The 57,288-nt window shown below is 64.5% G+C and carries 52 protein-coding genes and 2 pseudogenes (1 of these 54 running past the window's edge); 40 read left to right on the forward strand and 14 right to left on the reverse strand.

Annotated features, from left to right (window positions below):
- The 3 genes from rpoB to QVN30_RS00750 all read left to right on the forward strand — a co-directional run.
- A protein-coding gene (gene rpoB, locus QVN30_RS00740) for a DNA-directed RNA polymerase subunit beta (RefSeq protein WP_066829384.1) crosses the window boundary here: on the forward strand, nt 1-1,975 show its 3' portion. Its footprint begins 1,520 nt before the window's first position; 1,975 of the gene's 3,495 nt are visible here — the last part of the coding sequence; its start codon lies beyond the left edge, outside the window; the stop codon is at nt 1,973-1,975.
- A 6-nt stretch (nt 1,976-1,981) separates the two neighbouring features.
- Entirely contained in the window at nt 1,982-6,457 is a 4,476-nt protein-coding gene (locus QVN30_RS00745; RefSeq protein WP_289835053.1) for a DNA-directed RNA polymerase subunit beta', read from the forward strand.
- Between the two features lie 247 nt (nt 6,458-6,704).
- Entirely contained in the window at nt 6,705-6,935 is a 231-nt protein-coding gene (locus tag QVN30_RS00750; RefSeq protein ID WP_289835054.1) for a hypothetical protein, read from the forward strand.
- A gap of 280 nt (nt 6,936-7,215) precedes the next feature.
- On the opposite strand, the gene QVN30_RS00755 is transcribed toward QVN30_RS00750, so the two are convergent.
- A complete protein-coding gene (locus QVN30_RS00755; protein ID WP_289835055.1) occupies nt 7,216-7,578 on the reverse strand; it encodes a NifB/NifX family molybdenum-iron cluster-binding protein in 363 nt (120 codons plus the stop codon).
- Nucleotides 7,579-7,811: 233 nt separating this feature from the next.
- On the opposite strand from QVN30_RS00755, the gene rpsL reads away from it, so the two are divergent.
- From rpsL to rplX, 17 genes are all read left to right on the forward strand, one after another.
- Nucleotides 7,812-8,189 (forward strand): 30S ribosomal protein S12, encoded by a 378-nt coding sequence (rpsL, locus tag QVN30_RS00760; protein ID WP_066829371.1) that lies wholly within the window; start codon nt 7,812-7,814, stop codon nt 8,187-8,189.
- Between the two features lie 87 nt (nt 8,190-8,276).
- Complete coding sequence (rpsG, locus tag QVN30_RS00765) at nt 8,277-8,750, forward strand: 30S ribosomal protein S7 (protein ID WP_066829368.1); 474 nt, start codon at nt 8,277-8,279, stop codon at nt 8,748-8,750.
- Between the two features lie 21 nt (nt 8,751-8,771).
- Nucleotides 8,772-10,895, forward strand: a complete 2,124-nt coding sequence (gene fusA / locus QVN30_RS00770) for an elongation factor G (RefSeq protein WP_289835056.1) — start codon at nt 8,772-8,774, stop codon at nt 10,893-10,895.
- A 63-nt stretch (nt 10,896-10,958) separates the two neighbouring features.
- Nucleotides 10,959-11,267, forward strand: a complete 309-nt coding sequence (gene rpsJ / locus QVN30_RS00775) for a 30S ribosomal protein S10 (protein ID WP_022386569.1) — start codon at nt 10,959-10,961, stop codon at nt 11,265-11,267.
- Nucleotides 11,268-11,411: 144 nt separating this feature from the next.
- Nucleotides 11,412-12,023: a histidine phosphatase family protein gene (locus tag QVN30_RS00780; protein WP_289835057.1), complete on the forward strand. Its 612-nt coding sequence runs from the start codon at nt 11,412-11,414 to the stop codon at nt 12,021-12,023.
- Between the two features lie 350 nt (nt 12,024-12,373).
- Nucleotides 12,374-12,994, forward strand: coding sequence for a 50S ribosomal protein L3 (rplC, locus tag QVN30_RS00785; RefSeq protein ID WP_066829350.1), 621 nt, complete (start codon nt 12,374-12,376; stop codon nt 12,992-12,994).
- A 48-nt stretch (nt 12,995-13,042) separates the two neighbouring features.
- On the forward strand, nt 13,043-13,669 hold the full coding sequence (rplD, locus tag QVN30_RS00790; protein WP_066829347.1) for a 50S ribosomal protein L4: 627 nt from the start codon (nt 13,043-13,045) through the stop codon (nt 13,667-13,669).
- Nucleotides 13,670-13,957 carry a 50S ribosomal protein L23 gene (gene rplW, locus QVN30_RS00795; protein ID WP_066829344.1) on the forward strand — a complete coding sequence of 96 codons (288 nt, stop codon included), beginning with the start codon at nt 13,670-13,672 and terminating at the stop codon, nt 13,955-13,957.
- Nucleotides 13,958-14,117: 160 nt separating this feature from the next.
- Nucleotides 14,118-14,948 carry a 50S ribosomal protein L2 gene (gene rplB / locus QVN30_RS00800; RefSeq protein ID WP_066829341.1) on the forward strand — a complete coding sequence of 277 codons (831 nt, stop codon included), beginning with the start codon at nt 14,118-14,120 and terminating at the stop codon, nt 14,946-14,948.
- Between the two features lie 29 nt (nt 14,949-14,977).
- Nucleotides 14,978-15,238 carry a 30S ribosomal protein S19 gene (gene rpsS / locus QVN30_RS00805; protein WP_022349932.1) on the forward strand — a complete coding sequence of 87 codons (261 nt, stop codon included), beginning with the start codon at nt 14,978-14,980 and terminating at the stop codon, nt 15,236-15,238.
- A 15-nt stretch (nt 15,239-15,253) separates the two neighbouring features.
- Nucleotides 15,254-15,625: a 50S ribosomal protein L22 gene (gene rplV / locus QVN30_RS00810; RefSeq protein WP_066829338.1), complete on the forward strand. Its 372-nt coding sequence runs from the start codon at nt 15,254-15,256 to the stop codon at nt 15,623-15,625.
- 4 nt (nt 15,626-15,629) lie between these two features.
- Nucleotides 15,630-16,340, forward strand: coding sequence for a 30S ribosomal protein S3 (gene rpsC / locus QVN30_RS00815; RefSeq protein ID WP_066829334.1), 711 nt, complete (start codon nt 15,630-15,632; stop codon nt 16,338-16,340).
- On the forward strand, nt 16,340-16,774 hold the full coding sequence (gene rplP / locus QVN30_RS00820) for a 50S ribosomal protein L16 (RefSeq protein ID WP_066829330.1): 435 nt from the start codon (nt 16,340-16,342) through the stop codon (nt 16,772-16,774). Before rpsC ends, rplP begins: the two co-directional genes overlap by 1 nt.
- Entirely contained in the window at nt 16,774-16,989 is a 216-nt protein-coding gene (gene rpmC / locus QVN30_RS00825; RefSeq protein ID WP_066829327.1) for a 50S ribosomal protein L29, read from the forward strand. The genes rplP and rpmC overlap by 1 nt, the downstream gene beginning before the upstream one ends.
- A gap of 16 nt (nt 16,990-17,005) precedes the next feature.
- Nucleotides 17,006-17,272 carry a 30S ribosomal protein S17 gene (gene rpsQ, locus QVN30_RS00830; RefSeq protein ID WP_066829324.1) on the forward strand — a complete coding sequence of 89 codons (267 nt, stop codon included), beginning with the start codon at nt 17,006-17,008 and terminating at the stop codon, nt 17,270-17,272.
- 100 nt (nt 17,273-17,372) lie between these two features.
- Nucleotides 17,373-17,741, forward strand: a complete 369-nt coding sequence (rplN, locus tag QVN30_RS00835; protein WP_066829323.1) for a 50S ribosomal protein L14 — start codon at nt 17,373-17,375, stop codon at nt 17,739-17,741.
- Between the two features lie 16 nt (nt 17,742-17,757).
- Entirely contained in the window at nt 17,758-18,069 is a 312-nt protein-coding gene (gene rplX / locus QVN30_RS00840; protein ID WP_066829319.1) for a 50S ribosomal protein L24, read from the forward strand.
- 121 nt (nt 18,070-18,190) lie between these two features.
- Here rplX and QVN30_RS00845 read toward each other — a convergent pair whose 3' ends face one another.
- The 3 genes from QVN30_RS00845 to QVN30_RS00855 all read right to left on the reverse strand — a co-directional run bounded on the left by QVN30_RS00845 (nt 18,191) and on the right by QVN30_RS00855 (nt 23,322).
- Nucleotides 18,191-19,546: a glycoside hydrolase family 30 protein gene (locus QVN30_RS00845; RefSeq protein ID WP_289835058.1), complete on the reverse strand. Its 1,356-nt coding sequence runs from the start codon at nt 19,544-19,546 to the stop codon at nt 18,191-18,193.
- A gap of 597 nt (nt 19,547-20,143) precedes the next feature.
- Nucleotides 20,144-20,809 (reverse strand): RluA family pseudouridine synthase, encoded by a 666-nt coding sequence (locus QVN30_RS00850; protein ID WP_289835059.1) that lies wholly within the window; start codon nt 20,807-20,809, stop codon nt 20,144-20,146.
- Nucleotides 20,809-23,322, reverse strand: a complete 2,514-nt coding sequence (locus QVN30_RS00855; RefSeq protein WP_289835060.1) for a U32 family peptidase — start codon at nt 23,320-23,322, stop codon at nt 20,809-20,811. Before QVN30_RS00855 ends, QVN30_RS00850 begins: the two co-directional genes overlap by 1 nt.
- 381 nt (nt 23,323-23,703) lie before the next feature.
- Between QVN30_RS00855 and QVN30_RS00860 the strand changes: the two genes are divergently transcribed.
- Nucleotides 23,704-24,081: a RidA family protein gene (locus QVN30_RS00860; protein ID WP_066829307.1), complete on the forward strand. Its 378-nt coding sequence runs from the start codon at nt 23,704-23,706 to the stop codon at nt 24,079-24,081.
- Between the two features lie 167 nt (nt 24,082-24,248).
- Nucleotides 24,249-24,956: a helix-turn-helix transcriptional regulator gene (locus tag QVN30_RS00865; RefSeq protein ID WP_273357958.1), complete on the forward strand. Its 708-nt coding sequence runs from the start codon at nt 24,249-24,251 to the stop codon at nt 24,954-24,956.
- 105 nt (nt 24,957-25,061) lie between these two features.
- Here the strand turns inward: QVN30_RS00865 and QVN30_RS00870 are convergent, their stop codons facing one another.
- Complete coding sequence (locus QVN30_RS00870; protein WP_066829301.1) at nt 25,062-25,727, reverse strand: helix-turn-helix transcriptional regulator; 666 nt, start codon at nt 25,725-25,727, stop codon at nt 25,062-25,064.
- 944 nt (nt 25,728-26,671) lie between these two features.
- Here QVN30_RS00870 and xdhA point away from each other — a divergent pair.
- From xdhA to xdh, 10 genes and pseudogenes are all read left to right on the forward strand, one after another.
- A pseudogene (xdhA, locus tag QVN30_RS00875) lies at nt 26,672-28,984 on the forward strand (xanthine dehydrogenase subunit XdhA).
- A gap of 1 nt (nt 28,985) precedes the next feature.
- Nucleotides 28,986-29,444 (forward strand): annotated as a pseudogene (locus QVN30_RS00880) (FAD binding domain-containing protein); the annotation flags it as partial.
- A 157-nt stretch (nt 29,445-29,601) separates the two neighbouring features.
- Nucleotides 29,602-29,862 (forward strand): hypothetical protein, encoded by a 261-nt coding sequence (locus QVN30_RS00885; protein WP_289835061.1) that lies wholly within the window; start codon nt 29,602-29,604, stop codon nt 29,860-29,862.
- On the forward strand, nt 29,859-30,377 hold the full coding sequence (gene xdhC / locus QVN30_RS00890) for a xanthine dehydrogenase subunit XdhC (protein WP_239459285.1): 519 nt from the start codon (nt 29,859-29,861) through the stop codon (nt 30,375-30,377). The genes QVN30_RS00885 and xdhC overlap by 4 nt, the downstream gene beginning before the upstream one ends.
- 231 nt (nt 30,378-30,608) lie before the next feature.
- Nucleotides 30,609-31,595, forward strand: coding sequence for a BMP family ABC transporter substrate-binding protein (locus QVN30_RS00895; protein WP_289835062.1), 987 nt, complete (start codon nt 30,609-30,611; stop codon nt 31,593-31,595).
- A 342-nt stretch (nt 31,596-31,937) separates the two neighbouring features.
- The gene (locus QVN30_RS00900; RefSeq protein WP_066829290.1) at nt 31,938-33,344 is read left to right on the forward strand and encodes a uracil-xanthine permease family protein; all 1,407 of its coding nucleotides are present in this window, start codon (nt 31,938-31,940) and stop codon (nt 33,342-33,344) included.
- A 183-nt stretch (nt 33,345-33,527) separates the two neighbouring features.
- Nucleotides 33,528-34,880 (forward strand): putative aminohydrolase SsnA, encoded by a 1,353-nt coding sequence (gene ssnA / locus QVN30_RS00905; RefSeq protein WP_289835063.1) that lies wholly within the window; start codon nt 33,528-33,530, stop codon nt 34,878-34,880.
- Between the two features lie 203 nt (nt 34,881-35,083).
- Entirely contained in the window at nt 35,084-38,083 is a 3,000-nt protein-coding gene (gene ygfK / locus QVN30_RS00910; protein WP_289835064.1) for a putative selenate reductase subunit YgfK, read from the forward strand.
- Between the two features lie 139 nt (nt 38,084-38,222).
- Nucleotides 38,223-38,435: a 4Fe-4S binding protein gene (locus tag QVN30_RS00915; RefSeq protein ID WP_066829281.1), complete on the forward strand. Its 213-nt coding sequence runs from the start codon at nt 38,223-38,225 to the stop codon at nt 38,433-38,435.
- A 15-nt stretch (nt 38,436-38,450) separates the two neighbouring features.
- Nucleotides 38,451-41,207 (forward strand): selenium-dependent xanthine dehydrogenase, encoded by a 2,757-nt coding sequence (gene xdh / locus QVN30_RS00920; RefSeq protein WP_289835065.1) that lies wholly within the window; start codon nt 38,451-38,453, stop codon nt 41,205-41,207.
- 257 nt (nt 41,208-41,464) lie between these two features.
- Here the strand turns inward: xdh and QVN30_RS00925 are convergent, their stop codons facing one another.
- A complete protein-coding gene (locus tag QVN30_RS00925) occupies nt 41,465-41,986 on the reverse strand; it encodes a type II toxin-antitoxin system VapC family toxin (RefSeq protein WP_087202089.1) in 522 nt (173 codons plus the stop codon).
- Entirely contained in the window at nt 41,983-42,330 is a 348-nt protein-coding gene (locus tag QVN30_RS00930) for a type II toxin-antitoxin system RelB/DinJ family antitoxin (protein WP_087202087.1), read from the reverse strand. Before QVN30_RS00930 ends, QVN30_RS00925 begins: the two co-directional genes overlap by 4 nt.
- A 284-nt stretch (nt 42,331-42,614) precedes the next feature.
- Here QVN30_RS00930 and QVN30_RS00935 point away from each other — a divergent pair, with 284 nt between their 5' ends.
- Nucleotides 42,615-42,941: an acylphosphatase gene (locus QVN30_RS00935; RefSeq protein ID WP_289835066.1), complete on the forward strand. Its 327-nt coding sequence runs from the start codon at nt 42,615-42,617 to the stop codon at nt 42,939-42,941.
- A gap of 82 nt (nt 42,942-43,023) precedes the next feature.
- On the opposite strand, the gene QVN30_RS00940 is transcribed toward QVN30_RS00935, so the two are convergent.
- The 7 genes from QVN30_RS00940 to QVN30_RS00970 all read right to left on the reverse strand — a co-directional run bounded on the left by QVN30_RS00940 (nt 43,024) and on the right by QVN30_RS00970 (nt 50,390).
- Nucleotides 43,024-44,454 (reverse strand): 6-phospho-beta-glucosidase, encoded by a 1,431-nt coding sequence (locus QVN30_RS00940; protein ID WP_289835067.1) that lies wholly within the window; start codon nt 44,452-44,454, stop codon nt 43,024-43,026.
- 133 nt (nt 44,455-44,587) lie between these two features.
- Entirely contained in the window at nt 44,588-45,916 is a 1,329-nt protein-coding gene (gene celB, locus QVN30_RS00945) for a PTS cellobiose transporter subunit IIC (RefSeq protein WP_239283456.1), read from the reverse strand.
- Between the two features lie 31 nt (nt 45,917-45,947).
- Nucleotides 45,948-46,418: a hypothetical protein gene (locus tag QVN30_RS00950; protein WP_087202080.1), complete on the reverse strand. Its 471-nt coding sequence runs from the start codon at nt 46,416-46,418 to the stop codon at nt 45,948-45,950.
- Between the two features lie 129 nt (nt 46,419-46,547).
- Nucleotides 46,548-46,847 (reverse strand): PTS sugar transporter subunit IIB, encoded by a 300-nt coding sequence (locus tag QVN30_RS00955; protein WP_066833939.1) that lies wholly within the window; start codon nt 46,845-46,847, stop codon nt 46,548-46,550.
- A 99-nt stretch (nt 46,848-46,946) separates the two neighbouring features.
- A complete protein-coding gene (locus QVN30_RS00960; RefSeq protein ID WP_087202078.1) occupies nt 46,947-47,267 on the reverse strand; it encodes a PTS lactose/cellobiose transporter subunit IIA in 321 nt (106 codons plus the stop codon).
- An 83-nt stretch (nt 47,268-47,350) separates the two neighbouring features.
- The gene (locus tag QVN30_RS00965; protein WP_289835068.1) at nt 47,351-49,396 is read right to left on the reverse strand and encodes a BglG family transcription antiterminator; all 2,046 of its coding nucleotides are present in this window, start codon (nt 49,394-49,396) and stop codon (nt 47,351-47,353) included.
- Between the two features lie 256 nt (nt 49,397-49,652).
- Entirely contained in the window at nt 49,653-50,390 is a 738-nt protein-coding gene (locus QVN30_RS00970) for an SDR family NAD(P)-dependent oxidoreductase (protein WP_289835069.1), read from the reverse strand.
- Between the two features lie 144 nt (nt 50,391-50,534).
- Here QVN30_RS00970 and QVN30_RS00975 point away from each other — a divergent pair, with 144 nt between their 5' ends.
- The 7 genes from QVN30_RS00975 to QVN30_RS01005 all read left to right on the forward strand — a co-directional run bounded on the left by QVN30_RS00975 (nt 50,535) and on the right by QVN30_RS01005 (nt 57,080).
- A complete protein-coding gene (locus QVN30_RS00975) occupies nt 50,535-51,206 on the forward strand; it encodes a TetR/AcrR family transcriptional regulator (protein ID WP_289835070.1) in 672 nt (223 codons plus the stop codon).
- Nucleotides 51,207-51,472: 266 nt separating this feature from the next.
- Nucleotides 51,473-52,510 carry a macro domain-containing protein gene (locus QVN30_RS00980; RefSeq protein WP_289835071.1) on the forward strand — a complete coding sequence of 346 codons (1,038 nt, stop codon included), beginning with the start codon at nt 51,473-51,475 and terminating at the stop codon, nt 52,508-52,510.
- Between the two features lie 99 nt (nt 52,511-52,609).
- On the forward strand, nt 52,610-53,281 hold the full coding sequence (locus tag QVN30_RS00985) for a vWA domain-containing protein (protein WP_289835072.1): 672 nt from the start codon (nt 52,610-52,612) through the stop codon (nt 53,279-53,281).
- Nucleotides 53,282-53,352: 71 nt separating this feature from the next.
- Entirely contained in the window at nt 53,353-54,063 is a 711-nt protein-coding gene (locus QVN30_RS00990) for a metallophosphoesterase family protein (protein WP_289835073.1), read from the forward strand.
- Between the two features lie 684 nt (nt 54,064-54,747).
- Nucleotides 54,748-55,353 (forward strand): SOS response-associated peptidase family protein, encoded by a 606-nt coding sequence (locus QVN30_RS00995; protein WP_289835257.1) that lies wholly within the window; start codon nt 54,748-54,750, stop codon nt 55,351-55,353.
- A gap of 158 nt (nt 55,354-55,511) precedes the next feature.
- A complete protein-coding gene (locus tag QVN30_RS01000; RefSeq protein WP_289835074.1) occupies nt 55,512-55,937 on the forward strand; it encodes an ATP-binding protein in 426 nt (141 codons plus the stop codon).
- A 75-nt stretch (nt 55,938-56,012) separates the two neighbouring features.
- Nucleotides 56,013-57,080 carry an ISL3 family transposase gene (locus tag QVN30_RS01005; protein WP_289835075.1) on the forward strand — a complete coding sequence of 356 codons (1,068 nt, stop codon included), beginning with the start codon at nt 56,013-56,015 and terminating at the stop codon, nt 57,078-57,080.
- Nucleotides 57,081-57,288: the final 208 nt, after the last annotated feature.

The following is a 57,288-nucleotide window of genomic DNA, read 5'->3' on the forward strand; positions in this document are numbered from 1 at the left end:
CACCCGCGAGTTCGTGTCGACCGACGCCGAGGGCAACGTGGTCCGTCCGCACTCCGTCGTCGCCCGTACGCGCGACTTCGACGGCTCCTTCGGCGCGCCGGCTGACGTGCCGGTGGACGACATCGACTACATGGACGTCTCCCCGCGCCAGATGCTGTCCGTCGCAGCCACCCTCATTCCGTTCCTCGAGCACGACGACGCCAAGCGTACCCTCATGGGCGCCAACATGCAGCGCCAGGCCGTGCCCCTGCTGCACCCGATCGCCCCGTACGTCGGCACCGGCATGGAGCGCCGTGCCGCGATCGACTCCGGCGAGGTCACGCTGGCCAAGCATGCCGGCGAGGTCGTGTTCGCCGACGCCTCCAAGATCACGGTGAAGTCCGCCGAGGGCCTGGAGGAGTACCACCTGCCCAAGTACCAGCGCTCCAACCAGTCGACCTGCATCAACCACCGTCCGCTCGTGCGCGTGGGCGACGAGGTCGTCGAGGGCCAGCCGCTTGCCGACGGTCCTTCCACCGACCATGGCGAGCTCGCGCTCGGCCAGAACCTGGTCGTGGCCTACATGCCGTGGGAGGGCTTCAACTACGAGGACGGCATCGTCGTCTCCGAGCGCCTGGTCTCCGAGGACCTGCTGACCTCCATCAACATCTCCCGCCACGAGATCGACGCCCGCGACACCAAGCTCGGCCCCGAGGAGATCACCCGCGAGATCCCGAACCTGTCCGAGGACATGCTCGCGAACCTCGACGAGGACGGCATCATCCGCATCGGCGCCGAGGTCGGCCCGGGCGACATCCTGGTCGGCAAGGTCACGCCCAAGGGCGAGAGCGCTCTGACCGCCGAGGAGCGCCTGCTGCGCGCCATCTTCGGTGCGAAGGCCCACGACGTCCGTGACACCTCCCTCAAGATGCCGCACGGCTCCTACGGCCGCGTCATCGACGTCGTCCGCTTCAGCCGCGAGGCCGGCGACGACCTGGCCCCCGGCGTCAACGAGCAGGTGCGCGTCTACGTCGCGCAGCGCCGCAAGATCCAGCAGGGCGACAAGATCGCCGGCCGCCACGGCAACAAGGGCGTCATCTGCGAGGTCCTGCCCGTCGAGGACATGCCCTACATGGCCGACGGCACCCCGGTCGACGTCATCTTGAACCCGCTGGGCGTCCCGTCCCGTATGAACGTCGGCCAGCTGCTCGAGTGCCACCTCGGCTGGGCCGCCGCCTGCGGCTGGGATCCCGATTCGGCCGATTCCGACGCCTACGTGCCGGGTCCGTTCTTCACGGCCACCCCGGTCTTCGACGGCGCGTCCGAGGACGAGATCGCTGAGGTCATCCGCCGCGCCAACAAGAACATGGTCAACCTCGCCCGCGAGCGCTACGGCGAGCACATGCGCCCCGAGTTCGTGACGCAGCTCGACGAGCGCGGCAAGACCGTGCTGTACGACGGCCGTTCCGGCGAGGAGTTCCGCGAGCCGATCACCGTGGGCATCTCCTACATCCTGAAGCTCGGCCACATGGTCGACGACAAGATCCACGCGCGCTCGACGGGCCCCTACAGCCTCGTGACCCAGCAGCCGCTGGGCGGCAAGGCGCAGTTCGGCGGCCAGCGCTTCGGCGAGATGGAGGTGTGGGCCCTGTACGCGTACGGCGCGTCCAACGTGCTGCAGGAGATCCTCACCGTCAAGTCCGACGACACCGTGGGCCGCGTCAAGACCTACGAGTCCATCGTCAAGGGCGAGAACGTCCCGTCTGCCGGCATCCCCGAGTCGTTCAAGGTCCTGGTCAAGGAGATCCGCTCGCTGGCGCTCGACATCGAGCCGATGCACACCAACGTGTACGAGGCCGAGCCCAAGGCGACCGAGGCCGCTGCCGACGCCGACGCTTTGACCGACCTTCCCTCCATCGACGAGGTCGACACGTCCGTTGACGCTGTCGACGCCCTGCTCGATGCCTTCGCCGCCTCCACGACCGATAAGGAGTAAGTGACTGTGGCAGATTTCGAATCCACTGATTTTGATGCGGTAAAGATCTCGCTCGCTTCCGCCGACCAGATCCGCTCGTGGTCGCACGGCGAGGTCAAGAAGCCCGAGACCATCAACTACCGTACCCTCAAGCCCGAGAAGGACGGCCTGTTCTGCGAGAAGATCTTCGGTCCCGCCAAGGACTGGGAGTGCTCCTGCGGCAAGTACAAGGGCATCCGCTTCAAGGGCATCGTCTGCGAGCGCTGCGGCGTCGAGGTGACGAGCGCCAAGGTTCGCCGCGAGCGCATGGGCCACATCGAGCTCGCCGCTCCGGTCTCCCACATCTGGTACTTCAAGAGCCCCACGAGCTTCCCCATGAGCCGTCTTCTGGACATCAAGTCCAAGGACCTGGAGAAGGTGCTCTACTTCGCCAGCTATATCATCACGCACGTCGACTATGAGGCCCGCGAGGCCGATGCCGAGGACCTGCGCGAGGAGCTCGCCGCCGACCTCGAGGAGATCGACGCCGAGTGCGCCCGCCAGATCGAGAGCCTGAAGGCCCAGGGCGACCCCGAGAACTTCGACGAGTTCTCCGACGAGGAGCCGCTGACGCCCGAGGAGATCGCCGCCGGCATCGTCGACATCGAGGAGGAGACCAAAGACGAGAAGCAGCTGCGCTCCGACGCCTTCCAGGCGTTCATGCAGCTGACCGAGCGCGACCTGATCTCCGATGAGCCGCTGTTCCGCGAGATGAAGCGCTACTACTCCATGTACTTCGAGGGCGGCATGGGCGCCGAGGCCATCCGCGACCTGCTGTCCGCCATCGATCTGCCGAAGGAGGCCGAGCGCCTCAAGGCCATCATCGCCGATGAGGACGGCCAGAAGCAGAAGCGCGAGAAGGCCGTCAAGCGCCTCGAGGTCGTCGACGCCTTCCTCAAGGGCGGCAACGACCCGGCGAACATGATCCTGGACGTCATCCCGGTCATCCCGCCCGATCTGCGCCCGATGGTCCAGCTCGACGGCGGCCGCTTCGCCGCGTCCGACCTGAACGACCTGTACCGTCGCGTCATCAACCGCAACAACCGCCTGAAGCGCCTGCTCGACCTCGACGCGCCCGCGATCATCGTGAACAACGAGAAGCGCATGCTGCAGGAGGCCGTGGACGCCCTGTTCGACAACGGTCGCCGTGGGCGCCCGGTGTCCGGTCGCGGCGGCCGTCCGCTGAAGTCGCTCGCCGAGGCCCTCAAGGGCAAGCAGGGCCGCTTCCGCCAGAACCTGCTCGGCAAGCGCGTCGACTACTCCGGCCGTTCCGTCATCGTCACCGACCCCAAGCTGAAGCTGCACCAGTGCGGTCTGCCCAAGACCATGGCGCTCGAGCTGTTCAAGCCGTTCGTCATGAAGCGCCTCGTGGAGCTCGGCAAGGTCGAGAACATCAAGGGCGCCAAGCGCGCGATCGACCGCTCCGCCAGCTTCGTGTGGGACATCCTCGAAGAGGTCATCGACGGCCGTCTGGTGCTGCTCAACCGCGCCCCGACGCTGCACCGTCTGTCCATCCAGGCCTTCGAGCCCGTGCTCGTCGAGGGCAAGGCCATCCACCTGCATCCGCTCGTCTGCTCCCCGTTCAACGCGGACTTCGACGGCGACCAGATGTCGGTGCACGTGCCGCTGTCCCAGCAGGCCCAGGCTGAGGCCCGCGTGCTGATGCTGTCCGCCAACAACCTGCGCTCCCCGGCGTCCGGCAAGCCCGTCAACGTCCCGTCCCAGGACATGATCATCGGTGTGTACTACCTCACCCAGGTCCGCGACGGCCTGTCCGGCGAGGGCCACGTGTTCGCGAGCTTCGACGACGCGCTCAACGCCTATGACGCCCGCACCGAGGTTGACCTGCAGGCCAAGATCATGGTGCGCGTGAGCTCCGAGCAGGCCAACGTCTTCACCGAGGACGGCCGCAAGCTCTTCCGCGTCATGAACGGCCGCGGCGACGCCGTGGACTACGACGTGACCGGCTCCAAGACCGCGCGCTTTGAGACCTCCATCGGCCGCATCATCTTCAACCAGCAGTGCCTGCCGGCCGACTACGAGTTCATCAACTACAAGATGGCCAAGGGCGACGTGTCCAAGCTCGTGGCCGACTGCTGCGACCGCTATCCGCAGGCCGAGGTCGGTCCGATCCTGGACGCCATCAAGTACGCCGGCTTCCACTTCGCAACCCGCGCCGGCCTGACCATCTCGCTGTGGGACGCCCTCATCCCCGAGGACAAGCCCCAGATCCTCGACGTCGCCCAGAAGCGCGTCGACCAGATCAACGAGTACTTCGAGGAAGGCTTCATCAACGAGCAGGAGCGCCACATCGAGGTCGTCAACGAGTGGACGGCTGCCACCGACACCGTCGCGGCCAAGATGCTCGACATGTTCGATGAGGAGAACCCCATCTACATGATGGCCGACTCCGGCGCCCGTGGCTCGAAGGCCCAGCTGCGTCAGCTCGGCGGCATGCGCGGCCTCATGGCCGACATGTCCGGCGAGACCATCGACCTTCCCATTAAGGCGAACTTCCGCGAGGGCCTGCTGCCGCTCGAGTACTTCATCTCCACCTACGGCGCCCGTAAGGGCCTGGTCGACACCGCGTCGCACACGTCCGACTCCGGTTACCTCACCCGTCGTCTCGTCGACGTGGCGCAGGACGTCATCGTCCGCGAGGAGGACTGCGGCACGACCGAGGGCGTCACCTACAACCTGATCATCCCGGGCACCGACGACATCAACGCCGACCTCGTGGGCCGCTGCTTCATCGAAGACGTCGTGGCTCCGGACGGCGAGACGCTGTTCCACACCGACGAGTACATCGAGAGCGTGGCCGATCTCCAGAAGATGATCGACCACGGCATGAAGAAGGTTAAGCTCCGCGCGCTTTTGACCTGCCGCTCCAAGTACGGCGTGTGCCAGAAGTGCTACGGTTGGGACCTTTCCACGCGTCGTCCGGTCGCCATCGGCACCGCGGTCGGCATCATCGCCGCCCAGTCCATCGGCGAGCCCGGTACGCAGCTGACGATGCGTACCATTCACTCCGGCGGCGTCGCGGGCGTCGAGGACATTACGCAGGGTCTGCCGACCGTCGGCCGCATGTTCGACGTCGTCGGCAACGTCAACGAGAAGATTCTGGGCCGCGAGGCCGATCTGGCCCCGTACTCCGGCGTGCTCTCGATCAAGCCCGAGAAGGCCGAGTACATCATCCAGATTCTCGACGCGGACGATCCGACCCGCATCCTCGACGAGCGCCGCGTGCCCGCGTCGGTGCGCTTCATGCCCGGTATCGAGGACGGCGCCGAGATCCGCGCCGGCGACCAGATCACCAAGGGCTTCGTGAACTTCCGCAACCTGCGCAAGCTCACCGACATCGAGTCCACCATGCACACGTTCGTCGAGAGCGTGAAGGACGTCTACACGAGCCAGGGCGTCGACCTGAACGACAAGCACATCGAGGTCATCGCGCGCCAGATGCTGCGCCGCGTCCAGATCACCAACCCCGGCGACTCCCGCTACCTTCTGGGTCAGTACGTCGACCGCTACGAGTTCGCCGACGAGGTCGATCGCGTGGCGCGTCGCGGCGGCACCCCGCCGGCGGCCGAGCCCGTCATCCTGGGTACGCTCAAGGTCGCGTCCTCTATCGACTCCTGGCTGTCCTCCGCGTCGTTCATCCGCACCGCGGGCGTTCTGACCGAGGCCGCCATCGAGGGCAAGGTCGACCACCTGCTCGACCTCAAGTCCAACGTCATCGTGGGCAAGAAGATCCCCGCCGGCACCGGCCTCAAGCCGTACGCCAACGCGACGCTGACCTACCGCACCGCCGACGGCTACGTCAACATCGACGGCCCGACGTCGCCTGCGTCCAAGAGCCTGCCCGACTGGGCTCCCTCTGAGCTCAAGGAGCTCGATGAGCAGCTGCCGCAGCAGCTCGACTGGACCGGCTACGACGAGTACGGCGCCGGCGACGGCTCGTTCACCCGCAACGGCCGCACCATCTCCGCCGAGGACGCGCGCCTCTACCTGTTCGACGACCTGGGCGTGTCGCAGCGCTGGACCAACAAGTTCAGCGAGGTCGGCATCGAGACGGTTGGCGACCTGGTCGGCAAGTCCGAGGAGGACCTGCTGCGCATCGACGGCATCGGCGCCAAGGCGATCGAGGAGCTGCGCGACGGCCTGGAGGCCCACAACCTCCTGTACATCCTCGACAACACCGACGACGTGGCGGACGAGGAGGATCTGTCCCAGCTGCTGCAGATGGTGTTCAGCCCGGACGGCCCCGACGACATCCTGCTCGGCACGAGCGCCCCGCGCCATCACTTCGACTCCGATGAGGAGATGATCGGCGCTCCCGCTGAGGACAGCTCCAAGAAGGACGGTTCCTCCGGCATCATCAACGAGGACATGGCCTCGCTCGACGAGCTGCTGAACCAGCTTGTCGACAACGACGACCATCATCCTGAGGAGCAGGAGGACTAAGGTTTCCGCCTGAACCCGTTCGGCCCGCTTTCCCCCACAGGGGAGAGCGGGCCTTTTGCGTAGGTAGGGGCATGCGCGAAGCCGTCTCCATGGGGGAGGGGGTGTCCCATCTGCCTGCCGGATGTCATTCATGCCGGATACCGCCGATTCGTTCCTTTGTCGTCGGCGCCGACCCTTCGTATGGATATGGTGGCTTTGCAGGGCACGGGCCCTGCAAAGGTAATTCCGCCTGAAGGGAGCTTCAAACATGGCAGACGATAAGATGATGGACGCCCAGCTGAATGACGACGAGCTCGCAGACGTCGCGGGCGGCGGCACCGGCATCGACCCCGATGCGTTCAAGCCGTTCGACCCCAATGATCCGATCAATATCCTGATTCAAAAAGAGCAGGAGGCCCCGAGCGTTTCCCCGATCCCGGGCCCCGATGGAACCTTCATCATCCCCGGTACCGCCGGAACCACCGTCAAACTCGACTAGTCACCAAGCATTCACTCAAAAGGGGCGAGCACTCGGTGCCCGCCCCTTTTGAGTGAATGCAAATTCAAGGTACGTCCCCGATTTGCACTTTTGCAAATCGGGGACGTACCTTGAATTTGCATGTTTGCAAACTGGGGACACCCCTTGGCCGTACGCGTTTGCACGAGCGTCCGCGTTCCTACGGCACCGCGTTTACTCATGAAAACCCCCGCCATGCCACCGCATCTACGGTGGCATGGCGGGGGTTGCCAAAAACGGTGCCGCTTCGACGTGCGCTTCCTCAGTGCCTGCAGGCTGCGTTCGGGTCCATGGGCTCCACGTCGCCCGCGAGGAACTTCTTGAGCACGTCGCCCGCGATCGGCGTCTCGCGCTCGGCGTAGACGGCCACGCCGCCCGCGGTGAAGCGGCTGTAGGGCGGCATGCCCATGCCGGTGGCGATGATGGCGTCGATGTTCTGGTCGAGCGCGTGCTGGATCACGCCGCCGCAGCCGCACTCGTCGTGCTCGACGTTCTTGACGGATTCGACGTTCGTGACGGCGCCGTCCTCAACCGTCGCGATGGTGAAGTAGGCGGCATGGCCGAAGTGGCCGGAGCGGGGTGCGTCGAGTCCCTGATCGGTCTCGACGGGGATGGCGATCCTCATGGGGGTTCTCCTTATGACTGAAAGATACATGCGCCGACCATTATAGAGAACTCGATGTGGAGATTTGGCGGAAAGGGGGCCAAAATAGGATACGCCCGGCGGCGTGGTGTGTTGACAGCGCTGCAAGCGGGCGTACAATTGCGAACTGCGTGTTTCGAAGGTGGATGCTGACGCCTCGATTCAAGCCGTTGCACATTATAGAAAGCTGGAATCATTTCGAGAAGGAGTACGCTTTGCCTACTATTAACCAGCTGGTTCGTCAGGGCCGCCAGTCCAAGCCGGCCAAGTCCAAGAACGCCGCTCTGCAGCACAACTCGCAGAAGCGCGGCGTGTGCACCCGCGTGTTCACCACGTCCCCCAAGAAGCCGAACTCGGCTCTGCGCAAGGTTGCCCGTGTTCGCCTGGTCAACGGCATCGAGGTCACCGCTTACATCCCCGGTGAGGGCCACAACCTGCAGGAGCACTCCATCGTGCTCGTCCGCGGTGGCCGCGTGCGCGACCTCCCTGGTGTTCGCTACAAGATCATCCGTGGCGCCTACGACTGCGCTCCGGTGAACAACCGCATGAAGGCTCGCTCCCGCTACGGCGCCAAGCGTCCGAAGCAGAAGTAAGCAGATCTGTAACGAACCGTTTCCGCGACGTCACGAACATTCGCCGAACAGGCATCGCGTCGCTTCAATACCAGAGGAGAAATACCTATGCCTCGTCGCAAGACTAAGAATCTTCATCGCGAGATCCAGCCGGATTCCGTGTACAACAACCGCCTGGTGACCCAGCTCATCAACAAGATCCTGCTGGACGGCAAGAAGGCCACCGCTGAGCGCATCGTCTACAGCGCCTTCGACATGGTCGCCGCCAAGTCCGAGCAGGACGCCCTGGCCGTCTTCAAGAAGGCCATGGACAACGTCCGCCCGACCCTCGAGGTCAAGCCCAAGCGCGTCGGTGGCGCCACCTACCAGGTGCCCATGGAGGTCAACTCCCGTCGTGCCACCCAGCTGGCCATCCGCTGGATCGTCAACTTCGCCCGTGCCCGCAAGGAGAAGACCATGGCCGAGCGTCTGGCCAACGAGATTCTCGACGCCTCCAACGGCGTCGGCGCTTCCGTGAAGCGTCGCGAGGATGTCTTCAAGATGGCCGAGGCCAACCGCGCATTCTCTCACTACCGTTGGTAAACCGAGGAAGGATAGATACACATGGCTAAGCCTAAGTACAAACTGTCCGACACCCGTAACATCGGCATCATGGCCCACATCGATGCCGGTAAGACCACGACGACCGAGCGCATCCTGTACTACACCGGCAAGACCCACAAGATCGGTGAGGTCCATGACGGCGCTGCCACCATGGACTGGATGGTCCAGGAGCAGGAGCGCGGCGTAACCATCACCTCCGCTGCCACCACGTGCTTCTGGCACAAGGGCGGCGACGTGAAGAACGGTCCCGCCTACCGTATTCAGATCATCGACACCCCGGGCCACGTGGACTTCACGTCCGAGGTCGAGCGCTCCCTGCGCGTCCTCGACGGCGCCGTCGCCGTCTTCGACGCCGTTGCCGGCGTTCAGCCCCAGTCCGAGACCGTGTGGCGCCAGGCTCGCACCTACAACGTCCCGCGCATCGCCTTCATCAACAAGTTCGACCGCATCGGCGCCGACTTCTGGCACGCGATCGACACCATGAAGGAGCGCCTGCACGCCAAGGCAGTCGCCATCCAGGTCCCGATGGGCTCCGAGGACAACTTCTGGGGCATCATCGACCTGGTGACCATGGTCGCCTGGGACTTCAAGGCCGACGACAAGGGCATGACCTACCCTGAGCCCATGGACGAGATCCCGGCCGAGTTCGCCGAGATCGCCGCGGAGAAGCGCGCCGAGCTGCTCGACGCCGCCGCCGAGTACGACGACGAGCTCATGATGATGGTCCTCGAGGACGAGGAGATCCCCGTCGAGATGCTCAAGGCCGCCATCCGCAAGGGCGTTCTCGCCAACGACCTCAACCCGGTCCTCGTGGGCTCCGCCTACAAGAACAAGGGCGTCCAGGAGCTGCTCGACGCCGTCGTCGACTACCTGCCGAGCCCGCTCGACATCCCGGCCGTCGAGGGCACCGACCCCGACACCGGCGATGCCGACACCCGTGAGACGAGCTTCGACGCTCCGTTCTCCGCTCTGGCGTTCAAGATCATGACCGACCCCTACGTCGGTAAGCTCACCTTCTTCCGCGTGTACTCCGGTCACATCGACGCCGGCTCCTACGTGGTCAACGCCACCAACGGCCAGCGCGAGCGCTTCGGCCGCATCCTCGAGATGAACGCGAACGACCGTGTCGACGTCGACGGCGCCTTCGCCGGCGACATCCTCGCCGCCGTGGGCCTCAAGAACACCACCACCGGCGACACCCTGTGCGAGGAGGGTCACGAGATCGTCCTCGAGTCCATGGAGTTCCCCGATCCCGTTATCGACGTTGCCGTCGAGCCCAAGACCAAGGCCGAGCAGGACAAGATGAGCCTCGCGCTCGCCAAGCTCGCCGAGGAGGACCCGACCTTCACCGTCCGTACCGACCACGAGACCGGCCAGACCATCATCGCCGGCATGGGCGAGCTGCACCTCGAGATCATCGTCGACCGTCTGCTGCGCGAGTTCAAGGTCGAGGCCAACGTCGGTAAGCCCCAGGTCGCGTACCGCGAGGCTCCCGGCCACGATGTCGACCGCGCTGAGGGCAAGTTCGTCCGTCAGTCCGGTGGTCGCGGCCAGTACGGCCACGCCGTCATCAAGCTCGAGAAGATGGAAGAGGGCTTCGGCTACGAGTTCGTCAACGCCATCGTCGGCGGCGTCGTGCCCAAGGACTACATCCCCTCCATCGACAAGGGTATCCAGGAGGCCCTCGAGACCGGTGTCATCGCCGGCTACCCGGTGGTCGACGTCAAGGTGACCCTGTTCGACGGTTCCTACCACGAGGTCGACTCCTCCGAGGCCGCCTTCAAGATCGCCGGCTCCATGGCGATCAAGGACGCCCTCAAGAAGTCCGACCCGATCCTGCTCGAGCCGGTCATGGCCGTCGAGGTCGAGACCCCCGAGCAGTACATGGGCGACGTCATGGGCAACCTGTCCGGCCGTCGCGGCAAGATCGAGGGCATGGACGATCGTTCCGGTGCCAAGGTCATTCGCGCCAAGGTGCCTCTGGGCGAGATGTTCGGTTACGCGACCGACCTCCGCTCCCAGACCCAGGGCCGCGCGTCCTACACCATGCAATTCGATTCCTACGAGCCCGCGCCGAAGTCCATCACGGACGAGGTCGTGGCCAAGGCCGGCGGCAACGCCTAAGGCCCCTCGCACGTACACTAGTTTGATTGCGAGGAAGCCCTCGCACGCCATTTGGAGGTAACGTTGTCTAGCCAGAAGATCAGGATTCGCCTCAAGGGCTATGATCACGAGGTCGTGGACCAGTCCGCTAAGCTCATCGTCGACACCGCTCAGAAGACCGGTGCCCGCGTGTCCGGCCCCATCCCCCTGCCCACCGAGCGCAACCTCTACACGGTCATCCGCTCCCCGCACGTGGATAAGGACTCCCGCGAGCAGTTCGAGATGCGCACCCACAAGCGCCTCATCGACATCCTCGATCCCACCAGCGGCACCGTCGACTCGCTGATGCGTCTCGACCTGCCCGCCGGCGTCGACATCGAGATCAAGCTCTAAGCCAAACTCGATAGCTTGCTGTATGGCCCTCGGCATCGCGCCGGGGGCCTTTATCGTTTTGCGCGGGTCCCGTCCGGCTCGCCTCGCATGCATCGGGCCCGCTGCGGTATCATGGCGTGCGGAACAGGAGCCGAAAGGAGCGGGATGTCCCAGCTGTATCTGCTCCGTCACGGGCAGACGGAGTTCAATCTCAAACACCTCGTCCAGGGACGGTGCGACGCGCCTCTTACCGAGCTGGGCATCGCGCAGGCGCACGCCGCCGCCCGCTGGCTCATCGAGCAGCACGTGCGCTTCGACCGGCTCTGCACGTCGCCCTTGGGGCGGGCGAAGGCGACCCTCGGGCTCGTCCGCGCCGATCTTGCGGACGCAGGCGTTACGGACCTTCCGGAGATCGAGCCCGTCGACGGTCTGATGGAGCGCAGCTACGGTCCTTTCGAGGGCGGTCCTGCCGCCGATGTTCCCTGCGAGCTGTGGGATCCCGGCGAGGCCCTCGTCCCGTATGGGGGAGAGGGGAGCGCGGCGCTGCGGGAGCGCATGGTCGCCACGCTGACGGACATCATGGAGCGCGCCGGAGACGATGCCGCCGTCCTGGCCACGAGCCATGGTTCTGCGACGCTGCAGTTCAAGAAGGCGTGGGAGCATCTCGCCCGCTGCCCGCAAGACGTTCCCTTGGGGAACTGCTGCATCCTCGTCTACACGTACGATCGCGAGCACCGGGCCTTCATCAACCAGGCCATCGTGAACCCCCAGCTGTAGCGCGGACGGGCCGGCTTCGACTGCGCCGGCAGATGCATCCGCCTGAATTCGGTGCCATCCACTCCGTCGTTTTCCCCAGGGCGAGCGATTATGCCCGCGCATGTGCCCTACGCTGCGAATTCAATGCGAAGAAAATATGGACACGCCCGTGGCCGTGTATACTAATCAAGCTGTGCCTCGATAGGGGAGGATTCCACCTGCGGAGAGCACGCTCGCGAATGGGTTGCCGAGCGCGCCGACGCACGTCGAATGCAAAGCTACGTGGCACGCACGTCCGATAGTGGTCCTCTAGGGGCGTCCGCAAGGGGCGGACGCAGTGTCCCAAGACCACCGAGAGTTAGGATCATTGAATGATCAGCATGATTCTCGGCCGCAAGATCGGTATGACCCAGGTGTGGGACGAGAACGACAACGTCGTCCCCGTCACGGTCATCCAGGCTGGCCCCTGCGCGGTCTCGCAGGTTAAAACCAAGGCCACCGACGGCTACGATGCCGTCCAGATCGGTTTCGGCGACATCAAGGCCAAGAACGTGAACAAGCCCATGGCTGGTCACTTCGCCAAGGCCGGCGTCGAGCCCGTCCGTTACCTCCGTGAGGTCCGCGTCGAGAACGGCGAGGATCACAAGGTCGGCGAGACCGTCACTGTCGCTGACTTTGCCGACGTCGCCAAGGTCGATGTCATCGGCACCTCCAAGGGTAAGGGCTTCCAGGGCCGCATCAAGCGCTGGGGTCAGCGCCGTGGTCCTATGACTCATGGTTCCCACTTCAAGCGTCATCCGGGCTCCATCGGCCAGTGCGCCTATCCCGCCCGCGTCCTCAAGGGCGTCAAGATGGCCGGTCACATGGGCGATGAGCGCGTGACCGTGAAGAACCTCACCGTTGTCCGCATCGATGCCGAGCAGAACCTCATGCTCATCAAGGGTGCCGTCCCTGGTGGCAAGAACGCTCTGGTCGCCATCCGTATGGCCTAAGGGCCTCAGGTCCAGTAGGTCCTAGAGTCATACCAAGGAGAACAGAACATGTCTAAGTTTGAAGTAAAGAACAGCGAGGGCAAGGCGGCCGCCGAGGTCGAGCTCGCGCCTGCGGTCTTCGACATCGAGCCGAACGTCCACGTTATGCACCACATCGTCACGTGCCAGAGGGCATGCTGGCGTCAGGGCACCCAGTCCACCAAGGGCCGTTCCGAGGTCTCCGGTGGCGGCAAGAAGCCTTGGCGTCAGAAGGGTACCGGTCACGCCCGCCAGGGTTCGACCCGTGCCGGCCAGTGGCGTCACGGCGGTGTCATCTTCGGGCCGAAGCCCCGTTCCTACGCCAAGCGTATGAACAACAAGGAGGTCAAGCTCGCCATGCGCTCCGCGCTGTCCGCCAAGCTGCGCGACAACGAGCTCTTCCTCGTCGACGACTACGGCTTCGAGAAGCCGTCCACCAAGGCTGCCGTCGCCCTGCTCAAGAACCTCGGTATCGAGGGCAAGCGCCTCACGATCATCGTGCGCGAGGACGACATCAACGCCTACCTGTCGTTCCGTAACATCCCCAAGACGTTCATCATCACGCCGTCCGAGGCCAACACCTACGACCTCCTCAACAACGGCGCCCTGCTGATGCCCGCTGACGTCGCGACCCACTTCGGGGAGGTGCTCGCATAAATGACCGCTCACGAGATCATCATCCGCCCCATCGTGTCCGAGCGCTCCTACGCTGAGATGGAGCAGAATCGCTACACGTTCGAGGTCCACAAGGATGCTAACAAGTATCAGATCAAGGACGCGATCGAGGAGATCTTCAATGTGAAGGTCACCCGCGTTAACACCCTGCGCGTCAAGCCGAAGACCAAGCGCGTGCGCTACGTCGCCGGCCAGACTCGCTCCTGGAAGAAGGCCATCGTCACCGTGGCCGAGGGCCAGTCCATCGAGATCTTCGGCAACCAGGCCTAAGATCGAGCCCCGCATGCATTCCAGCCTCGCGAGCAGCGAGGGAGTTTTGGATGTAACGGGCTCAAAAGATGGAGCCGCCCGGTACCGTGGTAAATCCGGTGTCACCGCACCCGCGTCCCTGCTTGCGGTGGCGAGCGGATTGATATGAAAGGGATAGGTAATGGCTGTAAAGCACCTTAAACCGACCAGCGCCGGTAGGCGTTGGCAGACGATCTCGGACTTCTCCGAGATCACGACCAACAAGCCCGAGAAGTCCCTTCTCGCGCCCCTGCCCAAGAAGGCCGGTCGTAATAACCAGGGTCGCATCACCGTCCGCCATCAGGGCGGCGGCGTGAAGCGTCGCTATCGTATCATCGACTTCAAGCGCAACAAGGACGGCGTGCCCGCCAAGGTTGCCACGATCGAGTACGATCCCAACCGTTCCGCGCGCATCGCCCTGCTCCACTATGTGGACGGCGAGAAGCGCTACATCCTCGCGCCCAAGGGCCTCAAGGTCGGCGACCGCGTCGTGTCCGGCTCCGATGCCGACATCAAGCCCGGCAACGCCCTTCCGCTTGCCGACATCCCCGTCGGTACGCTGATTCACGCGATCGAGTTCATGCCCGGCAAGGGCGCCGCGATCGCTCGTTCCGCCGGCACCGCCTGCCAGCTCATGGGCAAGGAGGGCAAGTACGCCATTGTGCGTATGCCGTCTTCCGAGATGCGCCGCATCCTGCTCACCTGCCGCGCCACCGTCGGTGAGGTCGGCAACGCCGAGCACTCCAACATCGTCATCGGCAAGGCCGGTCGCAAGCGTAAGCTGAACGTCCGTCCTACCGTCCGCGGTACGGTCATGAACCCGGTCGACCACCCGCACGGCGGCGGCGAGGGCAAGAACCACACCTCCGGTCGTCCTTCTGTTACTCCGTGGGGCAAGCCGACCAAGGGCTATCGCACCCGCAACAAGAAGAAGGTCTCCAACGCCCTCATCATCCGTCGTCGTCGCAAGTAGTCGATACCGAGTTTTAGGAGTTAGCACTTATGAGCAGAAGTCTCAAAAAGGGCCCGTTCGTAGAAGCTCGCCTTCTCTCGCGTATCGTCGCGATGAACGAGGCCGGCAAGAAGGACGTCGTGAAGACCTGGTCCCGCGCGTCCACCATCTTCCCCGAGATGGTCGGTCACACCATCGCCGTCCACGACGGCCGCAAGCATGTGCCCGTGTATGTCACCGAGTCCATGGTTGGTCACAAGCTCGGCGAGTTCGCGCCGACCCGTACGTTCCGCGGCCACAAGGCCAAATAGGGGGGTTCTTCGTAAATGGCAACTAAGTCAACCGACACCGCGACCCGCGAGGTCCGCGCGACGGCCAAGTACGTTCGCGTGTCCCCCGGCAAGGCTCGCCTGGTGGTCGACCTGATCCGCAACAAGTCCGTGGCTCAGGCTTTCGATATCCTGCATTTCTGCAACCGCGCCGTGGCTGTGGACGTTGAGAAGGTTCTCAAGTCCGCCGTGGCCAACGCCGAGAACAACAACGGTATGCGCGCTTCCGACCTCGTCGTGAAGTACGCCTACGTGGACGAGGGCCCGTCGCTGAAGCGCATCCGTCCTCGCGCCAAGGGTTCCGCTTCCCGCATCCTCAAGCGCACGAGCCACATCACCGTTATCGTTGCTCCCGGAAAGGAGGCGTAGAGCCATGGGTCAGAAAGTCTATCCCACCGGCTTCCGTCTCGGTATCACCGAGAACTGGCGTTCCCGTTGGTTCGCCGACAAGAACTACGCCGAGACCCTCGGCAACGATCTTGAGATCCGCAAGTACCTCAAGAAGCGCCTGTCTCGTGCCGCCGTCTCCCGCGTGGAGATCGAGCGCGCCGGCGACAAGGTGAAGATCATCATCTTCACCGCCCGTCCCGGCATCGTGATCGGCAAGAAGGGTGCCGAGATCGACACCCTGCGCACCGACCTCGAGAAGGTCGTCGGCGTCGACCGCGGCCACCTGTCCGTCGACGTCATCGAGATCAAGCGTCCCGAGCTTGACGCCAACCTCGTCGCCCAGTCCATCGCCGAGCAGCTCGAGGGCCGCGTTGCCTTCCGTCGCGCCATGCGCAAGGCTGTTCAGACCGCTCGCAAGTCCGGCGCCAAGGGTATCCGTATCCAGTGCTCCGGCCGTCTGGGCGGCGCCGAGATGGGCCGCCGCGAGTGGTACCGCGAGGGTCGCGTGCCTCTGCACACCCTGCGCGCCAAGATCGACTACGGCACGGCCGTCGCCCACACCACCATGGGCGCCTGTGGTGTCAAGGTTTGGATCTACCTGGGCGAGAAGCTTCCGGGTCAGCCGGTTCCCAACCCGGCTCTCGAGGGTCCTTCGCGTCCTCGCCGTCGTAATTCCGAGAGGAGGGGTCAGTAGTGCTTGCCCCTAAGCGTATTCTTCACCGCAAGGTGCAGCGTGGCTCCATGAAGGGTCATGCCAAGGGCCATACCGAGCTCCATTTCGGTGACTACGGTCTCCAGGCTCTCGAGGCTCACTGGATCACCAACCGTCAGATCGAGGCCGCTCGTGTCGCCATGACTCGTTACATGAAGCGTGGCGGTCGCGTGTTCATCACGATCTTCCCCGACAAGCCCATCACCAAGAAGCCCGCTGAGACCCGCATGGGTTCCGGTAAGGGCAACCCGGAGGAGTGGGTGGCCGTCGTCAAGCCCGGCCGCGTCATGTTTGAGATTTCCGGCGTCTCTGAGGAGATTGCGCGCGAGGCTCTGCGTCTTGCCCAGCATAAGCTGCCGATCAAGACCAAGGTCCTCATCCGCAACGCCGACGCCGCTGCCGAGGAGGATAACTAATGAAGCCCGCAGAGATTCGTGAGCTCACGGACGCTCAGCTTGCCGACAAGCTGAAGGAGATGCGCGCCGAGCTCTTCAACCTTCGTTTCCAGATGGCCACCAGCCAGCTGGACAACACCGCTCGCGTCAAGACCGTGAAGAAGGACATCGCTCGTGTCCTCACGGAGCAGCGCGCCCGTCAGATTGCAGCGGAGAAGACCGCTGCGGCCGAGTAGATTCAGGAGTTAGAGCATGACTGAAACGACTGAGCGTAATTCGCGCAAGGTCCGCACGGGTGTCGTCGTCTCCATCTCGGGCAACAAGACCATCGTTGTCCAGACCACGGAGCGCAAGCGCCACCCCAAGTACGGCAAGATGATGACCAGCACCAAGAAGCTTCACGCTCACGACGAGGAGTGCACCGCTGGCGTGGGCGACACCGTCCGCGTCATGGAGACCCGTCCTCTGTCCAAGATGAAGCGTTGGCGTCTCGTCGAGATCATCGAGCGCGCTAAGTAATCACCAACCGTACGCTTCTGCGATGATGTGCGCCGCGCCGGCGCAACCCGCCACATAGGCCGGCGCACCTCTCATCGTTCTCTCATTCGGAGGAACTACCATGATTCAAATGCAAACCATGCTCACGGTTGCTGACAACTCCGGTGCGCGCAAGGTTCGCTGCATCAAGGTGCTCGGTGGCTCCAAGCGTCGTTATGCCGGCATCGGTGACGTTATCATCGCCGCCGTCCAGGAGGCCACCCCGGGCGCTAACGTCAAGAAGAAGGACGTCGTGCGTTGCGTCGTCGTCCGCACCGTGAAGGAGGTCCGTCGCAAGGACGGTTCCTACATCCGCTTTGATGACAACGCTGCCGTCGTCATCAACAAGGACGGCTCGCCCGTCGGCACCCGTATCTTCGGGCCCGTCGCTCGTGAGCTTCGTGACAAGAAGTACATGAAGATCGTCTCGCTTGCACCCGAGACCCTGTAGTTAGGGAGAGACCGTTATGTCTATGTCCATCAAGAAGGGCGATAACGTCAAGGTGCTCTCCGGCAAGGATCGCGGCAAGACGGGTACTGTCCTGCGCGCGCTTCCCGCTGAGGGCAAGGTTGTCGTCGAGGGCGTGGCCATCGTCAAGAAGGCCATGAAGCCCACCGCTCAGAACCAGCAGGGCGGCATCGTGTCCCAGGAGGCCGCCATCGACGCCTCCAACGTGATGCTCATCTGCCCCAAGTGCGGCCAGGCCACTCGCGTCGGCCACAAGAAGGACGGCAAGAACAAGCTGCGCATCTGCAAGAAGTGCGGCGCTGAGTTCTAAGCCATTCCGAGCATTGTGCGAACAAGCGCTCCCGACTCACGTCGGGAGCGCTTTTTGTTTTGGCGCGTTTGAGGCGGGGCCCGTTTGCCCATGCGGCCGCTCTCGCGGTCTTGCGTCCCCGCTACCAGACGATGGTCTGTATGCTGTGGGCGGGAACCGAGATATGCGCGGTGTTGGAACCGGTTCGCAGCGTTGCGCGGTGCCGGCTTTCGCCTCGGTTGAGAACAACGAGCGCATGGGTTCCGTCCGGATTGCGCGCGCCGAGCGTCTCGAGCGCCGCGGTGTAGCTTGAGGTGGGGAATACCTGGGCTCCTGGCTTGATGTAGCGCGTCATGTGGCCGATATAGCCGAAGGATCGGTTGACGACGAGACGGCGGGCGGAGCGGTCGTACATGAGCGGGGCGTCGCAGTAGTTGCCCACGTGGTTGGGCCCTCCCATCTCGTCGAGCAGGATGTTCCAGTCGATGTAGCCGTTTGCGCCTGCATCGAGGTCGCCGATCATATCGTGGGCATAGTGCTCGGCATCGGCAGCCTGCGCCGCGCTGTCATCTGCGGAAAACGCCGCGCACCCTTCCGTGTGAATGAGCTCCATCTCTGGGTAGAGGTCCCGAAGCACCCGGATCGCCTCGAAGTGGTCACCTGTGTACCAGTGGAAGGCGAAGCCGGAGAAGACGTCGTCGACGGCCTTGTTCAGCTCCTTCAACGTGCAGGCTATATCGCCCGCGCGTGCTACCAGGCGCTCCTTGTTGTGGTCCCAGGCGAGGAGCTTGACATCGCCGAGGCCGTTGGCGTCCAGGGCGGGCAGAAGGTGCTGCGCGGCGAAGCGGGCCTCCTCGGCGGCCGTATAGACGCACGAGTCCCAGGTCTGCGTTGCCATGGGCTCGTTTTGGACCGAAAGGTAGGCGAGCGGCATGCCCTCGGCTCGCCATGCGGAGACGGCGCGGGTGAGCACCTGCGCCCAGTCGCTGTATGACTCCGGCTTGACCTTGCCGCCGCGGCACATGGAGCGATTCGTCTTCATGAACGCCGGAGGGCTCCAGGGTGCCGCGACGAGCGTCAGGTCGGGCTGAAGGGCCATGCAGCACCTGATGAAGGGAATAAGAAGACTTTGGTCGCGCCCGATGCTGAACGTGTCCAGCACGGGGCGGCTGCGGCGGGGGCGTGAGACGTATGCATAGGTACCGCATGCGAAATCGCAGCTCTGGAGATGGGTCCGGCAGAAGGTGTACGCGTTGCCGCCCCGAGCGACAGGTCCAAAGCAGCGCAGCAGCGCTTCGTCTTGAAGCTCGGCGGGCATGCTCGCAAATACCCGTGCGGAAGCTTCCGTGAGGGCTCCGCCAAAGCCGATGATGCGCTGGCGCAGGTGCTGAGGGTAGCAGACGATTTGGCGCTCCTCGCTGGATTCGTCGGTAATCCAGGACAGCTCTGATACCTCGTGCGAGCGCGAGCCGTCGGCGGTCGTGATATAGCGGCGCATGTGCTGCCTCCTTGCGGCCGGTAGTATCCGGCGTGTCCGTGTCCGCTCCGCATCCGGTGCGGGACCGCTCGGCGGTGCGTGCGGCTCGAATCCCCTTTGCTTCGATGTCCCGTGGGGCCGATAGGGGTTTTCCGGGTTGTCTCCCATATTCATGGTAGCCGAGTTCGCGGGGAAGGCGATGTTGCGTGCGCTCAGAGGACGGTTGCCTTCCGTTCGTGGTCAAAAAGTACGCTCCCATTGCAAATGGGTGTACAGGATTCGAATTGTGGTCAAAAGGGCCGTTCCCATTGCAAACCGAGACGCCGAGTCGGGCCCCGAATGGTAATACCGGTCCAGTGAACGCGCCTTAGCATCGAACTAGAAAGATTCGCCTGAATCAATCTGCAACAAAATATTATTATATATTGCTATTCGACCTGCAGCGGTTCAGACAACTATCTCGAATTGCAATGGGAATGATGCTTTTGACCAAGATTCGATTCACGCGCCTGCATGTGCAATGGGAGTGCGCCTATTGACCATGGAAGAAATGCGCAGCCGTTCGGGAGGAAGGCAAAACGGGGATCGAACCGCGCCCGGTCCCTAACGGACGCAGCATCACGCCCAAGGGGCGGAGGATCGAATGTCGATATGCTCGCAGCTGATGGGGTCGTCAAAGGTGAGGCGGCACGCGTGGAGCTTGAGGCCTGCCGGGTCAAAGCGGCCGTATAGCTCATCGCCCACAATGGGGGAGCCGGCATGGGCGAGGTGCACGCGAATCTGGTGCTTACGGCCGGTTTCGATCGCGACGTTGAGCAGGGTTCGAACGCGTTTTCCCTGTTTGAGCTCGCGCGCGACGGTCGCGTGCGTCACGGCGGCTTTTCCCGTCCGGCTGACGCGCATGCGGCGCGCGTCGTGACGGTCGCGGCCGATAGGCCAGGTGAAGGTGCGCTCGCGCCAGGCGGGCGCACCTTCTACCAGGGCCTGGTAGCGTTTTTCGAACGCGTGCTCCGCGACCATGCGGTCATAGGTGCCCTGCGTTGCCTTGGATTTCGAGAACAGCACGATACCGGTGGTTTCACGGTCGAGTCGCTGCAGGCACTGAAGATCGCGGGCTGCAACACGGTCGGCCTCGGTGCCGCGGCGCTCGAGCAAAGATCGAACCTGATCGGTAAGCGTCCGCGCGCCGGTGCCGTCGCCGTGGACGATGATGCCGGCAGGCTTGTCCACGGCGATCAACGTCGGGGATTCAAAGAGGACGTCCGGTGCGTCGAGACGGGGCATCAGTCAACTCCCACGAACAGGCAGCCCGCCGTAGCGCCCATGAGGCGTTTGGCCGGTTTGCGGCCGGCGCGTGCCGTCTCGAGCGCGCGCACGGCGCGGGCGACCAGCTCGGCAAGCTCGCTGGGTTCAAGCAGCGTGCCGTCGACGGCGAATCGCGTGACGCCGGCTTTGAGCAGGCGCGGCATCTGGGGCGTCAGGTCGAGCGGATAGCCGTCGTACAGGCGGCTGCGTCCGTGGAGGTCGGTGCGCACGGGCAGCACCTTGCCGTCGATATTGCGCAGCGAAAGGGATCTGGTCCGCAGGCGGCAGCGGGCGCAATCGTGGATGCAGGCGTCGGCGACCTGGAGGATGCAGTGCTCGCTCGTCATGACGCGCGGGGCGCCGGACACCATGATCCCGACCGGCGTCGCGGCGTGCGGGGCGATGCGCTCGATCTCGTCGAGCGTCAGCTCGGGGGAGAGCCAGAAGCCCGCGGCCCCCTGCTGCTCGAGCGCCCGGATGCACGCGACGTTGTGGACCGGCAGGCAGCTGCGGATCTCGGGGGCGGCGCCCCGCTCAGCGGAAAGGGCGAGCTCGGAGATGTTGCCCACCGCGACAGGCGCCCCCGGGCGGATCCACGGGTCGATGCGCGCGTGGTCGGCCTCGCGGCAGATCTCGTCCGCCACGAGGACGAGCGGCAGGTCGAGCGGCTGGTCCGGATGCAACCCGGCGGCGTGGAGGTCGTCGCAGGTCATGTAGATGCGCGCGGCGCCCGCCTCGTATGCGGCGCGAGCCGCCTCAAGCGTCGTCGCGACGGCGCAGATCTCGGGTACCCCAGCGGTCTTCGCTTGCGCCCGCTCCGTTTCAAGGCCGTCTGCCGAGATCGCGACGGAGGTGAAGGCGGGAAGTCCGGCGAGACGGTCGGCGCGGGCGGCATATCCGGCGAGCATGGCGTGCTCGAGCGCCTCGCACGCCTGCGCGCGAACCTTGTGGACGGCGGAGAACCCCATGCCGCAGCCCTCGTCCAGGTCGATGTCGAAGCGGGCGGCCTCGAAGGGGGAGGAGCCCATGCGCCCCACGTGCTCGATGAGGTCCTCGGCGCCAACCGGGCGCGTGCGCGCCGCCTCGACCGTAAATCCCGTCGCCGTCGCCGTGAGGCTCGGGTCATCGCTGCAGGTGAGCGTGACCGAGAACGGCTCTCCCAAGCGGGCACGGACGGATACGTCGACCGCGCGCTTGCGCGGGACATCGCGGTGCAGGGCGGCAGCGGCCTCGTCCAGGGCGGCCTGGCTGCGTATGAGGCGAACGATCGCCCCTTGGGGCATGGCGCGGGCGGCGCGGGCCTCGATGATGTCGCCCGCCCGCGCGTCGTCGGGCGCGATAACGGTCAGGAACTGGTCGAACTCGTCGTCATGGCGCAGCTCGAGAAGATCGCCCTTGCCGACGGGCTCATCGAGACGGATGCGCACGAGCGCGGCGCGCACGCGCCGGTCATCGGGATGAAGGCCGCGGGTGTTTCCCGCGCGGCGGCTGCCGACCACCTCGCCAACGACCTGGCCGCGGTTGTTCGACCTCTCGTAGCTCATCATCTCGTCGCCCGACGTGCCGTGCTGGTAGGCGGAGGTGAAGTCGCGGTTGAAGCACCGCTTGAGACGGCGGGCGCGATCGCGGGCGTCGTCTGCGGAGGGCGTCGTTTCCGCGATGGCGTCGTCGAGCGCCTCGCGGTACGCGCGGGTGACGGAGTGGACGTAATCGGGGGCCTTCATGCGGCCCTCGAGCTTAAGCGCTCCGGCACCGGCGTCAAGCAGCTCGGGAAGCATCTCGGAGGTGCAGTTGTCGCGCGGGCACAGGGCGCGTTCGCGTCCGGGGGTGGGAATGACGCGGCCGGACTCGTCGAGCAGCTCGTAGGGCAGGCGGCAGGGCTGGGCGCACATGCCGCGGTTTGCGGAGCGGCCCGCACACGCAAAGCTCGACAGCAGGCAGACGCCGGAATAGGAGAAGCAGATGGAGCCGTGGGCGAAGATTTCGAGGTCGATGCCGACCTGCGAGATGCGCTTGATTTCGGCGACGGAGAGCTCGCGGGAAAGCGTGACGCGGTCGGCCCCCGCCTCGCGGCACCAGATGGCGCCGCGCAGGTCATGGATGTTGGCTTGGGTCGAGACGTGGAGTTCCAGGTCGGGCATGAGCCGGTGCACCTCGAAGAACAGGCCCCAGTCCTGGATGATGAACGCATCGGCGCCGAGCTGCGCGCAGCGGCGGATGAGCTCGAGCGCATCGGCCATCTCGGTATCCTTGATGACGATGTTCACGGTCACGTAGACGCGGGTTCCCGCGAGGTGCGCCGTGCGGCAGGCGGCCTCGAAGGCCTCGTCGGTGAAGTTGGTGGCCTTGCGGCGGGCGTTGAACGCTCCCATGCCGCAGTAGATGGCGTCGGCGCCGGCGGCAAGTGCGGCCGCGAACGGCTCGGGGCCTCCGGCGGGCGCGAGCAGCTCGGGGCGGCGCGGGGCGCAAAGGTGTTCGGCGATGGTGGTCATATGCTTCTTTCTGCAGGTCATTGCGGTAAACGTCCAGAGTATACCGTGAGCGCCCGCCGCGCGAGCGCGCCTCCCCAAAAGCGCACACGCAGCTGCGCTCGGTGCCCTGCCCGTGCTTCGGGTCGGGGGTCTTTTCCCGATGCCGCGTCGATGCCGGCCCGTCAGGGGGTCGAATCTGCCGCTTGTGGATAAAAAGTTATCAGACCTAATAATTATCTTGCAGAAGCATGGGGTGTGGGATAGCATCGAGGTAGCGCACGCGCGGGGCCGTTCGTGCTTTATTGGGCCCCTTCGCAACGGCGGTTCGCACGGTTCGTGGTTCGTGCCGGGCTGCCGTTGCAGCGCAGCCGTCTTGTTCCCCCCAAGTGAAGGAGTAGGCACATGGAGAAGACCGTTATCTCGTCCCCCGACGCTCCCGCCGCCCTCGGCCCGTATTCCGCCGGCATCAAGACCGGCAACCTCGTGTTCATGTCCGGCCAGCTGGGTATCAACCCCGCTACGGGCAAGATGCCCGAGGGTGCCGTCGAGCAGGCCAAGCAGTCCCTCGCCAACATCGAGGCGCTGCTGACCGCTGCGGGCGCCACGTTCGACAACGTCGTCAAGACCACCGTCTACCTGGCCGACATCGCCGACTTCGCCGCCGTGAACGAGGTCTATGCCACCAAGTTCACCGAGCCCTATCCGGCGCGCAGCGCGTTCCAGGTTGCCGCCCTTCCGGCCGGCGGCCTCGTCGAGATCGAGGTCGTCGTCGCCCTCTAAGGCGGAGCGCGACGAAAGCGTGAGACACGAAGGCGGCGCATCGAGAGGTGCGCCGCCTTTTTGCGTAACGTCGGCGGGCGGGGCGGCCGTTCCCGTTCGTTCGCGCCGCGGTGGTATGCTGTGGTCTGAACGGTCCGATGCGACATCGATAGAGGATGAGAATCTGCATGAATCAGCTTCTGGCTCGCTATATCCCCCTGTGTGAGTTTTTGGGCGCCATGTTCGGTGCCCAGACGGAGATCGCCCTGCACGATGTCGAGGACCCCGCCCACTCGCTCGTGAAGCTCGTCCACCCGTACGTCTCGGGGCGCCGCGAGGGCGCGCCGCTGCCCGACCACCTGGCCGAGCTCGTCGAGCATCCCGACCAGCTTGGGGACTATCGCTCGGGATATCCCACCAAGTCGCTGGACGGGCGCACGCTGTATTCGGGCGCCTATCCCATCCGCGAAGGGGAGCGCATCATCGGCTTTCTGTGCGTCAACCGAGATATCTCCGCATTCCGCACGCTGGAGGACGCGCTGCACGGGCTCATCGAGTCCTACATCCCGGGCGGTGCGGACGACCAGCGCCAGCGGCGCCTGGATATGGTGCGCAGCCAGCTGGACACCGTCGCCGCTGAGCGCCACATGGCGCCTGCGGCCGATTCCATCGAGTTGGCGGTGCGCGACGCCTGCCGTCTGCTGGGGTTCGAGGACCTGGACATTCCGGTCGATGAGCGCCTGCGCCTGCTGAGCGTGCTCGACGCGCAGGGGGTCTTCCGCATCAAGGGCGCGGTCGGCGAGGTCGCGCGCCTGCTCGATATCTCGGAGCCCACCATCTATCGCGGCCTGCGCAGCGTCCGCCGCACCCGTCAGGGCGAGGGCGCAGCCGAATAGCCCCTTCTTTTCCAGGCGGCGGCGAGAGTGCAAATCGGGGGACGTACCTTCCGCGTGCATATTTGCACGCGGAAGGTACGTCCCCCGATTTGCATGGGGCCGAGTCTAGCGGCGGCGAACCTTTTGCAGGTAGCGGTAGACGCTCGGCTCGGAGATGTCCAGGAACTGGGCCACGACGGTCACGGCGCCTTTGAGCAGGAACACGCCGTCGCCGTCGAGCACGCGCACCAGGTCCTGGCGCTCCTGCGCGGACAGGTCCGCGACGGCCTTGCCGTGGCTCGCGGCGAACTCGGCGACCGTCTTGCCGACAAGGTCGTCGACGGATGTCGTGAGGTGCTCGCCGACGACGCTGGACGGCTGGACCGTATCGACGCTCTGCTCGACGCCGGGCGGGAGCGTCTCGACGATGGTGTCCACAAGCGTCTTGAGCTGCACGATGATCGAGGGATCCGTGTTCACGCACAGCATGCCGACGAGGCGCCCCTCCTCACGGATGAACATGGTCGAAGAGCGCAGTGGCTTGCCGTTCGCGTTGTGCGACATGTAGATGTCAGTATGGCTCTGATCGTCGGGGATGTCGCTGTTGATCATCTTGAGGGCGAAGTCCGTCGCGGGCGCCCCCACGTGGCGGCCCGAGATATATCCGTTGTGGATGGCCACGACGGAGCGCGAGGGATCGGTGAAGTCGTGCAGGACGACCTCGGTGTTGCCGCCCACGATGGTCCCGAGGAAATTGAAGAAGGGCAGATAGCTCTCGACGGTCTTGTTCATGCGACTCTCCTGAATGTGTGATACGTTCCTCTCATTTTCCCGTGCTACCAGCACAAATGCAATGAAGGAATGGGCTGTAAACGGTCGATTTTCGACTGTAAGCGGTTTGCGCTACAACTTTTTATTATCACGCATCAGAAAAACCGCTGATGCTCCATTATCCTTGTAACAAGATAACAAATGTTTGTCATTTTACCCCGATGGGGATAACACCCGTCACTAGACCCACCGTGCGCATACAGGGCACATGAGCCTGCCGGCTGCGCCGCCCCCTTAGGGATACGCCAAACGAATCATGTTGCACCGCCCGGCGTGATAACGATCGGGCTGTGTCTCCCTGGGGGACGGGTTGAAACGAACCCGTCCCCAACCAACCCATCCTGTCCAAGGCAAGCGGTCGAAAATCGACGGTGAACGGCGGCGTTGTTTCATATGCCCCTGAACGCACCAGCATCCGTGCAGCTCAAAATTATTCTCATACCATAGATAGTACCGGTGATAAAAAATCTTCGTCATGCAGCGCTTCCGGCGTTATCCAGTGCGTATAATACCTGCTAGAGCTCCTAGGCTACGCAGGGCCCGTTGGTTTTGAAGGTGCAAGAGTCCGTTGAACCTCCGGTCTGCGTATGAATGCTGCGGAAGAGGGCCGCAGCTGATAAGGGGGTTACCTATGGGATCCGCATACTGCGCGTTCACCATTCGCACGCAATGCAAATAACAGCCAAATAGACGCATCCGAGCGCTTTTCCGCGAAGGCGAGAATCGCGGTCGAATGCCGGCGCATGATCGGGCGGCAGCGCGTTCGCTGGTCATGGCGCATAAAACCACCTGGTATGGGACGGGCCGCGCGCTCGAGCCCCTTGGCATGCGCATACCGTTTCCGGGGATGCCCGGATGGAGAGGAGAAGGGTATGGAGCAGCAATTCTGGAAAAAGGTCGTTCCGATGCACGAGGTCGGTGCGGCCGTGCAGCGCGTCGACGCGATCGATAAGGTGAAGGGCACGGCCAAGTACACCGATGACCTGTGCCCCAAGCCGTGCCTGGTCGCCAGGGTCGTCCATGCGCAGATCGCCAACGGCTGGGTGCGCGCGATCGATACGACCGAGGCCGAGTCGCTTCCCGGCGTGGTCGCCGTCTTCACGTTCAAGGACGTGCCCGAGCACCGGTTCCCGACGCCCGGCCATCCGTGGAGCGTCGAGCCCGCGCACCAGGATGTCGCCGACCGTCGCCTGCTCGACGACCGCGTGCGCATCTACGGCGACGACATCGCCGTCGTCGTGGCCGAGGACAACGTGGCGGCGGACCGCGGCGTCCGCAGCGTGCTCGCGCATGTTGACTACGAGGAGCTGCCGCCCATGACCACGGTGGCCCAGGCGCTCGCGCCGGACGCCCCCGCGCTGCACCCCGAGGTCCGCGAGACCAACGTGCTCGCGCGCTCCGACATGGTGACCCCGCTCGAGGGTACCGGCTACGACTCGGTGGAGGAGGCCCTCGCCGACCCGAGGTACCACCATTACGAGGCGCATACCGAGACCCAGCAGGTCGACCAGACCCACATAGAGACGAACGTCTGCTACGCCTACATGGAGTCCGGCCGCATCACCGTGGTGTCCTCCACGCAAATCCCGCATATCGTGCGCCGTGTGTGCGGCCAGGCGCTCGGCGTGCCCTGGGGCACCATCCGCGTCATCAAGCCCTATATCGGCGGCGGCTTCGGCAACAAGCAGGAGGTGCTGTACGAGCCGCTGTGCGCATGGCTGACCTCCCAGCTCGGCGGCCGCGTGGTCGAGATCGAGCTCCCGCGCGAGGAGGTCTTCCAGAACACCCGCTCGCGTCATCCCATGAGCTTCGACGTGCAGTGCGCCTACGACGACGACATGAACATCATCGCCCGCTCCTGCTCCTGCCTGTCCAACCAGGGTGGCTACGCGAGCCACGGCCACGCGCTCGCGGCCAACGCCATCAACGCGTTCCGCTGGGCGTACAAGGACAAGGTCGGCTGCCACACGCAGGCGAGCACCGTCTACACCAACATTCCCGCGCCGGGCGCCATGCGCGCCTACGGCATGCCGCAGGGCCAGTTCACCGTCGAGTGCATGATGGACGACATCGCCCGCAAGGAGGGGTGGGATCCCATCGACTTCCGCCTGAAGAACCTCATGCCGGAAGGGTACTCCGATCCGTTCAGTGGCATCACGAACCACGCCAACGGCTTCCCGCAGACGCTGATCGCCGGGCGCGAGGCGAGCGGATGGGACGATTTCAAGGCCCGATACAAAGACGAGACCGGCCCGATCCGCCACGGCATCGGCATGAGCGCCTTCGTGTACAAGACGGGCGTGTACCCCATCTCGCTGGAGACCTCGACCGCGCGCCTCGTACTCAACCAGGACGGCACCTGCCAGCTGTCGGTCGGCGCCACCGAGATCGGCCAGGGCGCGGACACGGTGTTCTCGCAGATGGCCGCGGAGACCATCGGCGTGCCGACGAGCTGGGTGCACATCGTGAGCTTCCAGGACACCGACGTCACCCCCTTCGACACGGGCGCCTACGCGTCGCGCCAGACCTACGTGACCGGGCACGCCGTGCGCAAGACGGCCGAGAAATTCCGCCAGAACATCCTCGATTACGCCTACGAGCTCAAGCCCGAGGCGCGCGGCCTCACCATCGCGGGCGGCGAGATCGTGGACGAGGCGGGCGAGGTCGTGCTCGGCATGGAGGAGCTCGCCCAGGAGGCGTTCTACTCCTTCCGCCATTCCGTGCACATCCATGCCGAGGAGACCGCGCAGGTGCGCGACAACACCTTCGCGTTTGGCACGTGATTCGTGAAGGTCGAGGTCGACATGCCGCTCGGGCGCGTCAAGATCCTCGACATCCTGAACGTCCACGATTCCGGCCGCATCATCAATCCGGCGACCGCCGAGGGCCAGGTGCACGGCGGCATGGCGCAGGGCATCGGCGCCGCGCTCTACGAGGAGCAGCTCATCGACCCTGCGACCGGGCGCCTCCTGAACCCCAACCTGCTCGACTACAAGATCCCGACGTCCATGGACGTGCCCGACCTGAAGTGCCTGTTCGTGGAGACCGACGACCCGAGCGGCCCGTACGGCAACAAGGCGCTGGGCGAGCCGCCGCTGATGCCGCCGACTCCCGCCATCCGCAACGCCATTCTCGACGCCACGGGCTGCGCGTTCTACCAGATTCCGATGACGCAGCAGCGCCTCGTCGCCAAGTTCAAGGAAGAGGGGCTCATCTAATATGTACGACTTCGAATCCATCCACCTCTCCACCTCGGTGGACGACGCCGTGGCGGCCCTTGTGGCGGACCCCGAGGCCATCATCATCTCGGCGGGCACCGACGTGCTCGTGCAGATCCGCGAGGGGCGCCACGCCGGCTGCCGCCTGGTGTCCATCCACAACCTGCCCGAGCTGCGCGGCATCCGCATGTGCGACGACGGCACCATCGAGATCGGCGCGGTGTGCACGTTCCGCGAGATCCATGAGGACCCGATCGTGGCCGAGCACCTGCAGGCCCTGTGCATGGCGGCCGACACCCCGGGCGGCCCGCAGCTGCGCGCGGTGGGCACCATCGGCGGCAACGTGTGCAACGGCATCACGTCGGCCGATACCGCCTCGAGCGTCGTGGCCTACGACGCCGTCATGCGCGTGCGGGGGCCGAAAGGCGATCGCGACATCCCGGTATCCGAGTGGTACACGGGATCCGGCCGCACGAGCCGCGCGCACGACGAGGTGCTCGTGTGCATCCGCTTTCCCCGTGCGGGCTACGAGGGGTTTGCCGGCACGTACTACAAGTACGGCAAGCGCGAGGCGCTCGAGATCGCTACGATGGGCGTGAGCTGCCTGGTCAAGATGGGTGCCGATCGCTCACATCGCCGACATCCGCTTGGCGTTCGGCGTCGCGGGACCCTATCCCAAGCGCGCCATCGCCACCGAGGATGCGCTTCGCGGGCTTGCCGTCGACGAGGCCGTGGCCGCCGTGGGCGATCTTGCCTGCGAGGAGATGAACCCGCGTACGAGCTGGCGTGCTTCCAAGGAGTTCCGCCTTCAGCTGATCGCCGAGCTGTCCCGCCGCCTGATTCGCGAGACGGCCATCAAGGGAGGTGCTGACGCATGATGCGTTTTGTGAAGATGACGGTCAACGGCAAGACGATGGAGGTCGGCGTCGACGAGCGCGAGATGCTGCTCGACACGCTGCGCGACCGCCTGGGCCTCACGAGCGTCAAGCGCGGGTGCGAGGTGGGCGAGTGCGGCGCCTGCACCGTCCTGCTTGACGGTACGGCCATCGACTCGTGCCTGTATCTCACCATCTGGTGCGAGGGCGCCGAGATCATCACGACCGAGGGCCTGCTCGCGCGCGACGGCACACTGACGCCGGTCCAGCAGGCGCTCGTGGACGAGGCCGCGGTCCAGTGCGGATTCTGCACCCCGGGCATCATCATGAGCGCGACCGAGATCGTGGGCACCGGCAAGCGCTATACCCGCGACGAGATCCGCAAGCTCATCTCCGGCCACCTGTGCCGCTGCACGGGCTACCAGAACATCGTGAACGCGGTGGAGCGCGCGGTGAACGAGTGCGCCGACATCGCCGAGCGCGTGAGCGCGGAGCACGCGGGAGACGACGCGGCATAACCGATGGGGGCGGGAGTCCGGCGGGGATAGATCCGCCAGGCCCTCGCCCCGCCCCCTCAAGATCCCTCCGCGCGTGAATTTTTAGGGACAGTCCCTGGGATTTCAGGAATGTCGAGTTAGCGCACCGTATACCGATTATTCCCACCGCTGGTTGCCCTGTTGGGGGCAAGGGCCGGCAGGTTCAACAAACTGATTGGTGAAAGACTTTTTCAGGGTTGAAAGGTGATTGACATGGACGCACATTCGATCAGCCGCAGAAACGTGATCCGCTGCACGGTGGCCGCCGCCTGCGCCGCCGCGCTGCCCCTGTCGCTTTCCGCCTGCGCCGAGGAGCGCTCCTACAAGGCGGGTATGTTCATCGACGGCGCCATCGATGACGGCGGCTGGGGCGAGAGCTGCTACAACGCCCTGGTCAGCGCTTCCGAGGCGCACCAGTGGGAGCACACCTACACGCAGCATGTCGACGAGGACGACTGGGAGGACGCCATCGAGGACCTCATCGACGACGGCTGCACCATCATCTTCGCCCCGGGCGCACAGTACACCGAGGCCGTCGACCAGGCTGCCGCCGAGCACGAGGACATCAAGTTCATCGTGCTGAACGGCGATTTCGAGCGCGACAACGTCGAGAACCTCGTCCCGAACAACGCGCAGATCGGCCAGCTCGCCGGCGCGCTCGCGGGCCTCATCTCCAAGACCGGCGTCATCGGGCTCATCGGCGGCACGGGCCTTGAGGGCACCAAGGAGAAGGTGGCGAACTACGAGGCGGCCGCGCGCGCCATCAACGCGAACATCCAGGTGGTCGAGGATTACGCCGACTCGTTTGCCGACGAGGAGCGCGGCTACGAGATCGCGACCGAGATGGTCGAGCAAAAGAACGTGGACGTCCTGTTCGGCGACGCGTCGATCGTGGACGCCGGTGCCCGCCGCGCCCTGTACGACCTCGGCCGCGGCATGGCCATCGCCCAGCCCAACGACGCGGGAAGCTCCTACGACCAGGTCATCGCGGGATCGGTGCTCACCGACAACGACATGATGATGCGCAACGCCTTCCGTGACATCGAGAGCGGGTCGTTCGGCAACAAGACGGTGACCGGGGACGCCTCGACCGGCGGCGTGGGCATCGGGACCCTGTCCGACGTGCTGGTCGAACCGTTCATCCAAGAGCGCTATGCCGGCATCGCCGACCAGATCGCGCAGGGCACGTTTATCGGGTAGAAGCAAGACAAGGCGACGAGCTTATCCTCACCGGGGAGACGCCAAACAAAAAGTTTGGTTACCGTTCACCGGTCGGTGAGCGGTAGGAACAGACCGCTCACCGACGCCTTGCAGGTAATTTCTTGAATGCGGGTGAACGGAGGGTTATACAAGTACTGCAAACAATCAGTTAGCCTAACTGATTGTTTGTAAGCATTGAGAAGCAACGAGGGATCGCTCATCAATGTTGGGGCCAATCCGGCCCCGTCATGTATATGGAACGCCGCCTCATGAGGGGGCGGTGGCGCGCTTGTTGAAGCTACGGGTGCTGCAGGCGCGCAACTCATGAGAGGGGACACGCCTATGACGCAACAGACCGCTTCGGCAACGAAGTCTGCGAGTGCGCACGACTTCCTATTCACGCGCGAGGGCTTGCCCCCCATCAAGGACATGCTGCCGTGTGCCCTGCAGCACGTCCTCGCCTCGTTTGCCGGCATCATCACGCCCGCCATCATCATCGCGTCGGTCTACGGCTGGACCGCCCAGCAGCGCACCGACATCATCCAGGTCGCGCTGATCCTGTCCGCCATCGACACCGCGCTGCAGGCGTTCGCCCCGTTCCGCCGCATCGGCGGCGGCCTGCCCATCGTCATGGGCGTCTCGTTCGCCTTCCTGCCGGCGCTGCAGGCCATGGGCGCCGACTTCTCCTTCGGGTCGCTGCTCGGCGGCGAGATCGTCGGCGGCATCGCGGCGATCCTGTTCGGCTTGTTCTACAGCAAGCTCAAGAACCTGTTCCCGCCGGTCGTGACCGGCACGGTCATCTTCACCATCGGCGTCTCGCTGTATCCGACGGCCGTCAAGTACATGGCCGGCGGCGAGGGCACGCCCATCTGGGGCACCCCGCAGAGCTGGATCGTGGCGCTCATCACGTTCGCCGTGGTGTTCTTCCTGTCCAACTTCACCAAGGGCACCCTGAAGCTCGGTAGCGTGTTCTTCGGCATGATCGTGGGCATCCTCGTGTCCGCGCCCTTCGGCATGCTCGACTTCTCGAGCGTGGGCTCCGCGGGCATCTTCGCGCTGCCCAAGATTATGCCCTATCCGCTCGAGTTCCATCCCGAGGTCTGCATCACGCTCGCCGTGGTGTACCCCATGGTCGCCATCCAGGTCATCGGCGACGTGTCGGCCGCCTGCCTGGGCTCCATCGACCGCATGCCCGAGGAGCGCGAGCTCTCCGGCGCCATCGTCTCCCAGGGCGTCACGAGCATCATCTCCGCCTTCCTGGGCGGCCTGCCCACGAGCGCTCTCGGCCAGAACGTCGGCATCATCGCCTCGAACAAGGTCATCAACAAGTGGGTGTTCGTCATCGTTGCCGCCGTCTTCGCGCTGGCGGGCCTGTTCCCGCAGCTCTCCGCGGTGCTGACCGCCATCCCGCAGCCGGTCATCGGCGGCGCGACGGTCGGCGTGTTCGGCACCATCACCATGAACGGCATCCGCATGTTCACCAAGGAGGGCCTGACCCAGCGCGTGGCCACCATCGTGGGCACCTCGGTCGTGTTCGGCCTCGGCATCTGGATGGCCTCCGGCTGCCTGGCCGGCGAGGGCATGCCCACCTGGATCTCCACGGTCGTGGGCTCCAACGCCATCACGCCGTGCGCCATTATGGCGATCATTCTGAACCTGGTGCTTCCTCCGACTCCTCCTGTGGACCAGCACGTCGATGCCGCCAAGGAGGCCGCCGTCGGCGCCGTTCTGCCCGACCACAAGAAATAAGACGCGATCGCGTGCGGGGGCGTTATCCCGTGCAGCGGACCCGGCGCATGCCGTCCGGGTCCGCTTCCGTTTCGGCATTTAGGCGCGAAGGCGGGGGAGGTGCCCGTCGGCCGGTTCTCGGCGCGCCGCACAACACATAGTCCGAGGTGTTAAACCCCGCCTTAGACGACGAAAGGAGAACCCATGCTCATCGTAGGTAACGGGTCAGTCGTCACGCGTGACGAGGAGAAGCCCTATCTGGAGCGCGGGGCGGTGCTCATCGACGGCGACGCGATCGTCGAGGTGGGTGCAGAAGACGAACTGGCTGCGGCGCACCCCGATGCGGAGTATGTGGACGCCCACGGCGGCATCATCATGCCCGGTCTCGTGAACTGCCACACCCACATCTACTCCGGCCTTGCCCGCGGCCTTGCCATCAAGGGCTGCAACCCCACGAACTTCCTCGAGAACCTCGAGCAGCAGTGGTGGAAGATCGACGACAACCTCACGCTCGACGGCACGCGCGCGAGCGCCTATGCCACGGTGCTCGACAGCCTGCGCGACGGCGTGACCACGATCTTCGACCACCATGCGAGCTTCTGCGAGATTCCCGGCTCGCTGTTCGCCATCAAGGACGTCTGCGAGGAGACGGGCATCCGCGCGTGCCTGTGCTACGAGACCTCCGACCGCCGCGGCGACGAGAAGCGCGACCAGTCCATCGCCGAGAACGCCGAGTTCGCCCAGTGGGCGGCGAAGGCCCAGGCCGAGGGCAACTCCATGATCGCCGCCATGTTCGGCGGGCACGCCACCTTCACGCTGTCCGACGAGACCATGGACAAGATGGCCGAGGCCAACAACGGCCTCACGGGCTTCCACATCCACGTGTGCGAGGGCATGAACGACGTGTGGGACTCCCGCTTGAACCGCGGCGGCATCTCCCCGATCGAGCGCCTGCTGCAGCACGACCTGCTGGGCCCGCGCACCATGCTCGGCCACTGCATCCACGTGACGCCCGGCGAGATGGACATCATCAAGGAGACCGGCACCAACATCGTCAACAACCCCGAGTCCAATATGGGCAACGCCGTGGGTTGCGCGCCGGTGCTCGAGTTCTTCCGTCGCGGCATCCCGGTGCACATGGGCACCGACGCCTACACGCACGACATGCTCGAGAGCCTGAAGGTCTTCCTCATCATCCAGCGCCACAACGCCGCTATGCCCAACGTGGGCTGGGGCGAGGCCATGACGATGCTGTTCCAGAACAACCCCGCCATGGCGAGCGCGTACTTCGGCCGCAAGATCGGCGTGCTGGCGCCCGGCGCCGCCGCCGACGTCATCGTGATGGACTACCCGAAGTTCACGCCGTTCTCCGAGGAGAACGTCGACGGCCACATGCTGTTCGGCATGATGGGCAAGAACTGCCGCACCACCATCGTCAACGGCCGCGTGCTCTACAAGGACCGCGAGTTCGTCGCGTTCGACGAGGAGCGCATCAACGCCTGGACGATGGAGCAGTCCAAGAAGCTCTGGGGCACGCTCAACGACCGCGTCTACTAGGCGCGGGTGCCCTGTGCGGCCCCGGCGACGCCCGGGTTCGCACGATATGGCATCACGCGGGGCCGCGCAACCGCGGTCGGGGCACTGCATCGCCGGCAGCGACCCGACCGGCGGCCCCGCTTGCAATCGGTACTCGCCCGTGGGCGCATCGCGGGCGCAACGCATGCGGGGGAAGTGCCCCGCATGGCACAGAGGAGATCAGTATGAGCGACATCATGAGGCCCATCCCGTTTTCGAACCTGATGGACTGGGTGCTGACCGAGCATGAGACCCAGGGCTCCATCTTCGGCGTGCGCAAGATGGTGACCGCCAACAAGGAGGGCGCGCTTCCCATCTTCGACGAGAAGATCGAGACGCCCTTCGGCCCGGCCGCCGGCCCCAACACGCAGCTCGCGCAGAACATCATCGCCGCCTACGTGGCCGGCTCGCGTTTCTTCGAGCTGAAGACCGTGCAGATCATGGACGGCGAGGAGCTGTCCGCCTGCGTGAACAAGCCCTGCATCACCGCGGCCGACGAGTGCTACAACTGCGAGTGGTCCACCGAGCTCGAGGTGCCGCAGGCCTATGCCGAGTACGTCAAGGCGTGGTTCGCCTGCCACCTGATTGCGCGTGAGTACGGGCTGGGCGAGCCGGATGGCTTCGTATTCAACATGAGCGTCGGGTACGACCTCGAGGGCATCAAGTCGCCCAAGGTCGACGCCTACATCGAGGGCATGAAGGACGCCTCGGGCTCCGAGGTCTGGGCCGAGTGCCGCGCGTGGGCGCTTGCGAACCTCGACCGCTTCGAGCACGTGGACGCTGACTTCGTCGACGCCATCCCCGCGCGCGTGTCCAACTCCATCACCGAGTCCACGCTGCACGGCTGCCCGCCCGATGAGATCGAGCGCATCGCGACCTATCTCATCACCGAGAAGAACCTGAACACCTACATCAAGTGCAACCCGACGCTGCTGGGCTACGACTTCGCCCGCGCGCGCCTCGACGAGCTCGGATTCGACTACATCGCCTTCGATGACAAGCACTTCCTCGAGGACCTGCAGTGGGCCGACGCCGTCCCGATGTTCGAGCGCCTGATCAAGCTCACCTCCGAGCGCGGCCTGGACTTCGGCGTCAAGCTCACGAACACCTTCCCGGTCGACGTCACCCGCGGCGAGCTGCCGAGCGACGAGATGTACATGAGCGGCCGCACACTGTTCTCGCTCACCATCGAGCTCGCGCGCCGCATCACCGAGCAGTTCGACGGCCGCCTGCGCATCTCCTATTCCGGCGGCGCCACCATCTACAACATCCGCTCGCTGTACGACGCGGGCATCTGGCCGATCACCCTGGCGACCGATGTGCTCAAGCCCGGCGGCTACGAGCGCATGAGCCAGATCGCCGGCGAGTTCGACAACCTGGACGGCCGCGCCTTCGAGGGCGTCTCCCTCGAGGCCGTGACCAAGATCCAGGCGGACTCGCTCGTGAACCCGCTGTATCGCAACCCGCTGCGCAAGCTGCCCTCCGCCAAGGTCCCCGGCGGCGTGCCGCTGACGGACTGCTTCACCGCGCCCTGCCGCACCGGCTGCCCGATCTCCCAGGACATCCCTGCCTACCTGGCCGCCGTGGAGGAGGGCCGCTTCGAGGACGCGCTCTCCATCATCATCGAGCGCAACGCGCTGCCGCACATCACCGGCACCATCTGCCCGCATCCGTGTGGCAAGAGCTGCGAGCGCGCCTTCTATGAGCCCGAGGGCGCCCAGATCCGCGCGAGCAAGCTGCGCGCCGCGCGCGAGGCGTTCGCGACCGTGCTGCCCAAGCTGCAGGCCCAGGCGGGCAAGGTGGCTTCCGACAAGAACGTCGCCGTCGTGGGCGGCGGCCCCGCCGGTCTGGCCGTGGCGTTCTTCCTCTCGCGCGCCGGCGTGCCCGTCATCATCTTCGAGGCCAAGGACTCCCTGGGCGGCATCGTGCGCCACGTGATTCCCGAGTTCCGTATCGCGAGCGCCGACATCGACGCCGACGTCGAGCTCTGCCGCGCCTTCGGCGTCGAGGTCAAGCTGAACGCCCGCGTCGAGTCCGTCGACGCGCTCAAGGCCGAGGGCTACACCGACGTCGTCGTGGCGACCGGCGCCTGGCTGCCCGGTTCCGCCGGTCTGGCAGAGGGCGCCGAGATGGACGTCCTCGAGTTCCTCGAGGCCGCCAAGAAGGCTCCCGAGACCCTGAATCTCGGCACGGACGTCGTGGTCATCGGCGCCGGCAACACCGCCATGGACGCCGCGCGCGTGGCCAAGCGCGCCGACGGCGTCGAGAACGTGCGCCTGGTGTACCGCCGCACGAAGGCCCAGATGCCCGCCGACGAGGAGGAGCTGGACTTTGCGCTCGCCGACGGCGTCGAGTTCATGGAGCTGCTCGCCCCGGTGTCGCTCGCCGACGGCCAGCTCACCTGCAACGTCATGAAGCTCGGTGAGCCGGACGCCTCCGGCCGCCGCGCGCCCGAGTCGACGGGCGAGACCGTGACCGTGCCCGCCACCACCGTGATCTGCGCGGTGGGCGAGCGCATCGACGCCTCCCTGTACGAAGGCGCCGGCGTCGAGGTCGACCGCCGCGGCCGTCCTGCCGGCGTCGCCACCGGCGTCGAGGGCGTGTGGGCCGCGGGCGACTGCCGCCGCGGCCCCGCGACCGTGGTCGAGGCCATCGCCGACGCCGCCGAGGTCGCGCGCGCCATCGCGAACGTCGACTTCAACCATTACGCGGATGCCAACGAGCAGCTCGACGTCGAGTCCTACATCGGTAAGAAGGGCAGCCTCTGCCGCGACAAGGCCAACTGCATGCACACCCGCTGCCTGGGCTGCGCTGCGGTCTGCGAGGTCTGCTGCGACGTGTGCCCCAACCGCGCCAACGTGGCCATCGAGGTGCCCGGTGTCGAGAAGCACCAGGTCATCCATGTCGACGGCATGTGCAACGAGTGCGGCAACTGCGCCGTGTTCTGCCCGTATGAGACCGGCCGTCCCTACAAGGACAAGCTCACGCTGTTCTGGAGCGGCGACGACATGCTCGCCTCCGAGAACGACGGCTTCATGAGGCTCGCCGACGGCAAGTTCTCCGTGCGCCTCGCGGGCGAGATCCGCGTGGTCGACGTGGACGACGCATCCTGCGGCCTGCCCGAGACCGTGCGCCGCACAATCGCCGCGGTGCGCGACTCCTACGGGTACCTGTTCGTCGAGTAGAAGTATGAGGCGCGGGCGCGACCGTCGTGGTCGCGCCCGCGCCTGCGCGTAGCCGTGAGGGACGGGTGCAGGCGGCAGATGCCCGTGCGTCCCCGTCCTCTGTGGCATACGAGAGGCAGTTCGGAGAGAGGAGGGCTCCATGAGTCCCGAGACCCATCAGATCTGGGTTGCGGCCGAGGGCTGCATCGGGTGCGGCATGTGCGAGCGGGTGTGCCCGTGCGGCGCCATGCACGTGACCGACAAGCAGGCGGCCATCGATTACGACCGCTGCATCAGCTGCGGCATGTGCGCCACCAAATGCCCCAAGCATGTGATTCATGACAGGCTCGGCATTTTCGCCGCCGCCGAATAGAGAGGAGGTATCGTCATGGCCAAGCAACCGGTCAGCTATACCTTTACGGTCAACGGCGTCGAGCGGACCGTGACCGAGAAGAAGCCGCTTCTGCGCTATCTGCGCGACGACCTGCATATCCATTCCGCTAAGGACGGCTGCTCAGAGGGCGCCTGCGGCACCTGCACCGTCCTGGTGGACGACCACGCCGTCAAGGCGTGCGTGCTCACGACCGAGCTCGCGGCCGGTCGCGACATCGTGACGGTCGAGGGCCTGCCCGCACGCGAGCAGGAGGCGTTCGTCTACGCGTTCGGAGCCGTGGGCGCCGTCCAGTGCGGCTTCTGCATCCCCGGCATGGTGATGGCGGGCGCCGGCCTCATCCATCACGTGCCCGATCCCACCGAGGATCAGATCAAGGAAGCCATCAAGGGCAACGTGTGCCGCTGCACCGGCTACAAGAAGATCATCGAGGGCATCGCCCTTGCCGCAGCCATCCTGCGCGGCGATGCCGAGATCGATCCCGAGCTGGAGCGCGGCGACAAGTACGGCGTGGGCGAGCGCGCCTTCCGCGTGGATGTGCGCCGCAAGGTGCTCGGCTACGGCAAGTACCCCGACGATATCGACGAGACCGATTTCCCCGACCTCGCCTATGCGAGCGCGGTGCGCTCCAAGTACCCGCGCGCACGCGTGGTCAAGATCGATGCGGACAAGGCCCGCGCCCTGCCCGGCGTGCTCGCGGTCCTCACGGCGGCCGACGTTCCCGTGAACGCGGTCGGCCACCTCATCTACGACTGGGACGTTATGATCGCCGAGGGCGACATCACGCGCTGCGTGGGCGACGCCATCGCGCTCGTGGTCGCCGAGGACATGGCCACCTGCGAGCGCGCCAAGAAGCTCGTCAAGATCACCTACGAGGAGCTCGAGCCGGTGCGCAGCATCGACGAGGCCCGCGCCGAGGGCGCCCCGAAGCTGCACGACAGGTTCCTCGCGTTCGGTAACTGGGTCGAGCTCGAGAACAACATCTGCCAGCAGCGCCATGTGGTGCGCGGTGACGCGGCGACCGCCCTTGCGGGTGCCGCCCACAAGGTGACGCGCACGTTCAGCACGCCGTTCACCGAGCACGCGTTTCTGGAGCCCGAGTGCGCCGTGGCCTTCCCCTACAAGGGCGGTGTCAAGGTGTGCTCGACCGACCAGGGCGCCTACGACTCCCGCAAGGAGATCGCCCACATGTTCGGCTGGGACGCCACGCCCGAGCGCGTGGTCGTGGAGACCATGCTCGTCGGCGGCGGCTTCGGCGGCAAGGAGGACGTGTCCGTCCAGCATCTGGCGGCGCTCGCCGCCATGGCCGTGAACCGCCCGGTCAAGTGCCGCATGACGCGCCAGGAGTCCATCAACTTCCATCCCAAGCGCCACGCCATGGAGGGCACGTTCACGCTCGGTTGCGACGAGAACGGCATCTTCGTCGGCCTCGACTGCGAGATCAACTTCGACACCGGCGCGTACGCGTCGCTGTGCGGCCCGGTGCTCGAGCGCGCCTGCACGCACTCGGTCGGCCCGTACTGCTACCAGAACACCGACATCCGCGGATACGGCTGGTACACGAACAACCCGCCGGCCGGCGCGTTCCGCGGCTTCGGCGTGTGCCAGAGCGAGTTCGCCCTCGAGATGCTCATCAACCTGCTGGCCGAGGAGGTCGGCATCAGCCCGTGGGAGATCCGCTACCGCAACGCCATCGAGCCGGGCAAGGTGCTGCCCAACGGCCAGATCGCGGATTGCTCCACGGCGCTCAAGGAGACCCTGCTCGCCGTGAAGGACGTCTTCGACGCCCATCCGGGTCATGCCGGCATCGCCTGCGCCATGAAGAACGCCGGCGTGGGCGTCGGCCTGCCCGATGCGGGCCGCTGCAAGATCCGCGTGGAGGAGGGGCGCGCCGTGGTGTACTCGGCGACCTCCGACATCGGTCAGGGCTGCAACACCGTCTTTCTGCAGGACGTCGCCGAGGCGACGGGGCTGCCGCTGGCCTACATCGCCAACGGCGAGTGCTCGACCGAGAACGCGCCGGACTCCGGCACGACCTCCGGTTCGCGCCAGACGCTGATCACCGGCGAGGCCGTGCGCGGCGCCGCCTTCCTGCTGCGCGACGCCATGCTCGCCGCCGAGGCAGGCGACGAGGTGCCGACGGAGCCCGTGGTCGCCCACGGCGACGGCTTCATCGTGGAGTACGCGGACGGCACGCCCTACCAGGGCCCCGGCTCCGCGGTGCATCCTGCGGACCCGACCACCTCGCTCGCCAAGCTCGAGGGACGCGAGTTCTCCTACGAGTACCTCGAGAAGACCGACAAGCTGGGCGCCGACGTGCCCAACCCCAAGAGCCATGTGGCATACGGCTACGCCACGCACGTCGTCATCCTCGACGACGAGGGCCGCGTGACCGAGGTCCACGCCGCGCATGACTCGGGCAAGGTCGTGAACCCCATCGCCATCCAGGGACAGATCGAGGGCGGCGTGCTCATGGGCATGGGCTACGCCCTGACCGAGGACTTCCCGCTGAAAGACGGCGTCCCTCAGGCGAAGTTCGGTACGCTCGGGCTGTTCCGCTCCACGGACATCCCCTATATCAACGCGATCTACGTCGAGAAGGACGAGCTGCTTCCCGTGGGCTACGGCGCCAAGGGCATCGGCGAGATCGCCACGATCCCCACGGCGCAGGCCGTGGCGGGCGCCTACTATGCGCTCGATGGCGTCTACCGCACCAAGCTGCCGCTGGAGAATACCTACTACTCCAACAAGTAGCACCGCTCCCGTAAGCGACCATCTGCGCCCCGTCCGGTCCCGCCGGGCGGGGCGCTTTGCGGCAGTTTGAGGGGCGGGCCCCAGACTGCCATGCTGGCAGGTGGACAAAACTTGCATTCCACACGACAGAGAGGCCAAAAGGAGGCTCTGTCGTGTGGAATGCAAGTTTCATCCACGTCAGCGCAGCTGGGTAGGATAAAGCTGTCGAGCGAGAAGGGGGTGGGGAGCATAATTGTTTGGTGCCTGTCCCCAAACTGTCATTTCGTACGTTCGGCCAGTAGCGCAAGTCCCTCTTCGGCAGTGAGACAAAGGTCGCCCATATGCCGCTTAAGTGTGGCGTCGTGCGTCATGAGGTAATCTGCTCCCACGGTATCTGCTGCCGCGAGAACGAGGTCGTCCTCAAGGTCATCGTGGATGCGCTTGTACGTGAACGCGCCAAGTACCTCGGTATGGCCGATGGGCGCCACCAGGGCCTTTTCCAGCACATTGCGTACGCAGCCCCACGATACCTCGCGGGCCGCTGCGGCGATTTCAGGCGTGATGTCCTTACCGGCGCGCCGCGCATCGAGTTTCATGAGGCTTGCCAGCTGGTAGGCAAGGTCTTTGAGGGAAAGCGACGGGACGTAGAGAGCGACATCCTCGCGCTTATAGGCCTCCGCCAGGAACGCGCTGACGGCATCGTGATGTGTCCCACGTGCAAGGAAGTAGTCGAGCCATATGTTGGTGTCGACAAGGATTTTGATGGGGGTGTGAGCGGTATGGCCGGTAGACGCCATCATGCGAGCCCCCATTTCTCAAGCTGCTCTGCGGCGGAGAGTTCACGAAGCTCATCGTAATCGATGGCGCCGCGTGCGGGTTCTTCAATGCCGACCTGCTGGTAGAACGAGGAGACGAGAGCAGCGCCTTCGGACGCGCGGTCGGGTGTGCCGGTATGCGCGGAGTCAGCGGCATGCTCAGCACGCAGCAGATGTGCGAGCGCGGGGGGAAGTGTACCCTGTACGGTAACGAACTCCCAGAGGGCGCGTACGATCTGGGATGGGGTGTACCCAAGTTCGGCAATCACCGCATTGCCGGATGCCTTGAGGGCGGCATCCATGCGGATGTTCATCTGCGCTGCAGCCATTGCTTCCTCCTGCTATACGGGTGCAAAACTAAGTATAGCATACCGTTTGACCGGGAGGGCGGTACAACGGTTCGGTGGCTGTCCCAACCTGCCACGCCGGCGGATGGGCAAAACTTGCATTTCACACGGTAGAGAGGCCAAAAGAAGGCTCTGTCGTGTGGAATGCAAGTTTCATCCACGCGACACTTGCTGAGCGGACGGGCCGCGTCTTCCCAGGGACCGTTGGCGGGGTACGATAGTTGTGACATGCGAGGGGAGTGGGGAACATGACGCCGCAAACGTGTGTGGACGAGATCTTGAGCGCAGGCAGCACCGAGGACATCATCCGGGTGCATGTGCTGTTCTGCGGGCCGGTCCAAGGGGTGGGGTTCCGCTGGAACATGCAGTCCTTTGCCGAGGAGGCAGGCGTGGCGGGCTGGGTGAAGAACCTGCCCGACGGAGCCACCGTGGAGGCGGAGCTGGAGGGTACGCGCATTGCCGTGGCCCAGCTCATCGCGCGTATGGACGCTCATTACGAGCAGTTCGATGCTTGGTTCCCCTCGCGCTTCGAGGTCGGCTCGTGGCGGGAGGTTTCCCTGCAGCACGACACCTCGTTCACCGTACGCAGATAGAAAAAAGGGCCGGACTCAACCGTGTCGAGCCCGGCCCTCACTGTGCAGTCGTCGGAATCCGCGATAGCCAGAGTCACGAATCCTAGCCCAGGTCCTCGCCGTTCGTGGCGATAACCTGCTTGTACCACGCGAACGAGTCCTTGCGGGAGCGCTCGAGCGTGCCCTCGCCCTTGTTGTTCTTGTCCACGTAGATGAAGCCGTAGCGCTTCTCCATCTCGCCCGTGCCGGCGGATACGAGGTCGATGCAGCCCCACGGCGTGTAGCCCATGAGGTCCACGCCGTCCTCTTCCACGGCGAGCTTCATCTGCTCGATATGGGCGCGCAGGTAGTCGATGCGGTACGGGTCGTGGATGGAGCCATCCGTCTCGACCTTGTCATAGGCGCCGAAGCCGTTCTCGACGATGAAGAGCGGCAGGCCGTAGCGGTCGGTGAACCAGTTGAGGGCGTAGCGGAGGCCGACCGGGTCGATCTGCCATCCCCAGTCGCTCGCCTTGACGTGCGGGTTGCGCACGAAGTCCGCACCCTCGTGGTAGTCGAAGTGCGGGTTGTCCTCTTTCCACTCGATGGTGTGGCTCATGTAGTAGGAAAAGCCGATGTAGTCGACCGTCCCCGCCGCGAGCAGCTCGATGTCCTCCGGCGTGATGTCGATGTCGTAGCCGCGGCGCTCCCACAGCGCCAAGACGTTCGGCGGGTAGGCGCCCAGCGCATGAACGTCGGCGTAGTAGTAGCGCAACTGCATCGCCTTCGTCGCCATGAGGATGTCCTCGGGCTTACAGGAGAAGGGGTAGACCGGGCACATGGCGATCATGCAGCCGATCTTGAAATCGGGGTTGATCGCATGGCCGATCATGACGGCCTTCGCCGATGCCACGAGTTCGTAGTGGGCGGCCTGGAACATGGCGAGCTCGCGGTTCTCGCCCTTCTCGGCGACGATGCCGGAGTCGACGAGAAGGGCGAAATCATCCATGTAATCGGCCTGGTTGTTGATCTCGTTGAAGGTCATCCAGTACTTGACCTTGTCCTTGTAGCGCATGAAGCACGTGGTGGCGAAGCGCACGAAGAAGTCGATGAGCTTGCGGTTGCGCCAGCCGCCGTACTTCTTGACCAGACCGAGTGGGATCTCGAAATGGCTGAGCGTGATGACCGGCTCGATGCCGTACTTCAGGCACTCGTCGAACAGGTTGTCATAGAACTTCAGGCCCTCCTCGTTCGGCACCTCCTCGTCGCCCACGGGGAAGATGCGCGCCCAGCTGATGGAGGTGCGGAAGCACTTGAACCCCATCTCGGCGAGCAGCGCGATATCGCCCTTGTAGCGATGGTAGAAATCGATCGCCTCGTGGTTGGGGTAGTTCTCGCCCTCGAGCACCTCGCCGGTATAGCGACGGCGTGTGCTCACGTTGCCGGCGGTCGTCACGTCCATGATGTTGACGCCCTTGCCGCCCTGGTCCCAACCGCCTTCGAGTTGGTGCGCCGCAACGGCGCCTCCCCAGAGGAAGTCAGTGCGAAACGCCATGTCATGTCTCCTTTCAGCGAAGGTTCTCGGTACGTCGTGAGAGCAATGGGCGACGAGGCCGCCCGGCGCGCGTTGTCCGGGCGGCCTCGGGCCGCGATGGTCGATACGGTGCGAAAAGGGGATGGAATCGGGTTTACTCCGCCGCCTTGGCAGCGGCCTCCTCCTCGCAGAGCTGCTTGTCGTAGCGCTTGAAGAACGGGAAGTAGATGAGCGTCGCCACGACGACGTCGAGGACGGCCACGGCGGCCGCGACCAGGCTGCCGCCCGTGGAGATCATGGCGCCGATACCGACAGGGGTCGGCCAGGGCACCTGCACGAGGACCGAGGGGATGATGCCCAGCGTGATGGCGAAGTAGGAGATGGTCGCCGCGGCCATGGGCGCGAGGACGAACGGCACGGCGAGTGCGGGGTTGTACACGATGGGCAGGCCGAAGAGGAGCGGCTCGTTGATGTTGAAGAACGCGGGCACGATCTCGGCCTTGCCGATGGCCTTGAGCTGCTCGGACTTCGCCATCGTGACCATGAGGATCGACAGGCCGAGTGTGCAGCCGGAGCCGCCGATGATGACGAATGCGTTGTTGTACTCGCCGGCCCACACCGCGGCACCGCCGTCGGCGTTGACGACGAGGTTGGCGATCGCGATGGCGGTCAGCGAGGAGGTGACGATGGTGGCGCCGTGGATGCCGACGAGCCACAGGGCGTGGATCAGGAAGTAGATCAGCAGGATGCCGGGATAGGTGCCGACGATGTTGACCACGAAGCCGAACGGGATGGCGATGAAGTCGTAGAAGTTGGTGCCGAACATCATGAAGACCGTCTGGATGAGCATGCAGACGATGGCGACCAGGAAGCCGGGGACGAGAGCGGTGAACGAGCGGGCGACGCCGTCGGGCACGACCTCGGGAAGCTTGATGACGATCTTCTTATCGACACAGGTCGCGTAGATGCGCACGGCGAACCAGGCGATGATGAAGGCGCAGAAGATGCCGGTCGCGCCGAAGTTCGCCGGGCCGTCGCCGCCGAGCTCCCAGCCGTTGTACACGACGGAGCTCCAGGCGCCGTCCTCGCCGGCGACGATGCTCGTGATGCGGCTGATGACGCCGTCGACGAAGCCGACCTGCGGGGCGAGCATGAACATGGCCATGATGGCTATGAGCACGCCGTTGAGCGGCTTGATGTCAATGCCGTCCTCCTCGGAAAGGATGCGCGAGTACTCGAACGCGGTGCCGATCAGGAAGTACACGGCGATGCACCCGATGGTGGCGTGATTCGCCAGCATGTAGAGCTCGGTGATCTGATCGAACGAGACGGCCCAGATGCCCTGGAGGTCAGGGAACGCCTGGGGAAGGACGTTCAGGATCAGGAACATGGAGCCCACGATCGTGAAGGAGATCGATGTCATACCGGCTTGGGTGATGGAGCGAATCATGCGGAACTGAGACAGCTTCGTCATCGGACCCATGATGTATTTCTCGAGAAAGTCAAACACAGGACTACTCTCCCTTCCGTTGTCCTGCATGCTCAAGCGCCTTGAGGTAGAGGCCGTAGCGCTTCTTGTCGCGGCGATCGCGCACGAGCACGATACGCCAGACAATGAGGGCCTTGAGCGCGAGCAGTATCGCGCACAGGCCGATGCCGACGACCGGGGTGGAGAAAAACGGGAAGAACGCCTCCTTGCCGAAGACGGCGGTGATCGCGATCTCGAGCACCGACAGGAAGCAGCCGATGATGAGCGCGACGTGCGAAGCCCTGAGATATTCGATATCGTGCGTGAGCACGCGGTTGACCTCGAGCAGCACGATGGCGCCGAGTGCGATCTCCGAGGCGGGCGCAGCGAGCGCAACGAGGCTGTCTGTTGTCGCGAACAGCATGACGCCCCAGTACAGACCCACGAAGAAGATCCCTGAATCCAGATATCGAATCAGCATGTAGCGGTTCCACTTCGCGGTGTTCACCTGCTGCATCTGGCGAAACGAAATCTCTTCCTCGGTGGGTCCGCGCCCGGCCCTGTCATGAAGCCGGCGACGCTCCGCGCGAATGCGCTCTTTCCGTTTTCCCTTTTTCACGCTTGAGCTCTCTTATCTGTTGCTGGCCTACGCCAGGATCTTGTCGATCTGCTCGAAGATCGCCGGGCAGTTCTGGCGTCCGTAGTCCTTCATGGGGATGACGTCGACGGGCAGGCCCTGGGCCTTGGCGACGACCTTGTCCTTCTGATAGGAGATCTGCGGACCGATGAGGATGCAGTCATAGCCGTCATCGGCGGGGTTCTTGAGCTCGGAGAAGCTGCGGGCGGCGATCTCGAGGTCGATGCCGTTGTCCTTGGCGTAGGCCTCCATCTTCTTCATGAGCATGCTGGTCGACATACCGGCTGCGCAAACGAGCAGTACCTTCATGTGAGTACTCCCTTCGGTAGAGCGGGATCTTCGGGTCCCGCGACGGTCGCTCGAGGGGCCCGGGGGTGCGGTCTGTTCGACCCCGGGCCCCTTTCAGGACTATTTGTCCTGCTTGAGCTCGTACAGGTTGATGATCTCCTCAGCCAGGTCCTGGCACAGCATGGCGGTCATCAGGTGGTCCTGCGAATGGACCAGCAGGACGTCCACGGGAACGTGGTCTCCGCCGGCCTCGCGGGAAAGCAGCTTGGTCTGCTCGTCATGCGCGGCGAGACCCGCGGTGCGGGACTCCTCGAGCATCTGGCGGGCCTCGTCGAACTTGCCCTCACGGGCGGCCTTGATCGACTCCATCGCGAGGCTGCGCGCCTGACCGGCTGCAGCGACGATTCCGAACGAAATCATCTCCATGCTTTCCTCTGCCATCTTCGTCACCTCCTCGTGTGTGGTCTCGTGCTTTATAGGTCCTATCTAGAAAACCGGTGCGAACCCGGTCCGTAGATATGCGTTCACGTTCCGGGCGAGCCGTCCGGCTCTCCTGAGAGGGCGCTTTCGAGTAGCGCCATGAGGGTCTCCCAGTTCTGGCGCTTCAGGAGCGTGTCGACGGCCTCCTTGTCGACAAGGACGCTCGCGAACGCACTCATGAACTCGTGGAGTGGCATCTCGCCGTTCCGTTTCTTGTCGGAGAAGCCGAGCAGGAACACCGCTTGGACCGGCTGGTCGTCTGCATCCCATGCCACAGGGTGATTAAGCAGGCCGACGCAGATGAACGTCTCGTCACTTGCCGCCTCGATGGGATGCGGGGTCGCGACGCGGTTGCCGAACGACGTGGGCACCAGGGCCTCGCGTTTCCAGACGAGTTCGCGGAAGTTCGACGCCACCGAGCACGTCTCGCACGCCCGGTCGAGCAGGAAGTCGAGCACCTTGCGCTTGGACGTCAGGGTCATGTGCGGGAAGAACAGGGAGCGCTTGAAGTAGGGCGGGACCTTGCCCGGTTTGCTCCGCGAGTCGAGGACCAGGCGCATGTCGATGACCTCGTCGTCATCGAGGAAGTAGGAGACCTCGCGAACGGGGACCGGAAGCTTGCGGTTGATCGGCACGGTGGTGAACACGTAATCGATATGCGAGAAGTCGACGTTGTCGATACCCATGAGGTCGCAGGTGAAGATCCGGTCGACGTAGTCGGCGAACTCGCGGCGGCAGCGGTATTCGAGCAGATGGGCCGATCCCGCGCCCGACGCGCAGATCACCAGGATGTTCTTCTTGGGAATCTTGGATTTCTGCCGCTCGAGCGCGAGCGCGAACGCCAGGGCGATATAGCCGATCTCATCCTCGCTGACCTCGGCGCCGTATTTGCGCGCGAGCACGATTGAGGCTTCCATGGCCATGGAGTACGCCAGGGCATAGCGCTTCTTGATGTCGTCGATCAGCGGGTTCTTCAGGTTCATGCGGTAGCGCAGGCGCACCGCGAGCGGCACGATATGGCGCGCGAGGTTCATATGGAGTTCAAGGTCGTTGCGGAAATCGAACCGGAATGCCTTCCAGACGCACTCGATCATCTCCTCGACGACATGCCAGACGTCGTCGGTGATGATCAGGCCCTCGTCTTTGGGCGAGTCGCCGAGCATCATCCGCTTGCCCGCGAGGTGGATGGAGATGTAGGCGATCTCCTCCTCGGGCAGCAGGCTCTCCTGGCCCAAGGCCCCCTCGATCGCCGCGACGATCTTCTCGGCGACCCTGAACTCGTCGGTGCCCTTCATCTGGTCGAGCTGATCGGATGCCATCGGCACATAGCAGTGCTCTTGGATGCGGACGAGCGCTACGGCGATATGGACGATGAGGTTGCGGTAGGCGGCAGTGTTGATCTGGAAGTGCTCCTCCCGGATGACGCGGGAGACGCAGTCGGACACGATGTCGAGCGTCGTGTCGCTACCGGCGTCGGCGCCATCGCCCGCGTTCGCATCGGGATCCGGCTCCTGCCTGTCTTTGAACAGGCGGGAGAACAGCGTGTCGAGCGAGCGGTTCGTCTCGCTCTCGATGTCGCCCATGGCGTCGTTGAAGCGGTCGACGATGACGTTCGCCAGGCAGATGCGGCGCGACAGCTCCGGACCGGTGATGCGGATGCCGTAATGGGGGCGCGTCTCGATGGAGAGCCCGTAGCCGTCGAGGAACTCCTGGGCGTGCTTGAGGTCATTGGAGACGGTGCCGCGCGATACGAACATGAACCTGCTCAGATCGTCCAGCTTGACCCAGTCGTTGCGCATGAGCAGATCGTTGAGCAGGAGCATCAGGCGCGCCTTCGGGGTCTGCACCGCCGAAGACGCCCCCACCCCCTCGCGCCAGGTGTCATAGGCGTACGGGTCTGATATCTCCATATGGTAGCCGCTCTTGCGGTTCAGCTTGATAGCCGCGAACCCGCTCATCGTCCTGTTGATCTGGTTGACGTACGTCCTGACGGTGCGTACGCTGACCCCGATGTAGTCAGCAAGGGCGTCCGGCGTTATGCCCGGATGGGTCTCGACATATGCAGCAAGCGTTTCGGCTCCGATGCGCATTGATACATACCTCCTTACCGTTTTATGGTATGTGTACGAAATGTGAAGTTCCAACGATGAAAGTTCCGGTGCAAAGCGGAAAGAATTGAACAAAACGAAAACCGCTGTTTCCGCAGGTATATAACGGTCCTATTGGTAATCTGCCATATGTTTCGGAAAGCCGCGCCGCGTTTTTTTGTCTGGGCGTTAAGAGCACGGCCGCCGAGGGGAATGGGAACCCTCGACGGCCGAATACGAAGATTGTCGAAGGTCAGGTCTACGCGACCATGCCGCCGTCGACCACGATGTAGGTTGCCGTGACGTAGGAGGCCTCATCGGAGGCGAGGAACGCCGCCACGGTTCCGATCTCGCGCGGTTCGCCACCGCGGCCCATGGGGATCCTGGAGAGCGTCGAGCCGGTGAACTCGCCGTCACGCGGCATCATCTCGGAGAAGATGGTGCCCGGGCAGATGGCGTTCACGCGGATGCCCTTGGGCGCGAGCTCGACGCCGCTGCTCTTGGTGAGCGAGATGGTTGCCGCTTTGGATGCAGCGTAGGTGGACAGCGTGGGCGCCGCCCCGAGGCCACCGACCGACGCGATGTTGACGATCGAGCCACCCTCGCCGATGGCGTTGGAGAACAGCTTGGTTGCCAGGAAGTACGCGCGAATGTTGACGTTCATGACGGCGTCGTAATCCTTGGCCATGTCCATATCGGTGATGGGGAAGGGGTGCATGACGCCGGCGTTGTTCACGAGGATGTCGACCTTGCCGTACGTGTTGACGGTGCGGTCGAGCAGGTTTTGGACGTCCTGCTCGACCGTCATGTCGCAGCGGACGAACGTAGCGTCGTAGCCTTCGGCGCGATAGCCCGCCTCGATTTCGCGGCCCCGCTCCTCGCGCCGCCCGCAGAAGACGACCTTAGCGCCCTCTTCCAAAAAGACCTGCGTGATACCGATGCCGATGCCAGCGGTGCCGCCAGTGACGACCGCAACCTTGCCTTCGAGTTTGCCCATGGTAACCGCCTTTCCGCGTAGGAGCATGATGCGTGTGGGACGATTGTCCCGCCCGTTACGTTCATTATTCGTGGGAGACGTGGGATACTCAATGTACGGTTCTGAGCGATGTGCCCATTCAGCAGTTCGCGGAAGGGGGAGCCGATGGCGCGCCACACTGATCGAATCGAAGCGGGCCGTGCTGCGGCATCCGTCCACGTTGAGCGGATTGCCGACCGGACGCGCACCATGCGGGAGCGCCACGCGCCCGAGGCGTTTGAGCGCGCGTTTCTGGGGCTTGCGCTCGAACGCGGCTCGACGGGCGTGACGGCAACCGATGTGATCGAGGCCTCCGGGTATAGTCGTGGCAGCTTCTACCGGTATTACGCCGATCTGTATGATCTGCTCGAACAGCCCATGTCTTCCGAGGCCGAGGCCTACGTATGGTTGGTGAGTCGGGCGGTGGAGCAGGGGCTCTATCTGGAGCGCGAGTTCGACCGCGTGCTGTGCGTGGCGAACGATCTGCTGATTCATGTGGAGGACCGCCTGCTGTTCTACCGGGCGCTCTTTTCGTCCGATGTGGACTGCATCGGATTCGAGGAGTTCTGCAGTCGGGCCATCGCGTGCTTTCGCGCATCTGGCTACCACGTCGTATGCGAGGGAGCGGGCGAGATTGACGAGGACTTCTATTACTGCTGCACCACCCGATCGTTTCTGATGTACATCAAGTACTGGGTCGAGCGCGGCTGCAGTACTCCCCGTGAGCAGCTTGCGCGCCAGATAGCGTCTATGAGCGCGCCGGAAAGCGCGGGCATGCGGCCGCGCTTTCTGAAATAAACAGGGATTACCCGCCATTGACGGGTGCGTTTGGCAGCGCCCGTCCCGCCGCGGCCTCCTTCCTGCCAAAATGCCCCGTCTCAATGGGTTGCTTGGGGACGGGTTCGTTTCAACCCATCCGGCGGCCCCTGCGGTTCCCGCGAACCGGAACGGAAGCGTCCCGCCACAGCCCCCTCCTTCCAAAATGCCTCGCTCCAAGACGCATCAGAGCGCAGGTGTGGGACAATGGGCATGGTTCCAGTCGATGCAATAGGACGGGGTGCGTCATGCCGTTTACCATCGAACGCAACGATATCGCCAGGGTCCATGCCGACGTGTTGGTGAATGCCGCCAACGAGCAGCTGGCTCCGGGAGGGGGCGTGTGCGGCGCGCTGTTCGAGGGGGCGGGGTACCAGCAGATGCTCGCGGCGTGCCGGGCCATCGGGCACACGCCCACGGGAAGCGCTGCCGTCACACCGGGCTTCGACCTGCCGTGTCGCTGGGTCGTGCACGCGGTGGGGCCCGTATGGCGCGGAGGGTCGCATGATGAGGAGCAGCTGCTCCGCCGGAGCTATCGAAGCATGTTCGCCGAAGTTGCTCGCCTGGGCGCCACCTCGGTTGCGTTTCCGCTGATATCGGCGGGCATCTACGGGTATCCGATCCGCGATGCGCTGCGTATCGCGCGCGAGGAGACGGCGGCGTTTCTGGATGAGCATGATGACGTGCGGGCGACGCTCGTCGTGTTCACGCGCGACGTCATCGTGCAGGGAGGCCGGCATCTTGCGGACCTGCGCGCCTATATCGACGATACGTATGTGGAAAGCAGCCCGCACATGCGTTGCCGGCTGGCGGAGATGCCGCATATGGATGTGCCCGATGCGGCTGCGATGGACGCCATGGCTGCGCCGGGACAGGCGCCCGGGGTCGTGTGCGCCGGTGCTCCTCGAAACGAAGATGAGCTCGCCGACCTGCTCGATCATCTCGATGAACCCTTCTCTACAACGCTTCTTGCCCTGATCGACGCGCGCGGTCTGACCGATGCGCAGGTGTACAAGCGCGCGAACATCAGCAGACAGCTCTTTGCCAAGATCCGCTCCAACCCGGCGTATAAGCCGACCAAGCCGACGGCGGTGGCGCTCGGCATGGCCCTCGAGCTCACCTACGACGAGCTGCAGGACCTGCTTGCCCGCGCAGGGCTCACGCTGTCGCGCAGCAGCAAGTTCGACGTGATCGTCGAGTTCTTCGTCATGCGCGGCGACTACAGCATCTTCGATGTCAACGAGGCCCTGTTCGCGTTCGACCAGCCACTGTTGGGATCTGCCTGACGCGTGCGCGGACGAGATGTCGCCTGGCGGTTTACCTGCCGCCTGCGGCCAGACGGTAGTCTTCAGGGTGTCAGGAACCTCGACGCCAAGGAGGCAACCATGAGCAAGAAGCAGCAGGACAAGCAGGGTCTTCGCACCGAGATCGTCTTCATCTTGGATGCGAGCGGGTCGATGAGCGGCCTTGAGAGCGATACGGTCGGCGGGTTCAACGGCATGATCGAGCGCAATCGCGAGGAGCCAGGCGAGGCGGTGGTGTCGACCGTCATCTTCAATGACAAGAGCCGCGTGCTGCACGACCGCATCGATATCCGAAAGGTGCCTCGCCTCACGTGCGGGCAGTACCGCTGCAGTGGTTGCACGGCGCTGCTGGATGCGGTAGGCGGCGCCATCAAGCACGTCGACCTGGTGCAGGGCGTGCTCCCTGACGGATACAAGGCGGACAAGGTACTGTTCGTCATCACGACGGACGGGATGGAGAACGCGAGTCGGCGCTTCTCGTATGCGCAGATCAAGAACATGATCGAGCGGCGGCGAAAGCAGGGTTGGGAGTTCCTGTTCATCGGTGCCAACATCGATGCGGGGGCGGAGGCGGAGCAGCTGGGAATCGAGCGCGATCGCGCGGCGGACTATCTGGCCGACGAGCAGGGCACCGAGGTGCTCTATGCTGCGATGGCATCGGCTGTGGCGAGCGTGCGCAGCGCACCGACGGGCGGGGTGCTGGGGAACACCTGGCGCGAAGATCTCGACGAAGATATCCGCACGCGTCGCTAACGAAGAGCCCGCCACGGAGGCGGGCTCTACCATGGGGGACAGGTACAATTGGCGGATGAGGAGGGGTCGCTATGAGTATCTGGATCTCCGGGGACATCCACGGCAGTATCGATATCAAGAAGCTTTCGTATCGCCGCTGGCCGGAGGGCCGGATGCTCACGTCTGAAGACCAGCTCATCATCTGCGGGGACTTCGGCATGCCGTGGGATGGTTCCAACGAGGAGAAGTACTGGCTCGGCTGGCTGTGCGACCGGCCGTGGACCACGTTGTTCGTGGACGGCAACCACGAGTGCTTCCCGTATCTTGCGGAGCTGCCCGAAAGCGAGCGATGGGGAGGCAGGGTTCAGGTGTACCCCGATTACCCGAGCATCATCCATCTCATGCGCGGCGAGATCTACGATATCGATGGGGCGCGCATCTTCGCGATGGGTGGGGCGGCGAGCCACGACAAGCAGTGGCGCACGCCCGGTTGGGACTGGTTTCCCGAGGAAATGCCGCGTGTGGTGGAGCTTTGTGCGGCTGAAGGGCGGCTCGAGACGGTCGGTTGGCAGGTTGACTACGTGGTCTCGCATTGTTGCGCCACGCGTATGCTCGACGCGGCGCTTGCGCGCACGCCGTATCCCGACGGGCGCGACATGCCGGATGCTCTGAACGAATGGTTTGACATGCTGGAGGATCGGCTGACATATCGTCGCTGGTACTTTGGGCATTATCATGCGGACGCGGAGCTGGACGAGCGGCATCGGCTGCTGTACCGGGATATCGTGGAGCTGGGGAGCTAGGGGGACGCGGGGCTCTGTCGCGCTGCTCCTTTCGGGCCGTCCGCGGGAAGGGCAATGCTGGCCGCAATTATGGACGTCCCGGGCACGTGAGCTCCCGCGGTAGAGGTTCTGCATGCGTGCGGTGGGGGATCCGCACCGCAAAACCCCAGGATAGCAGGGGTCAATAATTAATGAAAATGAATTTGGTATCAACTCTCAAGGTACTCAAGATAACAGCCAAATCTGATAAGCCCTTTGAACTGCTGATTCTTTCATGCGCCAGCCGCCGAACGTCTCCGCGGGGCGCTCAAAATGTCTCAAAGAGGCCTTTATAACCCAAATATTGATACCAAATTCTTTCGGGTGCCCTCACATGTCTAGATAAAACCTTTTATCTAGGTGCGATTCTCCCTACGGGCGGATACAACGGGTTTGTCGCGTGTCGTACGGTACGGGTGTTGCCTCCTGGTCGTACGCGCTATCGTCTTGGTGGACAGGCGCAGCCTGAGGTTTTGCCCTAGCGGGGTGATGTCGGCGCGACGCGAAGGGCCTTCGCGTCGGTACAGGGTTTGCCAGTGATGAGCTCGCAATGCTCGACGAGGCAGGGTTGTTCCATCGCCGCTTTCCGCGCGCTCCGCAGCGGAGCAGTAGCGCGTATCATAACCACAAATGTCGGAAACCGGAGGTTGCGCGATGTGCCAAAGAATGTGTCCGCTGAGTTTCGAGGAGGCCCAAGAGGTCCTTGCATCGCGCGAGGAGACGGGGCGCGCTCGCGTGACGGCGGACGAAACGTTCGATCCGGCGCGCGATGCGTGGCCTGGTTCGATGGTTCCCGCGCTTGTTCCCAACGAGAGCGGGCAGCTTGTCGCCGCGAAACTGATATGGGGTTTCGACGCTCCAAATGGGTCGCGCGCTGTGTTCAACACGCGAATAGAGACGGCGCTGGCGCAGCTGCGCGACGGACGCGGCATGTGGGCCGGGGCTATCGCGCGCGGGCGCTGCTTGGTTCCGGTGCGAGCGTTCTATGAAGGACACGCCACCGAGCGCGTAAAGAGTGAGCGTACAGGTAAGCCCGTGCGCCGACAATATCGGTTTCTCATGCCGGGTGCCAAAGCGTTTCTTCTTGCCGGCGTGTGTCAGGATGGAAAGCTTTCCATTGTGACCTGCGAGCCCAATGCTGCGGTCGCACCCGTGCACAACCGCATGCCGCTCGTGCTGGGACCCGGGGAGTCGAGCATATGGCTGGGGCCGAATTTCGAGATGCTTGCGGACCGCAGCCGCGTGCGGTTGATATCGGAGCCAGAGCGGTAGGAGCGTCGTTTCCGGCGGGGCATCAGGAGCACGAGAGGGCCCTGTGTGCCGGCGCCGAATGTTCTGAATAGAATGAATATTTCCAATAAAACAAATATTTCCACTAAAATGAGGTCAAAGGCCGAACATGACGACGTGCACCCATTCCTGCAGAGAGCGTGGGCAAGACCCACCTCGCCGTGGCCATCGGCATCGAGGCCGTGCGGGCGGGGCGCGAGGTGAGGTTCATGGACTGCGCCAGGCTCGTCGAGGACCTCCAGGACGCGCAGGCCCGCGGGATCCTCAAGAAGCGCCTCAAGTACCACGCGCACTCGAAGCTGCTCGTCATCGACGAGCTGGGATACCTCGACATAGGCGAGGGCGGGGCCGACCTGCTCTTCCAACTCATCTCGACGCGCTACGAGCAGCGCTCGACGATCATCACCACCAACGTCGGCATCGGCGGCTGGGGGAGGGTGTTCGGGGACGACGTGGCGGCGAGCGCGATCGCGGACCGCGTCTGCCACCACTGCCACGTCATCAAGATCACGGGCAGGTCCTACCGGCTGAAGGACCTGCCGCGCGAGAGGAGGGGCACCGAATAGCCGAAAACGGTGGAAAAGCGTTGGCGGAACCGGTGAAAGTGCGTTAGCGCGATCGGCGCCGATTCGTTTGCGCAGATGGTGAAAAGTAGGTTGACGGTATCACGGGACCGTCGCGCACCGCCGCGTGCCGCGCGCCGACTGCCCCGAGCACGGGCCAGGACCGTCCGCACGCCCTGGGAGCTGCGCCCCGACCCGCACTTCACCGCCCTCTTCGAGGCGCAGGTGGTCGTGATGGCGATGTCGGGCGTGGCCGTGACGGAGATCGCGCGGCGGGTCCGCGAGCCGGACTCCAGGATATGGGACATGCTGGGCCGCGCGGTCGACGAGGCGAGGGAGGGCGCCGGCTGCTCGGGCGCGCCGCGCGTCGGCGTCGACGACACCGCCCGCGCCCGGGGCCAGCGCCACATCTCCGTGATGGCCGACGTGGACGGCCGGCGCGTCGTGGCCGTCACCGAGGGCGGGGGCAAGGGGGCGCCCGCGAGGCTCTGCGACCAGCCCGGGGCGCACGGCGGGGACCGCTCGGCCGTCGCCGAGGTCACCCGCGACATGGCGAGCTCCTACTCGCTGGGCTGCGCCGAGGCGATGCCGAGCGCGGCCCAGACCGTCGACCGCTTCCACGTCATGCGGCCGCCCTCGAAGGCCCTCGACAAGATGAGGTGCGCCGAGGCGAAGAGCTGCGAGGAGAAGGGGCGCCTGCTCAGGGGCACCAAGTACGTGTGGCTGAAGCGCCCGGAGAACCTCACGGAGCGGCAGGCGGAGAAGCGGGCCTCGCTCGCCTCGGAGCACCTGCTCACGGCGCGGGCCTGCGCCATGGTGGAGGCGGTGAGGGCCGTCTACTCGTGCGCCGCGAGGGAGGAGGCCGCCGCCGAGCTCGACTGGGCGGTCTCCTGGATCATGCACTCCAACGTGCCGGAGATGAAGAAGGCGGCGCGCAGCATCCGCGACGAGCGCGAGGGCGTGCTCAACTGGTTCTCGGCGAGGTCCTCCAACGGCTTCCTCGAGGGCATGAACTCGATCATCCAGTCCCTCAAGCGGGCCTCGAGGGGCTTCGGGAACGTCGGCTACTTCACCACGATGATATTCCTGAGGCTGGGCCGCCTGGACTTCTCGGCCCAGATGGCATCAGGATGTGCTACCCACTAGAAACCCGGAAGAGCCGACTTTAGCGACACGATTCCGTTTGGCAAGCTGGTGATTGCCAGTCGATAGAGGCCTAGTTGCAGAAGCTCGTGTCTTATCACTAATTGAATAAAATAGTAGCTACAACATATTCGGCATTGTTGGCTGGAATGGGACTCTGCATACTGTTTTGATGCAGATGATCCTCATTTATAGATCCGAGTTTTTAGCC

This window comes from Collinsella ihumii (assembly GCF_030385545.1).
Taxonomy (GTDB): domain Bacteria; phylum Actinomycetota; class Coriobacteriia; order Coriobacteriales; family Coriobacteriaceae; genus Collinsella; species Collinsella ihumii.

Excerpts from the sequence above, each read along its gene's own strand:
- QVN30_RS00900 (WP_066829290.1), top strand. The coding sequence starts at position 31,938 with ATGACGCAACAGACCGCTTCGGCAACGAAGTCTGCGAGTGCGCACGAC.
- QVN30_RS00780 (WP_289835057.1), top strand. The coding sequence starts at position 11,412 with ATGTCCCAGCTGTATCTGCTCCGTCACGGGCAGACGGAGTTCAATCTC.
- QVN30_RS00865 (WP_273357958.1), top strand. The coding sequence starts at position 24,249 with ATGAATCAGCTTCTGGCTCGCTATATCCCCCTGTGTGAGTTTTTGGGC.
- xdhC (WP_239459285.1), top strand. The coding sequence starts at position 29,859 with ATGATGCGTTTTGTGAAGATGACGGTCAACGGCAAGACGATGGAGGTC.
- rpsG (WP_066829368.1), top strand. The coding sequence starts at position 8,277 with ATGCCTCGTCGCAAGACTAAGAATCTTCATCGCGAGATCCAGCCGGAT.
- QVN30_RS00990 (WP_289835073.1), top strand. The coding sequence starts at position 53,353 with ATGAGTATCTGGATCTCCGGGGACATCCACGGCAGTATCGATATCAAG.
- QVN30_RS00750 (WP_289835054.1), top strand. The coding sequence starts at position 6,705 with ATGGCAGACGATAAGATGATGGACGCCCAGCTGAATGACGACGAGCTC.
- rpmC (WP_066829327.1), top strand. The coding sequence starts at position 16,774 with ATGAAGCCCGCAGAGATTCGTGAGCTCACGGACGCTCAGCTTGCCGAC.
- QVN30_RS00855 (WP_289835060.1), bottom strand. The coding sequence starts at position 23,322 with ATGACCACCATCGCCGAACACCTTTGCGCCCCGCGCCGCCCCGAGCTG.
- QVN30_RS00950 (WP_087202080.1), bottom strand. The coding sequence starts at position 46,418 with ATGCAGCAGGTGAACACCGCGAAGTGGAACCGCTACATGCTGATTCGA.
- ygfK (WP_289835064.1), top strand. The coding sequence starts at position 35,084 with ATGAGCGACATCATGAGGCCCATCCCGTTTTCGAACCTGATGGACTGG.
- rpsQ (WP_066829324.1), top strand. The coding sequence starts at position 17,006 with ATGACTGAAACGACTGAGCGTAATTCGCGCAAGGTCCGCACGGGTGTC.
- rplX (WP_066829319.1), top strand. The coding sequence starts at position 17,758 with ATGTCTATGTCCATCAAGAAGGGCGATAACGTCAAGGTGCTCTCCGGC.
- QVN30_RS00755 (WP_289835055.1), bottom strand. The coding sequence starts at position 7,578 with ATGAGGATCGCCATCCCCGTCGAGACCGATCAGGGACTCGACGCACCC.
- QVN30_RS00975 (WP_289835070.1), top strand. The coding sequence starts at position 50,535 with ATGGCGCGCCACACTGATCGAATCGAAGCGGGCCGTGCTGCGGCATCC.
- rplV (WP_066829338.1), top strand. The coding sequence starts at position 15,254 with ATGGCAACTAAGTCAACCGACACCGCGACCCGCGAGGTCCGCGCGACG.
- xdh (WP_289835065.1), top strand. The coding sequence starts at position 38,451 with ATGGCCAAGCAACCGGTCAGCTATACCTTTACGGTCAACGGCGTCGAG.
- QVN30_RS00970 (WP_289835069.1), bottom strand. The coding sequence starts at position 50,390 with ATGGGCAAACTCGAAGGCAAGGTTGCGGTCGTCACTGGCGGCACCGCT.
- rplW (WP_066829344.1), top strand. The coding sequence starts at position 13,670 with ATGACCGCTCACGAGATCATCATCCGCCCCATCGTGTCCGAGCGCTCC.
- fusA (WP_289835056.1), top strand. The coding sequence starts at position 8,772 with ATGGCTAAGCCTAAGTACAAACTGTCCGACACCCGTAACATCGGCATC.
- QVN30_RS00995 (WP_289835257.1), top strand. The coding sequence starts at position 54,748 with ATGTGTCCGCTGAGTTTCGAGGAGGCCCAAGAGGTCCTTGCATCGCGC.
- QVN30_RS00860 (WP_066829307.1), top strand. The coding sequence starts at position 23,704 with ATGGAGAAGACCGTTATCTCGTCCCCCGACGCTCCCGCCGCCCTCGGC.
- QVN30_RS01005 (WP_289835075.1), top strand. The coding sequence starts at position 56,013 with ATGGTGAAAAGTAGGTTGACGGTATCACGGGACCGTCGCGCACCGCCG.
- QVN30_RS00925 (WP_087202089.1), bottom strand. The coding sequence starts at position 41,986 with ATGATGGCGTCTACCGGCCATACCGCTCACACCCCCATCAAAATCCTT.
- QVN30_RS00940 (WP_289835067.1), bottom strand. The coding sequence starts at position 44,454 with ATGGCGTTTCGCACTGACTTCCTCTGGGGAGGCGCCGTTGCGGCGCAC.
- rplC (WP_066829350.1), top strand. The coding sequence starts at position 12,374 with ATGATCAGCATGATTCTCGGCCGCAAGATCGGTATGACCCAGGTGTGG.
- rplD (WP_066829347.1), top strand. The coding sequence starts at position 13,043 with ATGTCTAAGTTTGAAGTAAAGAACAGCGAGGGCAAGGCGGCCGCCGAG.
- ssnA (WP_289835063.1), top strand. The coding sequence starts at position 33,528 with ATGCTCATCGTAGGTAACGGGTCAGTCGTCACGCGTGACGAGGAGAAG.
- rpsC (WP_066829334.1), top strand. The coding sequence starts at position 15,630 with ATGGGTCAGAAAGTCTATCCCACCGGCTTCCGTCTCGGTATCACCGAG.
- QVN30_RS00965 (WP_289835068.1), bottom strand. The coding sequence starts at position 49,396 with ATGCGCATCGGAGCCGAAACGCTTGCTGCATATGTCGAGACCCATCCG.
- QVN30_RS00955 (WP_066833939.1), bottom strand. The coding sequence starts at position 46,847 with ATGAAGGTACTGCTCGTTTGCGCAGCCGGTATGTCGACCAGCATGCTC.
- QVN30_RS00845 (WP_289835058.1), bottom strand. The coding sequence starts at position 19,546 with ATGCGCCGCTATATCACGACCGCCGACGGCTCGCGCTCGCACGAGGTA.
- QVN30_RS00985 (WP_289835072.1), top strand. The coding sequence starts at position 52,610 with ATGAGCAAGAAGCAGCAGGACAAGCAGGGTCTTCGCACCGAGATCGTC.
- QVN30_RS00930 (WP_087202087.1), bottom strand. The coding sequence starts at position 42,330 with ATGGCTGCAGCGCAGATGAACATCCGCATGGATGCCGCCCTCAAGGCA.
- QVN30_RS00980 (WP_289835071.1), top strand. The coding sequence starts at position 51,473 with ATGCCGTTTACCATCGAACGCAACGATATCGCCAGGGTCCATGCCGAC.
- celB (WP_239283456.1), bottom strand. The coding sequence starts at position 45,916 with ATGGGTCCGATGACGAAGCTGTCTCAGTTCCGCATGATTCGCTCCATC.
- rplN (WP_066829323.1), top strand. The coding sequence starts at position 17,373 with ATGATTCAAATGCAAACCATGCTCACGGTTGCTGACAACTCCGGTGCG.
- QVN30_RS00850 (WP_289835059.1), bottom strand. The coding sequence starts at position 20,809 with ATGCCCCGTCTCGACGCACCGGACGTCCTCTTTGAATCCCCGACGTTG.
- QVN30_RS00915 (WP_066829281.1), top strand. The coding sequence starts at position 38,223 with ATGAGTCCCGAGACCCATCAGATCTGGGTTGCGGCCGAGGGCTGCATC.
- QVN30_RS00870 (WP_066829301.1), bottom strand. The coding sequence starts at position 25,727 with ATGAACAAGACCGTCGAGAGCTATCTGCCCTTCTTCAATTTCCTCGGG.
- rpsS (WP_022349932.1), top strand. The coding sequence starts at position 14,978 with ATGAGCAGAAGTCTCAAAAAGGGCCCGTTCGTAGAAGCTCGCCTTCTC.
- QVN30_RS00895 (WP_289835062.1), top strand. The coding sequence starts at position 30,609 with ATGGACGCACATTCGATCAGCCGCAGAAACGTGATCCGCTGCACGGTG.
- QVN30_RS00960 (WP_087202078.1), bottom strand. The coding sequence starts at position 47,267 with ATGGCAGAGGAAAGCATGGAGATGATTTCGTTCGGAATCGTCGCTGCA.
- rplB (WP_066829341.1), top strand. The coding sequence starts at position 14,118 with ATGGCTGTAAAGCACCTTAAACCGACCAGCGCCGGTAGGCGTTGGCAG.